Raw genomic sequence first — 54,199 nt, 5'->3', positions numbered from 1 at the left:
CGCCAGCGTCACGCCCTTCATGGTGGCGCCACCCGGATCGGCCGGATTATCCGACCAGCCACCTTCGGATTTCAAGACGAGCGCAAGCGCCCGCGCGAAGTTGCGGTCCATGGGGGTTCCTTCTATTTTCGGGAAATGGGGAATTTCATAGTTGAGCAGGTGCGCGACGGCGTGCCCGTGAAGCGCGCCGAGGTTCAGGCAGGCAGCGATGTTGAGGCGGCGAAGACGTGGGGACCGGTTGAGATGCCACTAGGCCTTGAGCCGACCGCCGGGCAATGGATCCGCGTCGCGGCAGGGTGATCATGCTCACAGCAATACCCAAGGTCTTCCTTCACGGCCGCGATGGGATGTTCCTTGAGTTGTGGGAATGGTGTAGTAGCGGGGCTATGAGCGAACGGGTTCAGGCGATTCAAGCGATGCGGGGCATTGCTGCGACCATGGTTGTGGCGGGCCACCTGTCCATCATGGCCAATGATGTGTCCGGGCATGCACCGTTTTTCGGCACGATCATGAGCGTCACCAAGACATTCGGCCACGCCGGCGTTGATGTGTTCTTTGTGATCTCCGGGGCGATCATGTTCATGATCACGCAGAGCCCGAGACATTCTGCGGCCACTGCTGAGACAGTGGACTTTCTCCTGCGGAGGCTTCTGCGCATCTATCCTCTTTTTTGGGTGACGCTCGCCGTCATGGTTCTAGGTGTCGGCAATGCTTTCCCGGACACCGCTTTGGCAGCATTCCGGTCGCTGGCCCTTGTCGATATGCCACCGGCGCATCCGGTGGCGTGGACGATGGTATTCGAGGTGCGCTTTTACGTGGAGGTTGCGGCCGTGATCCTGTTTTTTCATGGGAGGATGGGCCGCGCGTTTCTGCTTTGGGCTGCACTGGAAATTTTGGCCGTCGTTGCTACGAGCTACGGCAAATTGCCGTTGGTATGGATCTCCCATCCGCTCATGCTTGAATTCGTCATGGGCACCGGTGTTGGCTATCTTGTCAGCCGAAAATTTACCGGCGGCGCGCCGGCCGCCTTGGCGCTCGGGCTGGCCGGGTTCGTGTATACAGCGGCTTTTGTGTTCGATGGTCAGAACGTCGAAGCCATCCGCGTGTGGGGATACGGCCTGCCGGCCGCGATTATCCTTTACGCGTTTGTCGCCATGGAGATGCGTCGGACGGTTCGCGTTCCTTTGTGGCTGTCGAACCTCGGCGAGGCGTCCTACAGCCTCTACCTGTGGCACCTGCCAATCTTTCTGCTATGGCTTCCCCACTGGCTCCAGGGAGGCACTAGCGGCGGGTTCGGGTTCGCAATTTCCGCCACCCTCACTTTGGCTGTGGTCGCGGCCCTAAGCTATCGATTTATCGAACGCCCATTCATCGCCTTGGCTGCGATGCGGTTTCGCTCTCATCCCCAGTTCCCGACCGATGGCAAGGTGTTGCCTCCCATCGGCTCCATTTCGAAATAGCTGTCGATCGCCGTCTCGCAGGTGCCGGTCGGGCCAGCAGAGAAGGTGACTTGCGGGATGATCGTGCCGGCGCCATTCACGCGGATGATGCCCTCAATGAGGATGTCGGTGGTGACTGCCGTAGAGGGCGCGGTAAGTACAGTCGCTGCCGCCGTGGCAACCCGAAGCATCTGTGGAGTAGCGAGTGTCGCGGCGGCCGACGATGTCGCGTGAGCCGTATAATTGCACGATGTGAAGGTCGCCGTTCCGCCGAGCCCGAATGCGGTCGTGTGCGAAGTCGCTCCGGTGTTGAATGCCAGACGAGCCCGGAAGCGATAGGTCGTAGTCGCCGGACGGTCAGGGTGTCGTTAGCGGCGGCAAAGATATTCTGCGCCGCAGTGCTGGAATTCGACAGGGCGACCGTCGATCCCTGGACGGTGGCAATTTGCCTGGCGGTGATGACCTGACGCCCTGCAGCCTGCATGTAGAAATACAGCCCGACCCCGTCGTACTCCCACGCTCCATCCGCACCGGCCGAAAGAAACGCGCCGGGGGTGAACTGGTGGGTCGCGACCGTCGTGGTGCCGGCGCCCGTCTTGATGCCGCCGCTGAAGGTGAGTTTGCCGGTCGAGTGGGTAACCGTATAATTGCCGGTTGCCCAATTGATGACGCCGCCGCCCGCCAAGAACAGATCTGACCATTGAAGGGCCGTTGAGCCCAGCGCAGCGCCGTCGCTGGTCGTTGGCTTCAAGGCGGAGGCAAAGGTATCGAATTCTACCCATGCCTTCGTGCCGAAATTAAAGGCTTTGCCGCGCGTTCTGATCCCGGCTTCCGAGAGCGAGCCGCCGCCGAGTCGGTTGAAAACGGGGTTTTCAAGTATCGTGTCATTGCAGGGCGTGTCGATCACGATGCCCTTATGCGACCCGCCACGAATGCGATTGCCGTCCCCGGACGCGACGAATATCTGAAGGAGAGTGTCGCAGTCCTCTATGATGTTCTCGGTGCCGTTGAGCAGGATGTCGCGGGTGGTGTTAACCTCGAAATCGACATCCTTGATCTTGTTCCATTTTGCGTTGGCGCTGAAGATCAGACCCGTGCCGCTATTGGCTTCAGACGTGCCGCCGACGAACTGGTTGCCTTGGGCGCAATTGATGCTGATGCCGTCAGTGACGCCCTCAATGACCGGCTTGGTGAACAGATTGTAGGACGCATAGTCAGTGCCCGTCGTGCCATCCCGACTGGTGACGCTGATGCCGACCGCCGGCTTTGCCCCGACAAATGGGCCGTCGTTTACAGAGCAACGGAACTTGAAGGTGTTGCAGACGCCAAAGTTGATTTTGAAAGCGGTCGCTCCGGTGCCGGCGCCCCGGACATTGATCTCGAATTCGCTGATGTGGACACCACGTATCCTGAAGCCGTCTGTTGCCCCGGTGTTGCTCTCCATGATCAGGCCGGTGACCCGCATATTGCGTACCGATCCAGCGGCCGCCCCGGCGTCCAAGAACATGCTTTCGGCAGTGCCGTTGTTCTTCAGGCGGCATTCGCCAAGTCCGAAGATCTGGCGATCATTGGCCGCGAAGTTGGGCATGACGCTGTAATCGAGCTTGCCCGGAGGGATGACCAGTCCCCAATGCCTGCCGGCGGTGTCTTCTACGTCGAGGAGCGCCTTGGCCGCCGCCAGTGCGGCATCGTTGGCGGCGTTGTTTCCGCTGCCGGCGCCATCATGGATGGAGCCGAACCAGTCGAGTTGCAATAGGCCTACAGGGGCTGCACGCCGCCACGCCCCGACAGTCGCCGCTACAGCATTGGCCTTCACATAAAGGCCGCCGACCGTGTCCGCGGCGATCTGCGCGGAGAAGTCGCCAAGCGTCCAGTCCCAGTTCGAGCCGTCGAAATAAGCCGTAACGTGAGCGGTGGTGTCGACGGCCTTGAATGCTGAGAACGTAGCCGGATATGTGCTTGGAACGGTCGCTGCTGCTGCTATGGCGGCGTCTCGCGCTGCTTCTGCGGCAGCGACTATTGGCGCGCCCGCGGCCTGGACCTCGGCAACGCCGGAGTCGGCTGCGGCTCCAATGCTCGATACGCCAGCGGCAACAGCGTCGTTGACGTCGCTAATCATATCGTCCGACTGATAGAAGCCGATGGAAATGGCCGTGTCGCCGATCACCGGGTCGAGCATGTTGAAAACGAACGTCTTCCCGCCGTTGGCCGTGCCTTCGGCGACGTGCACCGTCGTGCCCTTCTGCATCGTCCGCGCGGTGCGCGCGTCGGCGGCGCGGAACCACTGGCCTTCGCTCGCCGTATAAATGCCGTTCTGGCTTGCATCGGCCTGGTTCTTCACCAGCACCCGGTCGCCCACTTCGGCGGCCACGCCATCGATGGCTTGCAGCCCATAGAGGGCAATGTTGGTCGTGGTCGCCAGGCGCACGGGTTCGCGTTCGCCGGTCAACAGGCGAACGGCGGCAGTTGCAGGTCGGGCCATAAGGCAATCTCCATGAAAGAAGCCTCGCGAAAGCGAGGTTTGGAAAGTTGTGGATAAGGTGGCGCGCGCCGGCTATTTGTTAAAATCGAACGAGCGCGTTCATGGCCGAATTGTTGGATTTTCGGTTGGACGCTTGGATGGCATCGTTGAGGTCGCTCATCCTCGCCGTGATGACGGTGTTCACGTTGCCATTCGGTCCGGCCCGGTCGGACGGCCTGGATCAGGCGAGATCTGCCCCAAAGGTGTGCTCTTCAAATCACTTGAGTCCGGGGCAATCGCAACCGTTACCCGACATGGCTTCGGCTACGCCTACTTCACGATGGAACGCGATCACTTGCAGCCAGCCGTGGCGGCGGAGATCCTGACGAAGGAAGGCGAGCATGGATTCATCTATGGGCCGATGCGCTCTTATATGTTTGTGGTGGACCTGGAAACCCTCAAAGACTTCACCTGAGATCTGAAGACGGAGGCGATCCCAATGCTTTCTACACAATCAGGGCCGATGACGGCGAGGAAACGCTATTCACTCTCAGCTATAACGGCTGCGCCCCTTAGTTCAGAGGTGATGAATGGTTCATCACCTCGACGCAAGCCAAAGATGGGCTCGAGGGCAGCGCTCGGCAGCGCCCGCATTAAATTGCGGATCCTGACCCAACGTCTTCCAGCGCCCCGCTAGGAGAGAAACTCGCCACATGTTCGAGTTAGCCCTTAAGGAACCCTATCAGCCACCCCTGAGGTTTACCGAAGCCCCGGGCGGAAGTCCCTTTACCTTGGCTATGACCTGCCCCATTATGTGCCAATAAACTTCCAAATCCGACAGTTCCTGGTTTGAGATGTCGTCTTCTCCACCGAGGAAAAGTGGCCTCTTATAGCCAATGCACTGGTCATAGCCAGGTTGCGTACCGCCGGCCGCCAGCCAATCCTCCAAATATATGTTGGCGGACAGCGCCGCGTCAGGATTTTCCACGACCAACACGTCATGGAAAGTCACGATATTGTTGGGAATTTCAAGCGCTTCGGCTGTACCTGGCTCAAACAGAACCACTCCAGGCTGTCCTTCCTCGAGTCTCTGAGAGTCGAGTGCAAACGCAGAGCCCTGCCAATCGTAGCCAAAGCAGGTGACGCGTCCATTGGTTTCTGGGAAGGCGAGATTGATCCTCGCATTCCACACTGGCACGTCCTGTGGGCGGATGATCCGGTACAAACCTTGCTGGAAAGATGCGCCTCCAAAACTATCTAGCAGTTCGTTCAGGCCAGGGATCCCAGTATCCACAACAGGCGTACCCGGGTCCGTTGCAACCCTGCCTTCGATGGGAAAATTCTGCCGGAATGTCTCGAACACTATCGCTCTCCAATCGTGACTTTATTGATGGCCGTTCCAATGGGTAGATGCTTAATCTGATTCCATATCTGCGCGCCCACACTTCGATTTACGCTCGAATCCAATATGGCAAAGTTGGACAGCTGATGAAGCCCTCCCAATTGCAGGTCGATGACGTGATCAATATCGTGGCCGAATGGAATTAGAAATCCGGCAGCTTTGAAAATTTTCCGCGCGGATCTCCCTTTGCGAACAGCTTGGCTAACCACGGTTACGGCTTCCGTTAACATCTTCACCTTGAGGTCCGCGGCCGCCCGCTGCGCGGCGTTCCAATGAGGCATGTAGGTTACATGTAGGTCTTGGCCAACCGAGGCCGGGCCGATTGGGACCGCATGTTGGGCAGGCGGAGGGGCCTCCGCGATCGCTGTATCTGAAGCAACTTCTACCGCTGCGGGCTCGACAATATGTTCGGAAGAGGATGCTCGCCGCCTGAACCACTGTGCCGTCTGGCGCTGGACCGCGCCAAGGCCTTCGCCAGCGATGGTGCTTCCAGCGCCCCCAAAGAAGCCGGCAGTTGCCCCGCTGCCAACGGGCTGGTCGCGACCGCTGGCCTCCACCGCACCGTACCCAGCACCTTCAACGCCCATAAGGCCGGCGCGAGCGAGAAGGCCGGACAAGCCCTCCATCGAGTTTGTGCCAAACCTGCCAGTGAGCGTAATGCCCGCTTTTCCAAGGCCGCTGCCACTCAGATACGCGCCAAGCATTCCCGCAGCGGTTCCTGCGGAGCCAGCCCGATCTCTCGCATCCTGTGTCCCGGCACGTTCAGCGGCGAGTTCGTCCTCGTAGCTGCTGCCCGAGATCAGCGAATTCATGGTGGCCGCGAATTTGTCCGCGTACCCAGATGTCGCACCATCGGCCATCAGACGGACGGTGTCATTGAGCGCCACGAGCGGCTTAAGATAAATCGGCAGAGCGTCGAAGGCCGCCAGATTCCGGTTCACGCGTTCCTCTGCGGATACAGGAACTGCGTTGTTCGCAATGCTTCGCGCAATCCGAGACTGGTTCTCGTCGCTCAGCTGCAGCGCCATGGCTGCCAAAACACCCGTATCAGACGTACCCGCGAACAGATCGCGCAGCACTGCGTCCCGGTCGCGTTGCGGCACGCTCTCATCGTTCAAGACGTCGACGAGGTCTTTAACGACAGACGGCGGAAGCGGCTGGACTTGCTTGATTCCAAGCTGCAGCTGCACCGCGACAGAGCGGGCGATCGCCTTCTGATAGGCAGCCGGATCGTAGCTGTCCTGGCTCGATACCGCGTTCCAGTATGTGTCCGCTGTCGAGTCGATTTTGCGGACAAAGTCGGCGGGACCGGCTGCTCGAGCCTGCAAAACCTGACTGGCCGCAGCCGCCGTTATGTCAAATTTCGCTTGATCCTGTTCCGGAGTGGGGCTGCCCGGCTTGGGCTTGGCAGCGAGCACTTTTGCGTCGATGGCATCTTTCGGCATTCTGACCATGCCGAATGCCTGATGACCGACCTGGAACGTCCGTTCGAGATCCAGAGATTGGTTGCCGCCCTCCTCGGCGCCATAGACTGCGGCGAAGTCTGCATCTGCCGGTCTCTTTCCGGAATAAGAGCCGGTGTACATGAGGGCGTCTGGCGCATTCTGGTGGGCGAGTTGGACATTGGTGCGCGCATCGAAGAGCTGCGTAGTCATGGCGACTTGCGCCTTCTGACCAAGATCCTGCAGATCGTTCTGCGGCAGGTCAGCAATCCATGGAACTGCCGCCAAGGCGGCGGTGCTGTCGGCCTCAGCTGCCGGTGCTGTGGAGCCGGCATTCAAAGCAGTGGTCGCCGTGCTGTCTACAGCGCTGGTGTTCTCGCGACTCGCAGCGATTTGTTGCGAACCACCGACCGCCCCCACGGCATCGTCCTTCGTCCGGCTTCCAGCCTGTGCCGCGCCCAGCATCTCGGCGGCCTGCTTCGGATCCTGGGCGATGATCGCCTGGATCAGCGCCTTGGCCGTGTTGGTGCGCCAGGCGGCTTCCGCCGCTTGCCGGGCAAGCGGGTTGCCGATCTTGGCGATCAGGTCGGACCCGCTCTGCCGGATCGCCTCGAAGTTCGCGGTGTCGTTCGGGTCGCTTTTTGCAATGGCGCTGGTGGACATGGCGTCGACCTTGGCCCACTCGGCCAACTCATAATCGTCGCGCCGCTGAAGCTGCCGCTGCGCCATGCGGCCAGAGCCGGCCTCGCGCAGCGCTTCCTTCTGGTTGGCAAAGTTGGCTCGCTGGCTCTTGGGTATATTGGGCAAGACGGCATCGAACAGCGTGTCGAACAGGCCTGTCTTCACCACCCGGCCATTGCGCGGATCGACCTGGCCATACATGGCGTCGTGCAGGCCGGCGCCGTCGGCCGGCGCGTTGGCCGTCACCTCGTCTTCCGCCTGCGCGATCTGGCCATTGAAGCGGCGGCGCGCCAGCTCGGCGTCGAACGCCTCCTGCCGCTCCGTCATCTGCCGGTGGTGCTCGGCGAGAGCGGAAAGGCCGTCGCCAAAACCTTGCATGGCGGCGCCGAGAGGCGATTCCTGGGGGTATTGCGGCGCGTTGCCGGTATCGAGCCGGCGCTGGCCAACGGAGAGCGGAATGATGTGCACCATTTCAGTAGAGTCCCGAATAGCCGCCGGCGATGGCCGCGCTCGCCCGGGGCGAAAGTGCCGAACCTCCGAGGGTCACTGCCTTGGTCGGGTCGTAGATTTTGGAGAGGCCACCAACGAGCGCACTGCCGGCGTCGACGATCGAACCCGTCATCGCCTGCTTGCCTTGAAAGCGGGAGATGGCGGCCTGACTGTTGAGGTTGTTCTGGCGCAGCTGCGAGCTGTATTGGAGCGCCTTGAGGTCCATCTGGCCTTGCCTGGCATTCGCCGCCAGCACCTCGGTCGGCGAGCCCGCGATGCCGACGCCGGAGGCGCCGGCCTGGGCGCGCGCCTGCGCCTGTAAGAGGTCCTGCTTGTGGCGCTCCTGGCTCTGCTCGAAGGCAGCGCTTTGCGCCTCGGCCTGCGCCTGTTGCTCGTAGGCCTTGGCCTGGTAATCGGCCAATTGCTGCTGCTGGACGCCTTGCATTAGGGCGCCGCCGACCGAAATGGCCGTACCGAGAAGAGCTAATGTGCACATGGTCAGCCTCGTGTGGATGCGGGAACGGGTTTTTTCTTCGCGCCCGCCAGCGGCGCGCGAAGCGACGGGCGCGGGTCGAGCGCGCCGCCGGGGCGGATCAGCGAAAGCAGGATCCGGTCGGCCTGCAGGCCGGCACGGCTGAGCCGCGCCGGGGCCGCGGCGCGCGGGCCGGCCATGGCGGCGCGGCGCGTGGCCGCCAGATTGGCCTTGAGGTCGCAAAGCCCGGCGGCATCGAACAGGCCGTTGGCGGTGGCAATGGTGCGGATCAGCGCATCGGCCTCGAACAGCTCCTGGCGCAGCTCCTCGACCAGCCGGCGGACGGCGGACCAACGCTTGCCGAGCAATGCGGCCCTGGCGCCGGTCTCCCCACCCAGCGCCTCGATGTCGGCGCGCGCCTCGGCGGCGGCGGCGGCACCGCGGCGCTCGTCCGCCGCGGCAATGGTTTTTTCCAGCACCGCGATCGCGTCATTGTTGTCGTCCACGGCCGCGCGTGCCGCGGCAAGGTCGCCGTCGCCAAAGACGGCGCGGTCTTCCGCCTGCCGCAGGCCAGGCCGGTTGGCGATCGCAGCGCTGAGGTCGGTGTCGAGCAGAGCGATGACGGCCGCGAAATCGGCAGCCGTCCGCGCCCTGCCGAGCTGTTCGGCATGGGGAGATGTGGTCACAGGTGGGTTCCTTCGTGAAGTGGGATAGGCGAGGCGGCGGAGAGCTAATCTCCCCCCAAGTGGGGGAGATGTCCGGCAGGACAGAGGGGGGCGCGAAGGATCGCGGCGGCGGCCGGGGAGCCAATCTCGAGACTCTGAATGGCTATCGAAGCGGCTGGTAGAGCAGCTGTCAGGTTTCGGTCCAGCAAGGTGTAGGCATCAACTGGGTAGGCCGGCGGGACAGCGCCCCCCTCTTCCCTGCCGGGCATCTCCCCACTAGGGGGGAGATTGGCCGTCATCAACGGCTTCGCCAATTCTCCAGCGCCGGCCGTTAGGGCTCCGCGTCAAACACCGGGGTGAAGGCACGGATCGTGCAGGGTGTCGGGTTGACGTGGCGGATCCGCACCTTGCCCTGCCCTTCCCAGCTGTCATCGATCGGCACCTCGACATTGCCGGTGAACAGCGTCGCCCTGCCATCTGGTGCGACAATCGAGGGCAGGCGCACCGGCTCCCAGCGGCCGCGCATGAAGGACTGCACCTGAAGCCCCGTGGTATCGGTTTCGAGCAACGACAGGATTGCCTTGGCCACCTTCTTGCGGCGGCCGATGATCGAACCGTCGCGACCGCCGACATCGAGTTCCAGCGTGTCGGCGCCCGCCGCATAGGGCAGGCCGAGCTGCCATTTGGCGGCGGTCGAGCCGCCCGGCAGCGTCACGGTGCCGCCGCCGCTAACGGTGAGGCCACGGTAGACCTTGCCATCGGCCAGCACATCGACGGACTGGCCGGCGAGATGCGCCGCACCACCCACCATGGCCACCGCGGCGCCCGTATAGGTGAGGCCGCAGTCGACCTCGAAGGCATCGCCGATGGCGCCGTATTCGAACGGCGTGGTCTTGATCTCGATATAGCGTTTCGTCACACCGCCTATGGTGCGCTTGACGACCAGCCAGAGATCGTCATTTCCATCCTGGCCGGGCGTCACGGCGGCGCTTTCGACAACCGCCCATCCCGCGCCACTGAAGGCACCGCCGAGCCGATGCCGGTGCATCCCCCTCACCTCCTGGCTGGGCTGGTGGGTGTAGCCGCCAAGCTCGCCATTATCGAGCGGGAACCACAGCAGCGGGTCGGGATCGGTCTGGAAGGCCAGTTCGACCACGCCTTGCTTTGGTATATGCTCGGAAATCTGCCCGACATCGTCCGAAGTGAAACGGCTCTGCGCGGTCTGCGTCAGTTCGGCGATCGATTTGCGCGAGCGCGTGACATAGAGGAACGACTGGCCGGCATCGACCGGGCGGATGCGGGCGCAGCCGAACGTGCGCGAGCGCCGGTTCTTGAATGAGGACGGCGTCAGCGCCTCGTCTATGCCCGAGCCCGACAGAGCGCGCACGCCGCCCGACGTGCCGATCAGCAGCGCGCCGTCGGAATCGGCGATCCAGACAATGTCGTTGGCCTGGCCGCCGCCGGCCTGGATGAACTCCAGCGCATCGTCATCCTTCTCGCCAAGCGCGAAATTGTCGAAGTCGCCGGTGGCCGAGGCATAGACCGAGAATTTGCGACTGAAGGCCAGGCGTTCTTCATAGAGCGAACCGCTCTCGACATATTTGCCGGGCACGAATGTGCCGAGCCGCCAGCGGGTTATCGGCGAGAGATCCGGAAGCGCGTGGCCATAGAGCCTGATCTTGACCACCGTGGTGCTGGTGCGGCCGGTGATCTTGGCCCAGCGCCACACATTGTCGCCGCCGAGCAGCCGGATGGCGCGGCCGACGTCGGTCGATTGGAACCCTGCGTCGTCATTGATGCCGACGATCGATGACGCGGTCAGCTCGAAAGGTGTCATCGTATCGCCGTTTTCAGCCATGGCCAGTTCGGCCATGCTGGTGACGGTCGCGTCACCGCCCCCGCCACCCGAAAACTTGAACCGATAATACTGGTAGGTGGTCGCGTTCTGGAAATCGAAGAACCGCACTTCCGACCCCGACCAACCGATCTCGCCGGCGCGACTATCGAGAGTTGTGTAGTTTATCCCGTCATTCGAGCCTGAGAGCACCCACGCAGTTGCCATGTCGCCATTGCTGGTGACATTGTCGGTGCACGCGATCCAATAGGCGTTGACCGCCTTCCCCTGGCCGGACGGGAATTGGTATTGGACAAAGCCGCTGCTTCCGTCCCCCACCTTCACATATTGGTTGAAGTCGCGATCGAAAATCTTCCAACTGCTCGAGCCGGTTCCATCGTCCGTCACCGTCCCGCTCGGCGCGGTCGAGGCTGTCATCTTCGGGGTCGCGTGACCGGTGTTGGCCGGGGTCAGCGTGGTAGCCGTTGCGTTGATGTCGTCGTAGGGACCATCGAGGAACTCGAAATCCGTCAGCGCCCAACTCGTGTGCGCGCTGCGCGTCAGCACCTTGAGCGGATAGTCGCGATGGCTGATCCACATCTGGTCTGCCGACTGGACATAGGCGAGTTCGAACAGGTCCGCCTCCAGGTAGGGCGAGGCCACTTCCACCGAGCCGACGCGCGCCCCATAGGCGTAGACGCGAATATACTGGTCGCCAAATTCGAGCGCGTAGGCCTGGTCGGCAGAGAAGATGAACGGGATCAGCCGCGTCTTCTTTGCCGATGTCTTGACCTCGCCGGCGAAATAGGTGCCGCCGCGCTTGCGGATGCCGCCATGCGGCAGGGTGACGAAGTTCTCGCATCTGGCGAGTGCAGCACGATAGAAATCGAGCGACGCGCGCGCATGCAGGCGCGGCGAGATCTCGCCACGGGTGAAGACGTCCTGGACCGGATAGAGCGCCGTCATCAGCGTGCAACCCTGGTGTCGCCGCGCTGGATCGACCAGGAGGCGGTGTAGAATCGGCCGCCGCGCTGGATCGCGTTGGCGTTGAGGGCGGCATCCAGCGCCCGGTCATAGGCCGAGCGCGCAGTGTCGATCATGCCCGACTTGTGGGTCAGCGGATGCGCCACCTTGATGGCGAGGGCCGCCACCAGCACCTCGGTGAACAGCGCATCCCAATCGTTGGGGTCGGTGAGGTTGGCGATGTAGCGGACCGTCAGCGGATCCGGCTGGTCGCAATAGATAAGCCCCGCCTCCTGCCGCCACGAGATCGGCACGCCGTCCGGTTCGCCATTGTGGGTCAACGGCAGCGGCCGCAAGCAGTCGGCCGGAAGTTCGTAGGCCACGTTCAGGCCGCAATCATTGCCGCCGGTGTCGGAGCCTATCACCGTGGCGCGCAGGATCGCGAACACCCAGGCATATCTGGTCAGTTCGGCCTCGCGCGTCAGGTCGAAATGCAGGTTGAGCAGCCGCGCCGCCTTGACGTCCTGGTCAAGACTGTCGATCGGCGCTTCGTCGAGGACGGCCAGCGCCATATTGGCGATATCGAGCGGGGTAATGGCCATGGGTCAGCGCCTCGTGGTTGGGGCATGAAAAAAGCCGCTCTAAGGCGGCTGACTTGTCTGAAAGAGATAGTGCTGAGGTCAGCGCTCCACGACGCGCGCGCGTGCTGGCAGCGGCACCGAGGGCGGGAGCGCCAGCGCCCCCGCCCCTTCGCGTCAGCCCGATCAGGCCTCGGTCGTCTTCAGCGCGATAAACGTCATGTTCTTCACGCTCGACGCGGTGCGGTCCCAGTTCGCCGCCAGCGCCAGTTCGGCGTCGGTGGCGAATTCGCCGGCCGAGGAGGCATCGAGGAAGCGGGTGCCGGGAACATGCGGCACGAAGTGCCGGCGGCCGACCATTTCGGTGACACCGCCGCCATGGCCCTGGCGCGGCTTGCGGTCGAATTCAAGCGGCCCGCCCTCGGTATTGACCGGAAGCTCGTTCCACAGGATCGCCTTGTCCTTGAACATGAAGGCGGTGTAGACGCCCGCCGCCACCGGGATGTCGTCGTCGACCACGCAGCGCAGCCCCATGTAATAAGGGATGAGCGGCCCGCCCTGCTCGGAGGACGGCACATAGTCGATGAGGTCGGCGAGCTTCAGCGCCTTCATCTGCTTGGAGTGCATCCAGATCGTCTTGAACTTGTCCGCGCGGTCGCCCATCAGATAGGCCGCCTCGATGATGTCGGTGTCGACGATGGAGGCGCCGGTGGTGCGCACCAGGTCGCCGCCGTCATTGGCGATGTTGTCGGCGACGACGCCCTTGAGGATGCCGAGCAGGGTCAGCTTGTTGGCGCGCTGCCAGTATTCGGTCTGCCGCTTGACGATCAGCTTCTGCGGATCGTCGCCCGCCAGGATCGAGGTCAGGTCCGGAACGCCCCACGCTTGCGCCCGGATGTTTCGGGCGGCGACCTCGCGGCGCGAGCCGATCTTCTTCATCTCGATGGAATCGGCCGGATCGTCATTGACCGGCTCGGAGGGGTCGTTGCCGAGGTCCTTCCAGCCGGGCATGTCGACGGAGCGGCCGCCCATCGACAGTTTCGAGGAGATGGCCGGGTCGGAAAACAGGATTCCGGCCTGGTAGATTTCGAGCGACTGGACGTGTTCCTCGAAAGCGTATTGCGCATAGACGGACGGAACGATCGCGTCCGCGATACGGGTGTAGGCATCTGCCATTTTTCTCTTCCTTCAGGTTTGGTTTGGCGGTGAAGGTGTGTTGAGATTCAGGTCAGGCCGAGCCGAAAATGATGGCTTTCGAGAACCGGAGGGAGCGGACATTTGGGTCCGTGAGCACCGGAAGCGCGGAAAGCCATCGTTTGCAGGCCGGGATCACCTGAATATCGACACAGCTTAGAGGGGGTTGTTCGGCATCCAGCGGTCCGGGTTCTCGCCGGCCTCGCGAGCCAGCCGCCGGGCGCGGGCGGGGTCGCTTTTCACGAGGGCTGAAATCGCCGTCAGGTTGCGTTCGCCGGAGGCGTTGCGCTTGAACGGATTGCCTCCGCCCGAGCGCGCGCCGGCGTCGATCGTGTCTTCGCGGAACATGGCGTCGCCGATGGCGTGGAACGCCCTGGCGATCTGCGGATCGGTCAGCGCCCCGTCAGGCAGAAGAATGCCCTTCGCCTTGTAGGCGTCGACCAGGCCGAGCTTCTTCATCGCCCGGTTGGCGACCTCCAGCTTCTGGCGGAAGCCGTCGCTGTTGGTCGGCCCCCACTCCCGGACAAGGTCGTCATGGGTGGCTTCCACCGAGCGGGCGAGCGCGATCTCCTGAGCTTTCGCCTGCTCGGCCATGTAGCCGACGAACTTGTCGTGGTAGGCCTGCGCGGTTCTTGGCGAAGCACCCGCTTCGACCGCCCAGGCCTTGGACGCCTGAGCAAGCTCGTCCGAATAGGCAAAATTTTCCGGCAGGCCTTCCGGCCGGCGGTATTCGACCTTTTCGGACGAGGTGAGCGGACGCATGGTCTCGGGCAGCCGGGCATGAAAACGCTCCCAGTCCTCCCGAGACGCATCCGGGCCGGGAACGCGCAGGCTCTCGCCCTGCTGCCGTTCCAGTTCCGCATAGGATGTGAAAACCCGATCGAGGCTTTCAGGCTTGGTCCAGCCCTTGGTTTCAGCGAGCTTGCGGTTGCCTTCGGAAAGACCGTCAAACCAACTTTTGGCGTCAGGCGCGGCGGACCCGTTTTCCGCACCTGCCGTTGGCCGTACTGGGTTGCCCGCCGGCTGCGCGCGCGCCGCCACGGACCCGGCGTCTGCCAGATCTGTCATGAGTGAGATTCCTTTGTTGGGATTTCGAAGATGTGATGGCGCCGGGCGGCGAAGCTGCCGATCTCCCCCCAAGTGGGGGAGATGGCCGGCAGGCCAGAGGGGGGCGCGAAGGAACGCGGCGTTCGCGTTAGGCCGTAAGGTGCTACCTTCATTGGTGAGCTGAAGTTGACCGGATAGGCTGGCGGGACAGCGCCCCCCTCTGCCCTGCCGGGCATCTCCCCCACTTGGGGGGAGATCAGCAGTTCCAGCGCCTAATTATTATCGCCCCAATTTTCCCACAGCAGCGTTGCCGTACCCGTCACGGCCAGCGTCCCATCCGCATCGATGTCGGTGCCGGTGGCGAACGCCAGGTTGAGATAGAGATCGACCGGCGTCGCCGTGCCATCCAGCGTCACGGCGGCGGCGACATCGGCGATCGAGGCGGTCGACAGGGCCGCGCCGGCGCCATCCAGCGTGCGCCCTGTCGAGGCCAGCACATTGACCATGGTGCCGGCCAGCGTCGCGCTCGACGCGACCGCCGAACCCAGCGACCAGGTCAGTGCCGCACTGTCGTTGATGGTCGAGGCGCGGGCGGTCAGCACGGCGAACTGCAGCCTGGCCGTACCGCCCTTGATGCGCACCTTGCCGTCGGAAAAGTCGAAGATCTTTTGGCCGGCATAGCCAGCGCGTCCGTGACCGGCACCTGCATGCCGGCGAAGGTGAACACGGTGCGGTAAGAGCCGCCCTGCCCGGTGGTCACGGCCTTCAAGCCGAGCTTGGGCGGGGCAATGCCGGCCTCGCGGGCGGCACGGGCAAGGGTGCGGGGAAGACCACGCGTCATTCTAAGTCTCCATTCTTGGTGGGAATTCGAGGGGATGCCGTCGGTCATGGCAGCTTCAGCCGACAGGTAGGCACGGCGCGAACCGCCTGACTCACTTTGCCAGCCGGCGCCGCTATCGCCTTGTTCGAAAGGCCTGTTTTCGGGATCGCGGTCCATCAACGCCTAAGAAACCATGACTCACTTCGTGACGAAGCACGCCGCCGTTCCGCCGCAATGCGACCGCACTTGGCTGGACGTCGGCCCGCGTGGCCTCAAAAGGAGGTTCTTCAGATGATCATCAAGAAAGCGATTTTGGCCGTCCTCATGACCGCCGCCCTTGCCGGCTGCGAAACGCAGACCGAAGGCCAGCAGCGGGCCACGACGGGCGCCCTGCTCGGTGGCGCCGGCGGCGCGCTGGTCGGCCAGGCCATCGGCGGCAACACCAAGAGCACGGTCATCGGCGCGGCCGGCGGCGCTCTGCTCGGCGCCGTCGTCGGCTCGGCCACCACTCCGCAGCCCCGCGGCCAACAGCTCTGCCGCTACCAGGACCGCTACGGCCGCATCTACACCGCGCCCTGCGACGACCGGTACTACAACGGCAATTATTGATTTTTAGCCGCCTTCTCCCCGTTCAACGGGGAGAAGGTCCCGGCAGGGGGCAGCGCCAGGTTTCGGGATACTGGAGCCTGCCCTTAACTCAGAGCCATTCGACGTTATCGTCTACCCTCGCGAGGGGACGACGATGCGACTTCTGATGACCTCACTTCTGGTTGTGTGTTCGGTTTCCGCAGGCCCATGAAGCTGTCGACATCGACCAGATCGGCGGCTGCCTGGTCTTGCCCGTTGCCGCCGTCGACAATCGCATCAAAGCCGTTTTCGAAGTGACCTTGAACAAGGCGGGCAAGGTCAAGTCGGTCGCCGTCATATCCTATGAACCACATTCCTAAGCGGCGGCGGAAGCGGCCCGGCAACTTTCGAGATCTGTCCAGTGTTGTTGGCCGAAGGGCATCAAATTTTCGGAAGTTAAGTAATTTATTTATGAGTAATTTTCGTTTTCGGCCTTCACCGCCTGAGCAATCGTCGAAAATCGATCGAACTGTTTCGGCCGAAGGACTATAGATGTTGCGCTTCTGCTCGCAAGCTCTTCCGCATTTGACCATAAATACGCTCCGACATTCAATTCGCATCGAATAGGCGAATCCCCGCCGACTCATTGCCCAGGCGCTCAAACACGTCTAGGGCGGATTCCGAAACGACAAGCTCATGATTTGGAGCCATACCGAAGTCGTCGTGGCCTGGCCGCCCATGGATTTTCATCCAGACGAAAGGTGGAAGTTCGGTCTCTGGCTGCAGCCTACGAAACAGCTCCGAGCCAGTGACCTCGACTTCGGCAAAGGTCGCTCCTGTGACACGCATCTTCAGTAGCTCTTGCTCGGCCTCCTTGGTGACCAGATAACAGGGAAAGCGTCTTATCAGGACGTCACCTATCCAAACGTCGACCATGTAGTGAAGCTTATGCACAATCGGAGGGTGAACTCGATTGTCGATAACGGTATTTTTACCAAAATCACCGGCAACAAATGGCTGGACATAATAATAATCCATCGCTTACTTCTCCTTTCCGACGGGTGGTACAAAATTATGTCCATACTTCTTGTCCATCATTGTCGAATGATCTAGAATCTGCTGCTCTGTCGGATACGGGTATTTTGCGTGAAATTCATCATTTTCACTCCTGATGACAATAAGGTGCAGAATATCATTGAGATACTCAGGAATACCGCGGAGATTTTCTACCGAATTGATCTTCTTCTTCGACAAAAAATTTAGAGCCCTCTTAAGCAATTGCTGCTCAGCTGGATGATGAATTACTAGCTCGCCGATGTCCACGTCGGGGTTCGCCTGAGCATACGCTTTCCGGTAATTATTTGTAGTCGCCTCGCCAAACTTTGCACCGGGATGCTCCACGCGGCTGGGATCTCTCGCAAACAGTTCCCTCGCCACCGCAGCAATCATCTGGCGGTCGAGTTTTGACTTCCGAGGCGAGACGATCGTCTTGCCCCCATCTTGCGCAGGGTTAGGCGTTATAGCGTCTGGGGTAGCGTCAAGCGACGTCGTAAGCTGCTTGGCGAAATCATCTAGCTGTGGCTTTGCCGGTATGTTTGCCGCTGTGTCTTGCCGGGCGCTTATCTTCTCAAACTGACCGGGAGCGGTCTCTGGGATTGAGGTACTCGCGGCCTCGGAACTTGCGAAGAATTTGGTGGTGATGGATCGTTCTGCTCCCCCTGCCGCCCCGGAACCAATCGATTCGATTGCGCGCGGTATTGCGCTCTCGATGGCTCGGCCAAGCCCTGGCACCGGTATCGCCCAGCCCAATGCGTCATTTCCCTGACGCATCATCACCTTCTCGGTGCTGTTCGCCGGCTCGTAGTAGGCATCCCTATAATCTGGAGGGCTGATCGTTCCTCCGGACATGCCGTAGGCAATCCAGTCATTTGCGTTGGCTAGGCCGATCCCGGCATTGGCTATCGTCTTGCCTAGGGCTTTGGCATCCGCTTGAAACACCTCGCCCATCGAAAGGCGCGGCTTGCCGCCGGGGAGAATCCCGCCCAGACCAGCATCGTCCAGTTCTCGGACCAGAGCTGCTCGTGCAACAGGATCTTTCGTGCGCTCAAACAGCGCGCTTGCCTTCGCGTAATTGTCCATGAAGTACATGCTTCCGCTGTCGCGATCTTCGGCAAACTCGAGGAGCATGGAGAACGGCACGGGCTGAAGATTTTCATCATCGATGCCCAATGCCTTTTGCTTGGCGACCGACAAGGCTAGCGTCTTGTCGTAAGTATCCTGGTCATAGGCCTCTGGATCGGAAGGCCCAGTGCCAAATACAGCTTTCCAGCCCGCAGCGATGTTTGGAGACGTTTCGCTGACATAGCCGCCGGAATTGACCCGTCTCCTCTCCAGCACCAGTTTTGCCGCGACTGCAGTTACCTCATGGCGTGCTTGGTCCGCTGGCGAAGCATTCGGCCCCGGCTGGGCATTGACAACGGCCGTATTGATCGCCTGGTTCGACATGGTGCCCATATCGAAAATCCGCTTCCCGACATCGGCCTGCCATTTCAAACCCTGCCAGCGTGTGCCGCCCTCGTCGCGTCCATAGATGATCTTGTAGGCATCCTCGCCGGGCATCTTGCCGGAATAGGCGCCTGTGCGTGCGATCTCATCTGGCGCCTCTGCTTCGGCGCGGCCAATGGCAGCGCGGATTTCGACCTCTTGAGCGAGCTTGGCCGCCTTTGCCTTTTGAACCAGCGCTTCCTGTTGCTCCTGCGGAAGGTCGTCCCTGAACGCCTGCGTTATACGTTCATCCGGGGTCTGTGTGCCGACGCGGTCACCTTTTCCGGCAGCCCTCTCTAAGCTGCCCGAGATCGAGCTACCTGCGGCTTGCATGGTGTCGCTGGTAGCCTCGCTGCCCGCGACCGCGGTGCCGACACCGAAGATTTCCAGCGCGCACTTCGGATCTTTGGCGATCAGCGCCTCGAACCGTGTCTTAGCCGCTGTGCTGAACCAGTCCTTTCGCCTTCTGCTGTCGGATCGCCGGATCGACCCCCATCTTGTCGATTAGGTCGAGGCCTTGCTGCCGGGCTGCCTCGAAGGTGACGAGGTCGTCGGGATCGGCGTTGCCTATAACAATGGCACTGGTCTTGAGCGCTGTGTCGACCTCGGCCTGCTCGTAGTCCTTGCGACGCTGCAGCTGCTGCATTGCCATGCGCGTGGAGCCCGCGTCGCGCAGCGCTTCCTTGCGGCTGGCAAGGCCAGCGCCCACGTCAGGCGGCGCCTGCTTCACGAAGGTGTCGAACAGCGTGTCGAACTGCCCGGTCTTCACCACCTGGCCGGTGTGCGGATTGACCTGGCCGTAGACGGCGTCGTGCAGGCCGGCGCCATCGGCCGGTGCGTTGGCCACGGCATCGGCCTCGGTCTTGGCGATCTCGCCGTCCAGCCTGCGGGCCGCGATCTCGGTGTCGAAGGCCTGCTGCTGCGCCTGGCGCCGTTCATAGTGCTCGGCAACAGCCTGCCAATAGCCGTCGAGCGGAGGCGGCGTCCCGCCCGCCGGCGCAGCGTCGGCATACGCCGTCGCATCGCCTGTATCGCGCCGGCGCTGGCCAACGGAGAGAGGAATGATGTGTACCATTGGCGTTGCCTGCCCAAACTAGTTTTGAAAAAAGGACGCGCGGCGCCGGCCATCGCGGCACGGCCGGATCGCGCACACGCCGACGCTGCGTTCTTGGGGGTTGTCGGATTGGCGTTTCTGGAAGGGCTGGGCCGGTGCTGACCACGGGCGCGACCGGACGTTCGTCATCCCTGAGCGGAGCAAGGAGCGAAGCGATGCGCGCAGACCCGAGGATGACGAAGTGGGAGGCGCTCGCGCCTACCGACAAGGCGCTAGCGGGTGGCACTGCCTCCGACTAAGCAAGGTCAATTGGTTTCAAAGAAGACGGTTTTATTGGGGTAGGCTGCATGGCTTACTGCGGCACGCCGAACCATCGCATCAGCGCTGGCATCACCGCATGCTTGGCGAGATGGCCCTCACCTATCCCTCCGCCCGCGCCGCCTTCTCCAGCGCCACGAGCTGCGCCTCGTCCAGGGTCAGGAACCCCATGATGTGCTGTACCACCTCGGCGCGGGCATTGCTGAGCGCGCTGTGCAGTTCGAAGCCTTCGGGCGTTCTGGTGCGTGTCATCCACTCGCCATAGGAAGGCCGCCTGTAGTAGCCGACCGTCGCCGCGAGGTCGGCCAGCACCATCTCGCCATCCTCGCCTGAGAAGACCCGCAGATAGGCCTTGGTCAGCGCGTCCCGCGCTTTGGCCGGGCCGCCGGCATGACCGGCGCGGGCGAAGCGTTTGCCGCTCATGCGCCGCGCGCCACGCTGGCGCCGCCAACTTCGCCCGGAGCGCCTTGCGGCGGCGGTCCGCCCGCCTGGCCGCCCTGCAGCAGGCCCTGCAGGCTGTCGAGCAAGCCGCTGTCGCGCGCCTGCACGGCCGCCGGTACGGCATCCCTGGCCACCTTGCCGGCGCTGGCGATCGCGGCCATGCCGGCCTGCGCCTGCTGGGCCTGCGCCCTGGCACTGCGCATGCCGTCCACCTCTTCCTTGCGGCGGAAGATGCGCTGCGGGCTGCGGCCGGCGCTCTGCACGATCTTGATTGCCTCGTCGCTGTCGATATTGTCCATGACGCCGGGATCGAACTGGGCCATCTGCATGGCCGTGGTCACCACCTGGATGGTGTCGCGCGCCTCGGCCGAACGCCTGAGCACGTCAAGCGGGCCGGTGAAGGTCGGCCGCACCGCCTTGCCGGCAAGGCTTTCGGGCGGCGCGAAGCGGCTGTCCTCGTCATACAGCCCCTTGTCCTCGAGGATACTGAGCTCGCGGTCGAGATTGCTGGCGAAGCCCGCCTGGATGATCGAGCCGGAAGGCCCGAGCAGCGCGCCCTTCTCTTCCTGACGGATCAGCGCTTCGGTCGCCGTCATCTGCGGGTTCTGCACCAGCGTCTGGAACAGATTGACGAACATCATGTCGCGGATCTCGTCGGCGCGGCTCTGCGCGTAGTTGAAGGCATAGGTCGGGTTCTGCCCGGTGCTGATGGGCGCGATCAGCGGCCGGCCATTGTCGTCGATCAAGCCCGGATAATTCTCGCCCGGATTGAGCACCGGCACATAGTCGAGCCTGGCCTTGGAGGCGGTGGCCGGGTCGGTGATCTGCTGCAGCGCCCGCAAGCCGGAACGGCGCACCGCGTTCTCCTCGCGCACGGTCGTCAGCGCCTCGATGGCGGGCGAGATGCCATAGGGATCGCCCTCGTAGCGGCGCCAGTTGAAGGTCGACACCGGGAAGGTGCCGAAACCGCTTTCCCGGACGATATCCTCCTCATCCTCGATGACGTGGTAGGAGGCGAAGGCCGTGTCGAGATATTGGTACTGGCCGCCAAGCCGGTACATCCGGCGCTCGTCGCGCGGCTGGATGCACTGGATCAGCGAGATCTTTTCCTCGCACTTGGCCGGATCGTCGACCAGAACCTTGATGCGCGCCGGCAGCTTTTCGTAGCCGAGCAGCTGCGCCGCCTGCCGCGCCGTGCGCTCGTAGCGGCGGTGGAAAATGTCGACCTGGCCCCAGCGGTTGCGCGACAGATAGCCCTCGACCACCGGGATCGAGGCATAGCGGATCAGCGTGCCGCCGAACCCTTCCTCGGCATAGAGATAGGCCGGGCCGTAGCGCACGACATTGCGCAGGCAGGCTTGCGTGGCCGGCACGAAGTTCGAATTGGCGGAGTAGCGCAGCGAGAACAGGAAATCGCGCAGCGCCTCCGCCCACTTCTTTTCCTCGTCGGTCTCCTCGTCGTTCATCTCGGCCGTCGACAGACCATGCCATTTTTCCGACTGCGGGATGATCAGGCTTTCGAGCCCGGCGGCGAGCCGGTTGGCGGCTGAATTGATGGTGTTGGCATAGACGCGGCTGCCGCGCCGCTCCTGCCGCTCGGCCTGCGAATCCGGGCCGCCGGCCCGCCGGCCGCTCCAGACATCGGGCGCATCGGGATCGCAGAACTCCGCCACCTGTTCCCACACCGCCTCATATTGGCTGCGTTCGGTCTCGAGTTCGGACTGGCGCGAAAGAATATCGCGGGCGCGGGAATCGGTCATGGGTGCCTCGTTGAAGCTGGGGAATCTCCCCCTCGAGGGGGAGATGTCGCCAAAGGCGACAGACGGTTCGACTGGATGCAGCTCCCGCGGCTGACGGAGGTTGGCGCTCCACAAGAGCCCACCCCCTCTGGCCTGCCGGCCATCTCCCCCTCCAGCGAGGAAGAACGGCTCGCTGTCATTTTTTGCCCATTTGCCTGGGCTAGGCTGTTTGTCGCGGCGGGTTTTGGAGGAGGTCGAAGTGACGACGACGAGCCTTGCCGGCACCCTGAAAAACCGCGGCAAGCAGGTGGCCAAACGCCTGCTTGGCTATGATTCCCGCAATTGGCTGCGCATCCGCCAGATCGAGGCGTTCACGCTTTTCCTGGAAGCCGGAAACCGCAAGGCCTCCGACGTCATCGAGATCTCGCCCGGCTGGAACCGTTATTGGCGGGCGATGTGTCCGAACTACCGGTCGGTCGATTTCCCTGATTTCGATATCTGCAAGGACCGTACAGAGGAACAATATTCCATCGTCATCGCCGACCAGGTGCTGGAACATGTGCGGCGGCCGCTGGCGGCAGCCCAAAACATCCACGCCATGACCAGGCCCGGCGGCTGGGCGATGGTGGCGACACCGTTCCTGTTCCGGGTGCACGCCAGGCCCCACGACTACAACAGATGGACCCCCGCCGGCCTGAAGCAGCTGATGGTCGAAGGTGGCTTCCCTGAAGCCAACGTCAAGGTCGATGGCTGGGGCAACAAGGCCTGCGCCAGGGCCCATATAGGCGGCCCCGTGCGCGCCTACGGCCTGTGGCGCGATCTCAGCAACGACGAGGAATACCCGCTGATGGTCTGGGCCTTCGCCAAGAAGGCCACCGATCTCCCCCCTTGAGGGGGAGATGGCCGGCAGGCCAGAGGGGGGCGGTCCGACTGGGCGCGGCCTCTTGCGGCAGACGAAGGTTAGCGCTCCACGCGAGACGCCCCCCTCTGTCGCCGTTGGCGACATCTCCCCCTCGAGGGGGGAGATTACCCCCGTCTTTTGACCGCCCTGGCATGCCGGCGCCAGAACCACCAGTCCAGCACGCGCCGGCGAAAGCTTCGCTTCATCGCGGTCATGGTCAAAGCCCCAGCAGCACGCGGCGCTGGCCGGTGAGGCTGCTTGGCGCGAGGTCGGTCTTGATGGTGCTCAGCGTTCCCTGGCGCTGTTCGAGCTCAGCCCGCAGTGCGGCTTCGCGCGCCTGCACATCCTTGTCCTGCGCGGTCGGCGCCGGGGGCAGCGGCTTCAGTTCCGGTGGTTTTTGAAACAGACACATGGTTCCAGCCTTCTCTTGTCCAGTCGTAAAGGAAAAAATCTTCGCCGTTGCGCCCATAGCCCGGCAGCAGGCAGCGTTGCGTGGCGCCGAGCCGCCCAAGCCAGCGCAGCGCCAGGTCATTGGCCGCCAGCGCCCGCGCCTCGACCCGCCAGGCGCCGCGCGCCGCGACCTGCGGCCCGAGCACCGAGTGGAAGAACGCCGTGATCCCGGGCACGCAGCGCTTCATGCGGCGCGTCCCCCAGCTCCAGGCGATCCATAGGCCGTCGCGCTGCTCGGCGGCGCCAAAGCCGGCTTCCGGGTTGCCGTCGAGCTCGGCGACATAGGCAAAGCCCTGCAGCGCCGTCAGCGCCAAGAGCGCCGGCGACCAATGGTCGAGCTGGCAATCGATCTCGGCGCGGTCTTCGGGACGCAGATTGGCGGCGATGTAGGAAAGATCGCGCAGCGTGGCGGGAATGATGCGCAGCGTCATGGAAACGACTTTCGTCGATCAGAATCGAAACGCCGACTGCGGACGTCGGGGCGGTGCCAACGTCTGGCGCGCCCCAAACAGGCACTGTTGCCGTAATTGCCCGGCCGGTCTTCGGGCGAAGGTTGGCGGAGAAGAACTACAGTGACACGTGTGTCAGTGTACTATTCCAGATTTGCTTCACCTCGGTCACACAGATGGAGGGGCCAAAAATACACTGCCCCGCAACTCAGCAACCCTCGCTCCAAAAACAAAACCCGCCTCGCGGGCGGGTCGTTGGCGCAAATCAGCGCCATGGATAATTATGTACCATTGCTGCCCTCACATGGTCAACAGCTTACGGGAAAAAATTCCTATTTAATATGTTTCGTTTCTCCGGTTAGCGTGAAAGCGACCCTCTATCCTCCACCCTCTTACAGGGGCCAGACGTTCTGCTGCCGCGTGTTCGCGAGATCCAGTGGCGGGTCGAGGTTACCTACTCATTCCCGAATTGGTCTCGCCATTCCTGTTCATCAAGCACGTCTGCGATATTGCCGGCGACGGCGGAATTCACCCGGACCCGGATAGAACGCGGTTTAAGCATTGCATATGCGCAATTCAGGCCTCAACGTCGCGCATTGCAATGGTTGGTCTTCAGCGTTTGTGAGCCATCAGCTCGCAGGCTGGCTTTGCCGACGGCGGTCGCGAACAAAATCCACCACCAGCCAGATCAACTGCGCAACGATGTAAACTGGGCCGCGAGACCAGTCCGGCGCCCCGGTGTTCGAGTAGCCGTAAGCCGCGGCGATAATGGCGAGCGAACCGCAAATGACATGCACGAGCAACAGGCGCGCCACGCCGCCGTTCCAACGCTTTGTAATCCAAAGCAACAAGCGGCTCAGCAAAAATGTCGGAACCAGCGCCCCGAGCAGCACCGCAGCAGAACCTGCACCCATGTAATCCCCCTACCCGTGTCTATCGGCGAATAACTTTTAAATTTCCGAAAAGTCGGCTTTTCGACGCCACCCCGGCGCATTGGTCACAGGTTGGTCCCGCACCGCCATTTCCACGCCACGTCTTGCGGAAGTTTGAGGCGGCTTAACTAGCGAAGTTGTTATCCACGAACATCTCGGCAAATTGCTGAGGCGTGAGCGTTACATTGTTGTCGCGGGCGATTTTGAGATTCCTTGCCCACATATCGCGGATTGCCTCCGGCATCGTGTCGGGCATGTGCAGAGCCTTCGCGACTGCATCGTCCCATCCTCCGTCACCGCCATAAATAGCCTGCAGGCTGGGGCCCATGGCTTTCAGGGAATCTTCCGACTCCTGAGAGAGTTCTCCAATCGCTTTGAGCACATAAAGCTCCAGAAGCCGAAGCAGCGGCTTTCCTTCATAACGTCGATCGGTCGCCATTTTCCCCTCACGCATCATAGGTGGCATATTCGATGAGCCGTTGACAGATGGCAGACAGGCTGGGCGTTTCTTTCTGCGACGCAACCCAGGCCTCGGTAAATTCGATCGCGATGAATATCTCGATGAAGTATGTCAGCCCCGCCTTGGCCGCCTTCGCTGGCACCAATCCCTCTTCCGGCTCGGTCGCAACCTTTGCATCGGAATCTACCGTCCAAGGCTTCCACACGTAAATCGTGTCGTCTTCGTCAAAATCCGACAACCGTCCAACAATATCCAATAACTTCATTATTCTCCCAAAAAATCCTCCTCGGCGATTCGGACGCAGTGCCTTCTGGAAGATAGTCCCAGGACCATGTTGTGATCTAGCTATCCTCCTGTCCGCCGTGTTCCACAGGAGGTTCAGCCCCGGAGTTCGGGTAAAATCTTCTCGTCGAGAAATTTGAGACGCCCAGCCAGTATTTCAGCGTTGACGGGATTGGCATCGACATTGACCGGTATCAAATTCGCCACCGACTTCCCCTTGCGCGCTGCCTCGACCCATTTCTCAAGGGCGCCAATGTACCCGTCAAGAGCCTCGAAGGGTGTCCTGGCGTCGTCAGCAGGGATATATGTCGGCGGCACGTCGCCAACGATGACCCAGATCCATTGATTCACATCCGGTCGACCAGGCTCTATCTGGAAAAGGAATATGTAGATTATTCCTTCGGCACCATATCCCAGATACTCGCCTTTTATGGACAAAACCCAGTTGTAGAATTTCAGATATTGACGCGCCTCGACCCGGGCACGATCGAGATCGTGTTCTCCGGTACCTATATTCGGTGGCGGTAGACGCGTAACGCTTTCTAGGTCAGGTTCAGCATTGCTATCCATGACTAACTCCCTTGGTATCTTCGATTGGACCAGCGCACATAGTCGCCGGCATCCTGGTGCCGTTTTATGTGGTCTGCCCTAGTACGGGGTCGAATGTTTGATATGTGATCTGGCCCGCCGTCGGACAGCGGAATTTCGTGCGACACATCCATGTTCCGGCCGGTATCTGGGTCTTTGGGCCAAGGCTGTCCGTGCTTCTGCTCCCATTCCTTTCGCAACGCCTTATTGGATTTGTAACGTCCCGGGTGGACCAGGCTAAATGCACCCGTCCCAATATCTCCTGCCGCCGGACTATTTTCGGTATCACCGATTGAATCCACAGTTTGTCGCGTAGAAGCGCGAGCATCTTCGGCTACTGCTAGCGAGGGTTGCGGCGCGACGACACCTTCTGCGTCGAAGACAGCGGGACGCGACTCCCTCGCGATTCTCGTCGCTATCTGCCGACCAATCGCGCCAAGCCCCTCGGCGAGGACATTGCCGCCAGCCCCCAAAAGCGCTCCGGTAGCCATCTCGCGCACGATGTCGCGACCGTTCAGCGCCGCATCGACACCTCCAAACATCGCGCCGTCGGCAGCGGCGGTAGCGCTTCTTGCGAAAAGGCCCGGCAGGCCCTTGAGGCCTTCGGCCCCAAGTCTTCCCGTGAAGGTCAGGCCCGCGCTTTGAAGGCCATGACCGGTGGCGAAAGCGCCAAGTAGATTTGCGGCTACGCCAGCCGACCCGGCACGATCCTCTGCGTCTTCGGTTTCGGCTTGTTCGGCTGCCAGCAGCTCGTCATAGCTCTTGTCGGAGACGAGCGAGTGCATTCCGGCGGTGAACTTGTCAGACTGACCGAATGTTGCGCCGTTGGCCATGAGCCTGACGACGTCGTTCGTGGCCGCAAGCGGCTTTTGCCACCATGAGCCGGCGTCGAACCGCACCCGGGCGGGATGCGCGGCCATCTTGATCAGATCGGCCTCAAGGGCTTTTCCCCTGGCTGCGAGCTCGGATGGCGCAAAGCTCGGATTGCCTGCCGCGTTCTGACGCAGGCGGGCCAAGGCGGACCGGAAAACCTGTCCGGCGAAGGCGAAGCGAGCCTCCGGGTCGCGCACTGCCTTGAGTTTATCGCTCAACTCGATGATGCGCTGCTGCAGCGGCACGCTCTCATCGACATATCTTGCCCCAACGCTGTCCGCGAGTTCCTGCGGAACGGCCAACACCTTGCTGAAGCCCAACTGCTGCTGGGCAGCCCTGGCCCACGCGATGGCTGCCTGGAAATCCTGAGGCGTCGAGACCCTGCCTCAATCCGGAGCGTTGCCGTGAAACAATTGGCTGATGTAGGCGACGGGATCGGCGTCGCGGGCCGCCATGATCAGCTGGGCAGCGCCGGCCTTTACCTCGTACCGTTCACGCTCCTCCGGTGATCCCTCCGGTCCAGGTTCGAGATCCCGAAGCTCGGCATGTATCGCCTGGTTCGACACCGGGTACATGTCGGAGTACGTCTTGGCGACGTCGGTCGTTATCCGGAATTTTTCGAAACGGTTCGGGCCCTCGTCGGCACCGTAGACATTGACGAAATCCTGCGCGGTCGGCTGCTCCTCGGGGTATTTTCCGGTGGCGGCCATGACAGCCGGCGCGTTCTGCTCGGCAAGCATGACCCGCGCTTTGGCACCGATCAGTTGGGCCGCGGTGGCGTTGTTGGCCTGGTCCTTCAGCGCCGCAATATCACCTGGCTTTAGGTAGGTGAGCGCGTCGAGAGGCATGGCTGTCTCGCCATCTGGCGAAGTTGCTTCGCCGAATGCCTGGGCTACCTCCCCTTGCCGTGCGGTCCCCAGCTGCATCCGCACCGTCTCGCCCATGCCGTCGCTCGCCACCGGTCCGGCGCTCAGCATCTCGGCGGCGCGGCGCGGGTCTTGCGCGATCAGCGCTTGCATGCGCGCCTTCGCGGTGCTGGCGCGCCAGGCGGCTTCCGCCTGCAGCCTGATCTGCGGATCGAGGTTCATCTTGGCGAGAAGATCGAGACCGGTCTGGCGGGTGGCGTCGAAGGCGACGGTGTCGTTCGGATCGCTTTGCGCGATGGTGTTGAGCTCGGCGGTTTCGACCTTAAACCACTGGTCCTGTTCATATTGCTTGCGGCGCTGGAGTTGCTGCATTGCCATGCGCGTGGAGCCCGCGTCGCGCAGCGCTTCCTTGCGGCCGGCAAGGCCAGCGCCGACTTCAGGCGGCGCCTGCTTCACGGAGGTGTCGAACAGCGTGTCGAACTGGCCGGTCTTCACCACCTGGCCGGTGTGCGGATTGACCTGGCCGTAGACGGCGTCGTGCAGCCCGGCGCCGTCGGCCGGTGCGTTGGCCACGGCCTCGGCCTCGATCCTGGCGATCTCGCCGTCCAGCCTGCGGGCCGCGATCTCGGTGTCGAAGGCCTGCTGCTGCGCCTGGCGCCGTTCATAGTGCTCGGCAACAGCCTGCCAATAGCCGTCGAGCGGAGGCGGCGTCCCGCCCGCCGGCGCAGCGTCGGCATACGCCGTCGCATCGCCTGTATCGCGCCGGCGCTGGCCAACGGAGAGAGGAATGATGTGTACCATTGGCGTTGCCTGCCCAAACTAGTTTTGAAAAAAGGACGCGCGGCGCCGGCCATCGCGGCACGGCCGGATCGCGCACACGCCGACGCTGCGTTCTTGGGGGTTGTCGGATTGAGGATTTTGGAGAGAGCGGCGAAGTGCGTCCCGGGATGACAGATATCAGCGGCGCATTGCCTTGGTCAGCCCTGAGCAGAGCAAGGAGCAAAGCGGCGCGCGCGGACAGTAGGATTCATGGCGCGACCTGAGGGGACGCCACCACGCTGCGGAATCTGATAGGGGTGATTGAGGTGCTGGAGATCCCAGCATGGATTCTCGGGTCAAGCCCGAATGACGAAATGAAGTAGTTCCCTACCGAGACGCGCCCGGCGGGTCGCTCTGCCCGACAGCCCGTTTGCGTCCTGCCTTGGATTCCCCCGGATCGACCACCGCTTCGCGCAGCATCATCCCACCGTAGGGGGTCGCGGGCATCAAATCGACGCGCGGCTGCCTAACCATCCTTGCGATGGAAAAGCTGAACTCCTCGAACCACGGCAACTGGTCCAATTGCTACTTAGCCATCGTAGGGCTCAACCACCGCAAACGGAATGCCCAACGATTCAAACAGGTCAAGAATGCGTTCCGAAATGACCAGGCGAAAGGGTACCGCGATCCCGAAGTCGTCGCGCCCGGCCTTGCCGTTTACTTTCAGCCAGACAAAGGGTGGCAGCTCCAACCCAGGTTGATCCTCTTGACACTCTTCCGAGATAGTCACCTCAGCGTCGGCGAACGTTGCACCTGAAAAGCCCATCTTCTGCAGTGCGCGCTGGGTGTCCTGAGTGACGAGAAAACAGGGGAATGTCGCAACGATCACATCGCCGAACCAGCCCTCTACCACATAGTGAAGCCTGGTCACGACTGGCGGGTGGACGCTCCGGTCGAGAACGGTGTTTTTGCCAATCCCGCCAGCGACGTTCGGCCGTATTCTAAAGTATTGCATCACTCACCTATCGGGGGATTGAACAGATGTCCATATTTCTGATCGATATAAGTCACGTAGTCCAGCACTTGCCGACGGGTTGCCTCGGGGTGCGCCTCGTAAAATTGATCCCACTCGAATCGAAAAACGATCTTGTGCAAAAGGCTATCTAGTCCTTTTGGGATACCTCTAAGATTTTGAAGAGAGTGCATTTCATCTGCAGCAAAAAGGTCTGGATATCTTTCCCACACCTGCCGCTCCGCAGCATGGTGTACGACAACTTCTCCTTCCAGGGTTTGGCGCCCATGCTCACACGGTAGGCGGCATCTTCTGCTGCTTTGATCAGAGACTTCGTCTCGGCGGCTTGGCGAGCAATCGTCCCCTCGGCGGCAAGCTCTGATGTGGCGCGCGAACCGCTTGTTGCAAACTCCTCCAGGGGCTTGCCAAACCTGCCGGTCCTGCTGCGGACGATGGCCAAGCCTTTTGCAACGGCTTCGCCGACCACCTCCGATGCCAGGCGCCCTTCGGCGACCGCCCCTGAGCCAGGGGTGGCGGGCAGCTGCTCAAGGAAATCCAAAGGGGAATCGCGCAGGTCCCGGAGAGCCAGCCCAATGTCGTGCGGCGCTCGGCCCAGGGATTCGAAACCCTCGCTGAGATAGTTGCCGAAGTCCTCCGCGGCCTGTCGAAATGCGGACTTGGGCTCGTCGGCGCTCGCCGAAGTAGGCGATTGCTGCCCTGTCGCGGCAGTGGTGATCGGATCGATCTCGGCTGGTTGGTAAAGGCCAGCTCGGTCTAATTGCAGAGATAAGGCTTTCCGGGTCCCTGGGTCGGGCGCTGCCGCCAGAAGGTCACTTAGGACGGCGGCCCTATCAGCCTGCGGTCTATCGTTCCTGCTGAAGTCGTCGGCGATGCTTTGGACAACAGCCGCTGGTAGAGGTTGAGGATCCTCGATACCCAGTTGCAGTTGCGCAGCAACAGAGAGGGCGATCGCCCGATTGTATGCCTCCCGATTGTTAATCTCTGACTTGCCGGCTTGGCCAGTGACGTCGCTCCACGCGGCGTCGATATTGGGAAAGACTTCGCGAACATAGCCCGCAGGATCTGCCCGCCTCTCGCGCAGAGTCTTGAGGGTAGCAGCAGCCGTAACCTGATATCGGAGGTGGTCTTCGTCGGAACTTCCAGGGCCAGGCTCGGCATCGCGCAACGCCGCGTGGATCGCCTGGTTCGGCATGGTGCGCATGGCGAAGGCTTGGCGACCAGCGTCAATCTTTCGACTGAACTCCTGGTAGCGCTTGCCACCCTCCTCCTCGCCGTAAACGTCCACGAAATTCGTGGAGCTTGGCATTGCGCCGGAATAGTTGCCCGCATTGGCGATCGCATCCGGGGCATTCTGCGATGCGAGGTCGATATTGGCGCGCGTTTCGACCAGTCGGCTCACTGTCGCGGTGTGCGCCTGGCCGACCAACCGCCGAATGTCATCAGACGACAAACCGCCGCGAGTGTCACCGGCCTGCGGGTCGCTCGCCACCGGTATCGCGCTCAGCATCTCGGCGGCGCGGCGCGGGTCCTGCGCGATCAGCGCTTGCATGCGCGCCTTCGCGGTGCTGGCGCGCCATGCGGCTTCCGCCTGCAGCCTGATCTGCGGATCGAGGTTCATCTTGGCGAGAAGATCGAGACCGGTCTGGCGGGTGGCGTCGAAAGCGGCGGTGTCGTTGGGATCGCTTTGCGCGATGGTGTTGAGCTCGGCGGCTTCGACCTTAAACCACTGGGTCTGTTCATATTGCTTGCGGCGCTGGAGTTGCTGCATCGCCATGCGCGTGGAGCCCGCGTCACGCAGCGCTTCCTTGCGGCTGGCAAGGCCAGCGCCCACTTCAGGCGGTGCCTGCTTCACGAAAGTGTCGAACAGCGTGTCGAACTGCCCGGTCTTCACCACCTGGCCGGTGTGCGGATTGACCTGGCCGTAGACGGTGTCGTGCAGGCCGGCGCCGTCGGCCGGGGCGTTGGCCACGGCATCGGCTTCGGTCTTGGCGATCTCGCCGTTCAGCCTGCGGGCCGCGATCTCGGTGTCGAAGGCCTGCTGCTGCGCCTGGCGCCGCTCATAGTGCTCGGCAACAGCCTGCCAATAGCCGTCGAGCGGAGCCGTGGCCCCGCCCGCCGGCGAAGCGTCGGCATTTGCCGACGCGTTGCCCTTATCGCGCCGGCGCTGACCAACGGAGAGAGGAATGATGTGTACCATTGGCGTTGCCTGCCCAAACTGGTTTTGAAAAAAGGGCGCGCGGCGCCGGCGATCGCGGCACGGCCGGATCGCGCACGCCGTGTCGCGTTCTGGGGGTTTGTCGGATTGAGGATTTCGGAGAGAGCGGCGAATTGTGTGCCGGGATGACAGATGTCAGCGGCGCATTGCCTTGGTCATCCCTGAGCAGAGCAAGGAGCGAAGCGACGCGCGCGGACCATAGGATTCATGGCGCGACCTGAGGGGACGCCACGCTGGGTCGAGCCCGAGGATGACCATGTGTGTGGAGAGCCCGCCCTTATCTGAACGCGCTCAGCGGATCGCTCTGCCCCGCCTTCCGCCGCGCCGCCTTGAATTCCGAGGGATCGACCACCGCTTCGCGCAGCATCATCACGCCGTAGCGTGTCGCGGCCATCAAATCGTCTCGCAGTTTTACAACCTGACCGTCCTTGCGATGGAAAAGCCTGAACTCCTCGAACCAGTCCATCAACGTGGAAAACACCTTGAAGCGCCCGGATTGCATGCGGTCGAGCATCTCCATCAGACCGGCCTCGACCGACACCGAGCCGTCGGCAAAGCGGGCGTGGCCGGGCAGCATGTTGAGCCCATGCGCGGTATATTGCTTGGCCAGCGCGGTGCCCGCGCCCTCCAGCGTTTCGCGGCGGCCGTCGCGCGGCCATGCCCATGGCAGCCATTCGCCCCAGGGCTTCAGCGTCAGCGTCTGCATGGCCGGTGTTTGCCGCGAGGCTCTGGCGGCCTTGGTGACATAGACGACATCGGCCTCCGTGTCCCAGGCGAGTTCGACCGCGGCCGAGGGATGGTCCCAGCCGAAATCAAGCGCCCCGATGCGCGGCCAGTAGCGCGGCAGCCGAAACGGCTCGCAGGCGATCAGCGCCTCGGCCACCGGGAAGATGCGCCCCGAACCCAGCACCGGAATGCCACGCGCCCGCGCCTCGCGCTCATGCACGGGGTAGGCGGCGACGATCGCTGCGCGCTCGTCTGGCGAATAATGCTCGGCATCGTCGATGGTCATGAAGGTGACGTGACGGGACATCGAGGCCTCCGCAGGCTTGGGTTCCTCGCCCCACGCATGTGGGGGAGAGGTGGCTCGACGAAGCCGAGATCGGCGCCGACCTTGCGGGCGAAAGTGAATGCCGCCCGGCTAAGCGTCATCAGGTCTTACAATGCCGCAGCCACGGTCAAACTCAGGATTTGTAGCCCTCGTTGAGGCAGTCATTCTGCCAGGCCCAATCGAAATCGGGCCTCGACATCGACTGGCGGCCAAGTCCTGCCTCCACATAAGGGCCCGCCGTGTTGTCGATATAGACAATGAAGCGGACGTTTTTCCAACCACTGCCGGCCTTGGCGCGCACGACGCCGCAGGTTTGGCCGCTCGAACTGTCACCAGTGAGCTGGATATGGGAGAAGGTGGCCGAGCTGTCGTTCACCTCAACGCGCATCTTGTCCTCGGCTGCCGAGATCGCATTGGCGCGCCAGTCGCCGCCGTTGCAGGCTGCGAGCAATCCGCACAGAAGCAGCAAGGCCTGCCTGTCGAACCTAACCGCCGCTACTCGCTCGCTGTTCATCCTTCGCAGGGCTAGGCACCACTGGTTTAGAAACGGTTCTGCTTGACGGATGGATTTGAGGGGCTTGCGTGAATGATCGAACCGCTCACCCCATCTTCTCCACCTCACCCGCCGACAAAAACAACAGCACCACGTCGCTCATGCCGAGCAGCGGCGTGAAGGTGACGATGGTGATGCCGCCGGTCGCATTGGTGCGGGTCAGCCCTTCGGAATAGATGTCGAGCGGCGGTTCCTCGTCGAACCAGACGCCGTGCAGCGTTTCGCCCTGCCATTTCTCGCGGCCTTTTTCGAAGCTCTTGAATGACAGCACGCTCTCGCCCGCCTGCAAATCGCCGCCGCCGCCATGGCGCACCACGACGCTGTCGAGCGCGCCAGGGGCGCCGCGGCCCATGATGGTGTCGACGATGGCATCGGCCGGGATCATGCCGGTGCCCCAGGCCGCCTGCTGCTGCGGCGGGCCGACCAGCACGCGCTGCGGGTTGTCGCGCGTGCCTTCGCCGGTCACGCCCGCGGCCCACAGGCGGACCGGCGTATCGAAGACCTTGCCTTGCCACCAGCCGGGGTAGCGGCCGGTCAGATGCATGGCCCATTCCGCGCCGCCGGCCCGGGTCTTGCCGAGCTGGTTGCCGGCCATGAACAGTCTTTCGCGGTTTTGCGCGCCTGCCGCGTGAAACTCCGCCTGCCGCCGATACGGCTCATAAGAGGCCAGTTGGTTGGAGCGACGCCGGCGGTCAAGCTCCGCCAACAGCGCCAGATATTCCATCCGCGCCGAGCTCAGCGGTTTCGTCGAGGAACGGCCTGACGACGGCCTCGAGGGCGCGGATGCGGTTGCGGATCTCCTCATCGCTCAGGGCATCCAGTTGGTTGACGGCAACATCGAAATCCTTGGGCAGCACCGAAAGCACGATCTTCAGATACTGGTCCGGCTTGTCGGCCCGCACCTCGGCGATGACGCCGGCACCGTGCGCGCGGAAATCGGTGCGCACCGCGGCGAGAAAGTCGTCGCCAAGCGTTTTCTTCGACCGTTTCGGGCGGGGTTTGGGGGCAGAGGCCGGGGGGGCTACGGGTTTTCGCCTTGCCCTGCCGCGCGCCGGCCTGGCGGCGACTTCATCAGCCATTGGCCTCGCCCATCGCGTTTACGGCGATATCGCTGGCGGAGACCGCCCTGCCCGCCTTCGGCACCCGCCTTGCCGGTTTCCTCGAGCGGGCAGCCTTCTTCCTGGGCTTCCTCGGCTTTGCCGTCCCGGCAGGCTTCGTCGCCTTGGTTCGGGCCCTGAGCCCCGCCAGGGTAAGGCCAACAAGGCGCGCGCCGCTGCCCGGTCGCGGAAAGCAAAAGCCACCGGCCGCGTCCCGCATCATGCCGATCAGCACGCCGGATGCGACTTGTTCGATACGGCCCAGGCGCGCTTGCGGCGCCGCGTCCTCGAACTCGCCAATGGCGCTGACGACCTCGCGGCCGTCATCGTCGGTGATGATGGTGGCGTAACGTGGCATGAGGGTTCTCACATCTCGCAGAAGTTCTGTCGCGCCCCCCTCTGTCCTGCCTCCCCTTCTGGGGGGAATTGCAGTTCGGGCGCCTCGCCCGATCTGGCGGCCTGGGCGATTGGCGAAAGCCGGGATGACGGCCAATCTCCCCACCTGTGGGGGAGATGTCCGGCAGGACAGAGGGGGGCGCGGTAGAGCGCTGGCGCGCAAATTGCAGCCGAGGCCGCAAAGCCAGAAACACAAAACCCGCCTCGGCGGCGGGTCATTGGCGCAAATCAGCACCATGGCCAAATATGTAGCATGGCTGCCCTCAGCCGGTCAACGATTTCCTAGGAAAAAATTCCAATACGATTGAGAACGTGTTCTCAGTCTTCAAGCGCGGCATGATCGGCGTCTATCAGCATTGCGGCGAGGCTCATCTTCACCGCTACTTGGCCGAGTTCGATTTCCGCTATAATCGCCGCACGGCGCTTAAGGTCACCGACACCGAGCGCCACGACCAGTTGCTTGCAATGATCGAAGGCAAGCGCCTTACCTATCGGCGGATTGGTGAAGCCGGTCTCGCCTAAGCAGAAGGCGAGATGCTTAATTGCCCTTCGAAAGAAATCGAAATGCGACTCCTAGACGCCCGTGATCTTTTCCACAGAATTTGCCAAGGCATTGAAAGTAAATCGGGGACAAATGTTCTTTATCCGCAGTTAAGAGCGAGAAGCTTTTTTTGCGGGAGCCGACTTTGGCTTTGTGCTTTTCACCGTAGGCTTCGGCGGCGTTTTCAGCATTCGCTTAAGCGTGTCGTTGAACCGTTCAGTGTCAGTGGACGCTTGCCGCTTCGTTGCCGACGACGACGCGGGCGATTCGTTGGATCGTGTCATGAGGACCACTTTTGTATCTGGGCAGCGCATCAAGTCGGTTGTCTGCCTGAAGGCGCACTTTCTGGCTGATTGAGTTCTCTGTCTCCAGCACGGCCACCACCGATAGAGGTTGGTGCACTACGCTTTCTGCCATGACGCGCAATAGCATTGCCTGCCAAAGCTTGGATTCGTTGGTGGCGATAAAGAGCGCGACGGGGTCTCGGTTGTCCGGATAGAAAACCATATCTGGCGTCACGTCCGCCAAATCGGGAGAAACCGGTTGGCCCTCGACATAGCGGACATGGCGTTTGTCCATCTCTTCCCTGATTGCGGCCCTCACATCGTCCTCGAACGCATTCTTTACGCGCTCTACTGTCAAAAGAACCAGATCGTTCAAGCGAAGCAGCAGGGCCGAAAATTCGAGGATGGCCTTTGGCAGATCAGCTTCTGCTATGCCTTCTCTAAAAATTTCCCCCATTTCCTCGTCATAGGCGGCCCCATGCTGCTCAAGTATCTGGGACAATGCCTCCCGGCGGCTGGCAGCGTCCATCGTGGCGCCTTCAGCTTCGAGGAAGGCTAGCGTGAGGGCGTTATCGACAATGCGGTAAACCCCGGCCTTGGGACCAAGCGCGTATATGCCGATTAGGTCTCCCGAAACGAAGTTTTGATAGGGCGTGCAAATAGCCACACCGCCGTCAAAGGCAGTCACTTGGACGTTCTCGCAGAACGCCCTGCATATTTGCTCCTTCAGGCCCATGGCATCGCGTCTATCACGAATATATCGGGTTGCTGATCTATACCGACAAGGCTGCACGCAATCGCCGTAGCGACCGTATCACCCATAGCATGACCATCGTTAAGCATTTTCATGTGGCGATGATAGGACTTCGGTTCAGGAATGCGCTTGGTTCCTGACGGCTTTACGATCCCTACTGACAAGTTGTCAGTGTCGCCGCAAACGGTATGCACATGCCAACCGCCATGAGTTGCGTGAAACTCCCACCTCGCCAACACTCGGAAATCCCCACCGACTTCCTCGCCGAGTGTGGCGATAAACTCTGGAACAAGGGTGTGATACGCGACTAGCACCCTATAGCCACGCCCCTTGGTAGTAAAGCTTATGGTCTGCCATCGGTATCGACGGGTAAGAGGATAGGCTTTCCCTCTCTTCTTACTGAGAGGGAAGTCCTTGGCTTTCAGCTTCTCGTCGCTCCACAGAGAGAACGCGACGCTTGCTTTTCTCGGTCTGATTACGTCAGTCACCCGCATGATTGATCTATGCGGATTCCCGGCCTGTCACGCAACGGCTACCCCTATGGAATCGCCCATACTTTGTCACGTATACAATTAGGAAAAAATTCACATCGCCTCAAAACGGCGTGATCCGAGTCTGACATGCATGCCGGTTTTTCAGCAGCCCGGGAAAAGTGCGCGGCCGGTTTCCGCCCGGATTGCGTCAAACCGGCGAGATGGCTCACGATCCCGACCCGGCCCCCACCCACGCGTTAAACTTCAGTGTCACGGAAAACGCTTTCGCGCCTTCGCCGTGGCGAGGATCTTACCTGTGCCATCGAGCGCCCTCGCCGAGATCTCGTAGGTATGCGGTTTGGGCGGGCATGGCCCGCGATAGCTGAAGGTTCCGTAGGGCAAGGTTTTCTGGCCAGCGAAGGCCACCTGCCCACCGCCATGCTTGAAGTCGGGCGCGTCCAGGTCGGTCATCCTGAACGCCAGGGTCTTCGTCCCGGCGGGAACGCCCGAGAGTGTTATCGGCGGCGATTTCGGATCAAAACACTTGGCTGTCGGCCCCCATTCGAACGTCATCGTCATGCCGGCGGACGCGGCCGTCGTCATCGCCATGATAAAACCAAAGGCTAGAGCAAGTCGCATACACACCTCCTGCTTCCTACCCGGCCCGCGCCAGTATAGTCTCTTTTCCCGCACAAGGCATCGCGGACACGCGGCTCCATCGCGGCGCGCCCGATGGAACGTCAGCCGCCCGATCAAGGGACCATCGCACCGTCATCCGGATCGGAATAGGCCTTCATGCGTTTGGAATCCATCGAATGAGAGCAAAACCATGAACGTCGCCAATCTGCAAATCGAAGGTCTGCTGATGGCCATCGCCGCCATCAACCACGCCCTTGTCCGAAAGGGGGTGCTGTCGGCCGAGGAAATCGACATCGCCTTGCGCAAAGCCGAAGCCAGCGAGACCAGCGAGGAACGATCCGAAGGCATGTCGTCGTCGAGCAGGGACGCCGTCAATTTTCCCATCAGGCTGCTGGAACTGGCCAACCAGTGTCAGCCGGAAGCGGACATACCCTCCTTTTCGAAACTGGCCCGCATGGTGGGCCAGATGAAAGAGGCCTATAACGACCAGATGTGAACCCAGACCGGCCTGGGCCGCATCGGCCGAGACTGGCGGTCTCGGCCTCACGCCCTGCCCGGCCATCCCAGGTTCAGCGCCAGCATCCTTCCCGGTCCGTGCACCGCCGCGAACAGCAGCCCGGCCAGGAAGGAAAAATGGTCGACGAAAAAGCCGAACTCGGCCTGGTTGCCGGCCCAGTGGCTGGGGCCGTGGAAGGCAAAGCCCAGGAACAGCACATAGGCCGCGGCGATAAGGGCCGCCTGCGAGAAGAAGGCTCCGCTGAGGAAACACAGCACCAGCGCAACCTCCAGGATCGCCGCGCACCAGGCAAGCAAGAGCGGAAACGGAAAACCGGCGGCGGCGATGTAGCCCGCGGTGGCACCCATGCCCATGAACTTGAAGGTCGCCGCTATGAGGAAGACGGCGGCGAAGATCAGGCGAGCAATGAGAAGGGCCGCGGTCTGCCACGGCGATTGAGCGATTTGCGAGGGCATGGTCGTTCTCCAGTTTGGTTCGCCCACAGGACGCGCCGCCGGGCACCGATCCGACAGGCCTCGGCAAATTTTTCCCCGCCTGTCCCCTGGCCAATCCGACACAACCGATTCCGGCTTGCCAGCTGATGTACCCAGCGTTCGAGGGAGAATCCGGCCAAGGCCTTGGCCATCGGCGCGCCGCGTCATGCGGCGCTGACGAAATCACGAACTTGTCCGTAACCATGATCGTGCTATGGTCAAGGTGGGGCTAATGCACTGGTATAACCGGTGCAGTGTTGGGTGGATAAAAAAAATTGGGCGCGAGCGTCAGATTGGGGACGGAGTCCCCTCTGGTCCGGTCACCGGTTATGGAATGCAGTGGCTGCGGTGGCACCGGGCAGGTTTTCCAATGCCCGCGCTGGACGAGTTCCAATGGCCTTTGCTGCCCGGCCGGCACGCACCAGCGCGGCTGCCCTGGCGTAAGCGCGCCTTGCGCCGAATGCGGCGACGCCAGCCGGCACGACGCCGACCCCGTCTGCCCCTCGGCCTGAACCGGACGTTTGCGACCGGCGCCAGGCAGGCCTTATCCGGTCCGTCCGCCGCCTTCCATGGAACCAGCGGCGTCGATCGCTGTTATGTCTGACCGCGGCATCGCGTGCCGAACCAGGGTTCGACGCCTTCGCGACCGGCCGCGGACGGAAAGCGAGGCCCGGCATGCCCGACGACAAATCGAAGATCAAACAGGACCGCAAGCAGGTTTCGAGCGAGGAGACCTACGAGGTCGCCGCCTTCGCCCGCAAATACGGCATCCCGCAGAGCGAAGCCCAGACCATCATCAAGCGCTACGGCCCTTCGAGGAAGAAGCTTGACAACCACATGGCCGCGCGCGGATAGCCGGCGGCATGCCAGACTGATGAAGCCAGAGTGACGGGGCCAGCCTGACGGAGGCCAGACTGACGGAGGAGCCGCTATCATGTCCGACACGACACGCAGGACCGGCAGTTGCCTGTGCGGCGGCGTGCAGTTCGTTGTCACCGGCCGGCCGTCGCGGGTCGGTCTTTGCCACTGCAAGGACTGCCGCAAGGCGGGCGGCTCGGTCTATTCGGCCTTTGCCATCTGGCCGCGCGACGCTTTCGAGACATCGGGCGAAGTTGCCTCCTATGGCACGCGCAGCTTTTGCCCGACCTGCGGCGGCCGCCTTGCCTGGGTTAGCGACAAGGAGGCCGAGGTGATGCTTGGCAGCCTCGACGTCGCGCCGACCGACCTTACTCCCGAGTACGAATTGTGGATCGGCCGGCGCGAGGCCTGGCTGCATGCCTTGCCCGGCACCGAACAGTTCGAGCATGACCGGCCGGAGGCGCCAGACGCCGATTTGCCGGCGGCCAGACCTCTGTCGGACGCCGTCGCGCACGACTGAAAATTGATTTTTCGGGATTGGAACCCTCCGTTGTCGGCGGCGTTATCCGCCGCCCTTCCTGCATGGCGTTCTCCAGAAAACGCAGCTCGGCTGGGCGACATTACCAGTCACGGAGACCACCGTTGAACGACAAGATGTTTCCCCGACCAATCCGCCTGAAATTCGCCCCCGAGCGGGAGCGCGTGGTGCGCAGCGCCTGGGAGGGTCTGGAATGCCTCGGCGACTGGCCGGCCGGCCGGGGCCGGCGATACCGGGCGGCGTGGCGCAGCTGCCGCGATGCATTGGACGGCTGGACGGCGCCGGAAAAGGCGATGGAGGCAATGATCGACGCCGCGCGCGAAGCGCGGATCCTGCAATAGCGGGCAAAACCAATGGCCGATTTGATGCTGCCGACCCCGATGCGGATCAAGCCCCACGGCTCGGACACGATCCGTGAGGTGACCACGCTTCAGGACGCCAGTGAAATCCTGATCGACTGGCCGCATGCCAAGCGCGGTCCCTTCTATCAGGCCGCGCGCGAAAAGATCGAGGCGGCGCTCGAAAGCAATGCCGGCGCGGCTCAGGCACAGGAGGCCTTCACGGCGCTGTGCGATCACGCCGGCCTCCTCGTTCGCTAGAGCAGTTCCGGTAAGATCGCGTAGCGGTTTTCCGTCCGCAATCGCGCCAGGACAAAGAAACAGTCCGGTTTCAAGAACAGAAAGGCAGGCGAATTCCCGCCTGCCTTTCTGTTGCCGAACCGCTCCTGATTATGGGGTAGGCAGATCGCCGCTCACGATCGGATGGGAAGTCTCGAACCCGAAACTCTTCGGCGCCATCAGCATCAAGGCGATCACGATGGCGATGGAAGCAAGAAACGTGGCGGTGATGACAATATCTCTCACGATCCGTTCCTTTCAAATCCAATTGTCAAAAAGAAACGTTTGGCATTGTACGAGGTTCCTCCGCCCAGCAATGCAGACGAATTGGCTTTTACTTCTGGGGCGGCTGCGCCGGCACTTCGCCCGGCTTGATGATCGGTGTATTGCCTTCGTCAGGCGCCGGCGCGGCCATGCCCTGGTCGCCGGTGGGCGGCGGCTTCAGCACGCCGCCGCAATCATTGAGCTTTTCGGTCAAATTGCCGCCGCCAAGCGGCTGTTTGCCGCCTTGATCCGTCTGTGCACGGCACTTGTCGGTCTGTTTCGCCTGGCTGTCGGTATTCGGCTGCGTCTGTGCCGCCGCCGGCACTGCCAGCGCCAATATCAGGGACGCGATGGCGAGAGGTTTCATCCCGGCCTCCTTTTCTTGCGCGGCCGCCCACGGCGGCCTTCCCTTCGCAGGAACAACGTCCGTCGGCCGAAAAGGTTGGCCACTTCCCTCCCGCCAGCTGGAAGCGTCGCTGGCGCCGGCAAGGCCGTCAGCCGATCCGGACAACGCGGCCGTCACGTTGACTGAAGGCATGCTTGGCCCTACTCGCCGACCGCGTCCGCAACAGCGTGCCGGGAACCCGAGGCCAAGGCATCATGCCCATGCGGCCCAGTCTGACCTGATATGATAGTCTGACCTGATATGGTGCAAGTTTTCGCAACGGGCCAATGGCCGGGTCAGCAAGATCTTACCGCGTCATCCTCGGACGTCGCGGCAGGCGGATCGGCCCTTTGCGGGCATTCCTCGTAGCGGTGGTCGCGACCGCCGCAGAAGGAACAGCACATAGCTTCGCGGCCTTCATTTCCGGGCCGCCATTGGGGTGTTTCGTAAGGCTTCCTGTCATCCATGCCCAGCAATGCGCGAGGCATGATTTGGTTGCGCGGGAGCCCCGCCATGCGCAACGCACAGCCTGTCGCGGAACTGGCGGACAGATAATGGGTTTTATGCGACAATGCATGTCCGCTCGGGCAACTCCCGGAAGGTGTGAAGCGGTCTTGCGCCCGCAGTTGCCTCGAGAGCCCGACACCGCGTCAAGAACCAAGAGAAACCGCCATGTCCGCTCGCGTTCGAATCCTGTTGATGACCCTGGTCCCCATGCTCGCGGCGACCAATCTGGCCGAGTCCCGGCCCGACAGCCGCGGCATGAGCTGCACCGAGATCCGCGCCATGATCCAGAGCCATCGCGCCGTGGTGCTGACCACTGGTCCGAACACCTATGACCGCTATGTCAGGCAGTTCGGCAATGAATGCGACTGGCCGGAAGTGCCGATGTCGGCCTATATCCCGTCCCGCGACGGGCATTGCCCGGTCTATCACTGCGAAGAGCCGGTCAACAACTTCCCGAATTGACGCTCCGCCGCGCCGGCGTCATAACCGTTCTCGCTTCTCCCGCTTCGTCTAATGGTAGGACAGCGCCCTTTGAAGGCGTGAATCGTGGTTCGAGCCCATGAGCGGGAACCAGCCCTTCATCAGGGCAGCACCGGTTTTGCGCCGCCCCTCCTGAAACCATTTTGATGGACCAGGCGTTGACGAAGAGGGGCATGGCTAGACAGGAGACATTCCATGACCGTCAACTGCCGTATATCCATCGACAACCGGCCGGACGCCACCAACGCCATTTTCCAGGCGGTGCCGCGGATTGGAGAAAGCGTTTCCTTGTCGGTCGACGGAAGTCCCCAGGACCTGCGGGTCTCGCGCGTCGTGCACGTCCCCGACGGCAAACTGGAAGCTGCCGCGATCATCGTCGAGGTGACGACCAACATCCTTTGAAGCATTCCAGGAAAAGCGTGAAACGGTTTTGCGACCGCAATTGCGTCAAACAGGCCTTGAGCCATGGGCGGATGCTCCCTGGCCTCACGCTAGAGTGATGGCAGGCATGAAACCACCTGCCGCGGTATGCGTTCTAGGCCCGCAACCTTGTCGAGGTTCCAATGCAAACCGCGTGGTTTTCCAAGCCCGTGGTGGTTTCGGTCGGCGTCACCGGGGCCACCCGCAACCTGTCCAATACACAGCAGGCCATCGAATTGCTGACGACACATTGGCGCGACGCCGGTAGCCCGAAGCATCAGTCGGCACTGCGCGCCTGCCGCCGTGCGACAAGTGGCGACGTCTCTCCCGATACCGCCAGGGAGGCTTTCGTCGAGGCCGCGCGCGAGGCGCATATCCTGGTTGAGTGAGTTGCCTCGCCACTCGTCCTGGCGCCGAGGCGGGCTGTTGGAACGCCTTTCGAATGGCCCGTCCCACCCCGCCGGCCTGGTTTCGCGAGGCGCTCACGGATCGTCGCCATCGTTCACAATGTCGTGACCAATGGAACCGCCTGAAACCACAGGCGTTTTTTTCGCAGACGTTTGTCAGGCAACATCAGGAGGCGTCTATGCGTATCATGAACCTCGTCACTCTCGCCCTCATCATCCTTGGCGGTCTCAACTGGCTGGTCATGGGTTTGACGGGCCATGACGTGATCGGCATGGTTTTCGGGGGAGCTACCCTGGCTCGCCTGGCCTATGTAATCATCGGCCTTGCCGCCATATGGCAGTTGATGCCGGGATTCCAGAGCTTCACGGTTGGAGAAGTCGATGCCGAAAGGCATCTCCATCATCCGTGACCGGTAAGGTGGGGCGGTGGGAAGCCCGCCGCCCCACCCGTATGAGGCCGCTCAAGCGGCACTGAACAAAACCGTGATTGCCCCGTCGCGACCGACACGGCTCCCGACGGCCAGACCCGCGTCAACCGGGACGCTCTTCAGGGGCCGAAGCCCGCCGCGGCGTCGTTGTCGGCCTCGGAGCCGACTTGCGGCACGATGATCGAGGTCAGCGGCGCGTTGAGACGCCAACTGAGATGACCGGGCAACCGCTCCAGGACGGCGGAGCCGCCGAGTGACTGCGGCGCCACCCGCTGCAGCACGACCGTGCCGAAACCCTTGCGCGCGGTCTCGTCGCGCCTGGTTCCTGGGCGGGGCTTGGATGTCTCCTCCCACAACAGCTGGAATTCCCGTTCGCCCGAAGCACGCGAACCCTGCCCCCCCGAGCCGATCGTCCAGGTGATCTCGACCCGGCCGTCTTCGGTGCCAAGCGCGCCGTATTTGGACGAATTCGTGCCAAGCTCATGGAAAGCCATGCCGAGATTCTGCACCGCGTTCGACTGCAGCGTCAGAACCGGGCCGGAGAGCGTTATCTGTTCCTCGCGGCCGAAAGGCTTCAAATGTTCCTGGATCAAGTCGAAGAGGCTGGCGCCCGCCCATTCCGAGGTCACAAGCAGGTCATGTGAGCGCGACAGCGCCATGATGCGGGCACGGATCAGTTCCTCGAACTCACGCGGATCGCTCGAACGCTTGCTCGTCTCCCTCACCATCGACAGGATGACGGCGAACTGGTTCTTGACGCGATGGTTGACCTCGCGCATCAGCAGCCTGATCCGGCGCTCGCTCTCCTTGGCGGCGGAAATGTCGCGCGCGATCTTCGAGGCGCCGACGATCTCGCCATGCGCGTTCTTGATCGGCGACACGGTCAGCGAGACGGCGATGAGCACGCCATCCTTGCGCCGTCGCATCGTCTCATAGCTTGCCACCTGTCCGCCACCGCGAACCCGGCTGATGATCTCGGTTTCCTCGCCCTTGAGGTGATCGGGGATGAGCATGAGGATCGATTGGCCGACCGCTTCCTGGGCGCTGTAGCCGAACATGCGCTCGGCCGCCGAGTTCCAGCTGGTGATGATGCTGTTGAGATCCTTGCTGATGATGGCGTCGAACGAGGAATCGACAATGGCCGCGAGACGCGCATCGGCGGTCGCGTCCTGCCTCTCATCGTCCACAATGCCGGTTACCGCCGCCACGATTTCGCTCATTGCCATGAGGTAGCGCGCAAACGGATCAAGGCAATCGCTCCCCGTGCAGTTGGCGCATGTCAGCCGAAGCGCCCCTCACTCCGACGACCGATCGGCCGCTTTACCGGGCTGATCGGTTACCTTGCCGTTCCCGCTGTCGGGCATGAGAACGCCGAATTCCTGTGACTTGACGCCATGCTCCGCCGTCAGGAAGCCTTCGGAGGCAAGACCGCGCCGCAGCAACTCCCTGACCGCCGCCGAACGGCTCGGCATGCGCTTTTCGAAGCGCCAGTTTTCCAGGGCCGCCAGCTCGTCCGCGGTGAGCATGATCTGCAATCGTTCCGGGCGTTCCAGTTCAGCCATTGCGCGTTTCCTCGCTCAGGACTAAAAATACGCTTAGTTAGTATTTATCTCATTTGGCTCATAGTTAGGATTGCTCCCATCATGCGTCAAGTCCTGCCAATGGGTGAACAGCGCAACCCGCGCATGATGGGGATCAGACGTTGGTTGCACGTTTGCATGAATGTGCTAACTGGCTGATTTATTTGCACATTTTCAAATTTCCACTTGTCAGGGGTCGGCCATGGATGCATGCTCCCACCAAAATAGAAACCGATCGCCTGTGGGAGGCTTCGATGCGGTACAACTTCTCCATGCGCCTGCGCGATGACGTCAATTCGGCCGTCCGGACGGCATTCCACAGGGGCATCGTCAACATCACCGCGGTGGCCGAGCAGGTCAGGGTCAGGAACCTTGTGGAAAACGTCGCCCTTGAGGATATCGAATATCTGGTCCTGCAGGCCGCCCAACTGTTTGGCGCGCCGATAGAATTCGACGCTCAAAGCAGTGGATTGGCTTTGCCTGGAAATGGTTTCGCCGAGGATGGTGGCGAGGGCGCGATAGTCCCGCCCGATCTTCATCAACATGTCTCGATGCAATAGTCCGGCGAATGCCAAACCGGGCGGCGGGTCAAGGCGCTGGGCAAATGGACACCGCCACTGCCGGCCTGCCACTTCTATTGCCCAGCCGGCGGCACGCCTCCCTGGCCTTCAAACTGCTGGTCGATGCCTTGCGCTAGCCATGACCGGGAGGACATGCTCCCGAACGGGATCGACCGTCAGCGCGTCGCATACCTGGCCAGCGCGTGCTCGATCAGCACGTCGATAATCTGGCTGTAGCCGATGCCCGTCGCCGCCAGCGCCTTGGCGTACATCGAAATGTCGGTGAAGCCGGGAAGCGTGTTGACCTCGTTGACCAGCAGCGAACCGTCGGCGCGCAGGAAGAAGTCGACGCGCGCCATGGCCTCGCAGCCGAGCGCCCGGAAAGCCCGCGCGGCCATCTCCTTGGCCCTGTCGGCAATCGCGGCTGGCACATCGGCGGGCACCTTGACCACGGCGCCGTCGGCGTCGAGATATTTCGCCTCATAGGTGTAGAAGCCATGCTTGCCGGCCGGGATGATCTCGCCGGGCAGCGACACGGTGAGCGAGCCGTCGGCCCGCTCCAGCACCGAACACTCGATCTCGCGCCCTTCGACGAACTCCTCGACCAGCACCTTGCCGTCGTAGCGGAAAGCCGTTTCGACGGCCTCGTCGAAACCGTCCCTGTCATTCACCTTGCTCACCCCGAAGGAGGAGCCCTGGCGCGCCGGCTTGGCGAAGAACGGCAGTCCAAGCATCCCGGCGATCTCCTGGAACGAACCGACATCGTTACGATGCACGGTGACGGAGCGGGCAACGGCAAGCCCGGCCTCGCGCATCAGCCGCTTGGCGACATCCTTGTCCATGGCGGCGGCCGAGGCGAGGATGCCGCAGCCGACATAGGCGACATCGGCAATTTCGGCGTAGCCCTGCACCGAGCCATCCTCGCCGAACGGACCGTGCAGCACAGGAAAGACAACGTCGACCGGCGGCAGTTCAGGCTGGGCGCCGCCTTTCGACACCACCACCAGCCGGCCCTTGCCGCCGGGCAGCAGCGCGACCTCGGCGCCATCCTCCGACAGCGGAGCCTCTGCCCCGTCGCCGATGGCATCGGACGACGGTTGCAGCAGCCATTTGCCCTCCCTGGAAATGGCGATCGGCACCACCTGATAGCGCGTCCGGTCGATCGCCTTCAGCACATTGGCCGCCGACAGCCGCGAGACGTCATGCTCGGCCGAACGCCCGCCATAAAGGATGGCAACCCTGATCTTGTCCTTCATGGAAATCCCTCGAAATCAAATGGCGACGGCAATGCCGCGATTGGCAAAGAAGCGGTCGAAATCGGATTGCGCCAACACTGCGTTTGACTGTGTGGCGCTGGTATGGCCGGACGGGTTGTGGAAGCGAAAACCGTCATCCGACGCCTCGGTCACCAGCACCAGATGGCCCCCCTTCGACGGCGGCTCGCGCTCCGGCCAGCGGATCGAACTGCTGACCGAAGCGATGAAGAAGCGCGACCGGGTGAGGATCGCCGGAATGTCGGTTGCCGCGACACCGGTCATCACCTCGGCGTCCAGGCCGAACTCCGCCTTCACGAAAGTGACGAAGGGCGCATAGATCAGCCCCTTGATCGAGCCTTCATTGACGACATAGCCGCCATATCCAGTGCATCGTCTCGCCAGCTCGATCGTCGGGACGATCTCGCCGCGCGTCGCCAGGATCATCTTGAGACACGCCATGCCGCAGATATTGGCGGCCCAGAGAGCGTATTCGTCGAGCGTCTCGGCGCCCGAACCCTGCCACAGCGGATCCCGCCGCAACGCAGCCCCCGCGCCGTCGGCGAGCACGGCCAGCGTCATGTCGGGCGTTTCCCATTGGCTGAAAAACGGCACCGTTTCAGTCAGGGGCTTCATGCGACTCCTCAGGGCTCAGTTCAATTTCGCATACGAGAATACGAGATTGATGAAAACCGATCTGCGGACATTTGGCGCGCGAGCATCCGGCCATGCTTGGGGAAGGCTCTTCGCGAACGACGATCGGATACATTCAGATACATAAGACTGGCGCGCCGTCGCATGTCGGAAAGCCATTTCCATGCGTTCGCGCCGAGAACGCGGCAAGTCTGGTCTACGTCACTCGGGAGTGCCGGCATCGTAGTACACGATAGCGGTTGTTCAGTAGAGCTGTCCAGAGAAAAAGTAGTGCCCTGTCCACCTATCGCGACAAGTAGTGCTATTAGACTTTTCTAATTAGCTAATTTTGCAAATATAAAGGTTTGCCAAATTCAATTAATAAAGCCGTAACGCGGTGCCTATACTGATTGCGCGTCCGGGTGGGTATAGGGGATGGGTCATGGTCGAAGGCAATATCTGGGCGGCTTCACTCGAAGTTTATATCCGCAACGGTAAATGGGTTCTTGGATACATCGTTTTGGCTGGCGCGCTGGCGGCGCTTGAAAGCTTCGTGAAAGTCAATTCGGGAGCTTCAATCTTCGTCGGCGTAATGACGTCGACCTTCTTGGCTATTCCTGCTCACATCGCCGTTTTGACGCAGCTAGATACCGACCAGGTATCCAATTGGCTGAAGGAAAGGCCTAAGGCTTTTTTCAGTTTCGTAAGACGTTGCCTCTTGCTCGGCTTTCTCGGCGCGATAGCTCCCTTTGTGGTCGGGATTGCCATGGTCGTCGGCGGCGTTCATGCGTCAGTCGCCCTGTTGGCGGCAATTCTTGTCTGGGTTTTTTCTGGCATCGCTGCGTTCGCAAAATGGGGTACGATGTTGCCTGCGGTCATTGCCGACGATGATCAAACACTTGCGGCTGCCGGCAAGCGCGGTTCCAAGGTGTTCGGCTATGCGTTTCCGCGTCTGCTCATTTCGTTCGGCCTGATCACTCTTCTATTCATAGTGGCGTTGATGCTGCTGTTCTCTCTGCTGGGCATCGACCCCAAAAATCCAGGGTTCCTGTCTCTGGCTCTGCCTGTCATCGGCGCCATCATTACCGCCTATCAAATCGTCATGACGTCCGTCGTGTTGTCGCGCTCCTACCTTAGGGCGCAACCACCTGCGCCATCTGCACGCCGGATGGCATTTGTGGTTGGCAGATAAAACCTCTCCATACACGCGCGCACCGGCTCATCGACCACCTCCAACTCGTGGTCAGCGATCTCCCTGTCAGCCGGCGGTTCTACGAGGGCCGCGCTGCAGTTCCTGGGTGTCCATGAAAGCTTCGTCCTCGCAAGGCTTCGAATTTAGGCCCGGCCTGGAAGGCGTCGACGCGGGGTGCGTGCACAAGCTGATAACCAGCGACAATTTTCGAAACCCGACGGAACTTTCCGGCCGACGGCAAGTTTCGTGGCGCGGCGGAGGAATTTCGATTGGATTGTTTTCAGAAGCTTGAAGCACTGGTCGATGGGGCCGATGCCGGCGGCATCGAGGAAGCGGACGCATTGCTGCACCGGTTCAAGGGCAGGTCCGAAAAGACGACGCGGGCCATCGACGAGTTCAGCTGGATCTCAAGACGTTGGTCTTCGTCGTCGAAGCCGGCGAAGAAGGTTTCCAAAAGCCGGTCCGCAAACTCGCCCGCGCCAAGCTTGCGAAGCTCAAGCAGCTGGTCAACGTGCCGGCCTAGAGCCGGATGATTTCGGGTCGAGTCGACCTAAATCTGAATTCGTCTCTAATCAAAAAGATAGAGCATGATGTCGCCGCTTCACACTTTTCGGCATCATGCTCCAGGCAGTGCGCCTAGCCTTTGAGCAGCGCCGCCAACCTTGGAATGCCCTCGGTCACCGCGCGGCGGTCGGCGAGCGTGAACGACAGCCGCAGCGTGTTGCGGCCGCTGCCGTCGGCATAAAAGGCGTTGCCGGGCACGAAGGCGACGCGTGCCTCCTTCACCGACCGCGCCAGCAACTCGGTGGCGTCGGACCCTTCCGGCAGCGTCACCCAGACGAACATGCCGCCTTCCGGGCGGCTCCAGGTCACGCCGTCGGGCATGTTGGCCTCGAGCGCGGCAAGCAGGCCGTCGCGGCGCTCGCGATAGGCGCCGATCAGCTTTTCCACCTGACCGTCGAACACGGATTCGGCAACGCGGTGCATGACAAGCTGGTTGATCGACGGGCTGTGCAGGTCCGACGCCTGCTTCATCAGCACCAGCTTCTCCACCACATGGCGCGGCGCGCACACCCAGCCGACGCGCATGCCCGGCGACAGGATCTTCGAGAACGAGCCGCAATAGAGCGTGCGCGCCTTGTCGATGCCGCCGGACCTGATGCAGTCGAGCGCCAGGATCGGCGGCACGCCCTCCCCGTCATAGCGCAACGCGCGATAGGCGGCGTCCTCGATCACCGCGATGTCGAGTTCGCCTGCGAGGTCGAGCACTGCCTCGCGCTGCTTCCGGTCCAGCGTGTTGCCGGTCGGGTTGGCGAAGTCGGGCACCAGATAGGCGAACTTGACCTTGCCGCCATTCGCAGCCGCCGCCGCGCGGTAGGCATCGGGCGTCATGTTGCCGCCTTCCGGCCGCAACCGGTCATAACGCGGCTCGTAGGCGTTGAAGGCCTGCAGCGCACCGAGATAGGTCGGCCATGTCACCAGCGCGGTGTCGCCCGGCGACAGGAACAGCTTGCCGAGATAATCCAGCGCCTGCTGCGAGCCGGAGGTGATGAAGATGTTGGCTTCGTCGCAGGCGACGCCGAGCTTGCCCATCTGCCCTGCGAGCCAGCGCCGCAGCGGCAGATAGCCTTCCGAGACCTGGTACTGCAGCGCCGCCCCCGCTTCCGCGCCGCCGAGCACTTCGGCATAGGCGTCGCGGATGGCATTGGCCGGAAACAGCGACGGATCGGGAATGCCGCCGGCGAAGGAGATGATATCAGGCTGGTCGAGCAGCTTCAGCAGCTCGCGGATTTCGGAAGCCTTCATGCGCGAGGAGCGCGAAGCCAACAGGTTCAAAAGGGTCAAGACACGCCTCCCCGGACGCTTCGGATATAGGTCAACTTAGCTGACCTATATCCCTTCTTGCCGGCAAATTGAATAGAGCCTGAAAGAATTCCCGCATACGCCAGCCGCTGACGCAGGTCGGAGGCTTGCGCCTTGCGGAACTGGATGTCGGTCATGGTGGATGAGATACGGCCAGGGGGCGGCAACGGCAAGCGGAGAGGTTGGAGATCAAGGGTAAAGGCTTGCGCCGCCCCTCATCTGCCTGCCGGCATCTTCTCCCCGTATAGTGACGGGGAGAAGGACGCTCTCGCCGCTGATTTCGCCAATTATCAACGCTGCGGAAAGGACGCCGGCGTCGCGGCCGGCGCCTTTCTCCCCGTCACTATACAGGGAGAAATGTCCGGCAGGACAATGAGGGGCGGCGCAACCCTTCAGCCTCAATCCACATCATTCGCCGGCCTGGCCTTGCCGCACTGCGCCAGCACCTTGCCGATGGCCCCGCTCGAACCCTTCAGCGGAAAGCTGTTGGCGCCATATTTGGCTGAACTGACCGAGACGTCCCCCTTCGACTGCAAAAGGTCGAGCAGCGGATCGGTCTTGGCCAGGTCCGCCACGAAATAATTGTACATCGCTTCGAGCTGCAGCGTCTTCGTCACCGTCTTGCCGTCGGCCTTGAAATCGAAGGCACCGCTGATGCCGGGCTCCAGTTGCTGGCCGCTGGCGCCCAGGTCGTAGCTCAGCACAGGATTGTCGAAGCAGGTCAGCATCAGGCGCGCATCGCCTTTCGGCCCGCCGCACGCCGAGGCGGTCAGCACGCTGCCGCCCTCGTCTTCCTCCATCTTCGCGCTCCAGCCGCTGCACGGCGCGGCAAGAACCGGCTGCGCGGCCTGCAATATGGTCATGGCACAAACGAAGAAGAGATATCCCGCTTTCATGACTTCCCCCTTACACATTTGCAGCACCCGCCGGCAGCATATAGGAAAAGCGGTCCGGCGACATTGCCCTGTTCGGCAAGCCGTCCGGGCCGATTTGGAGAGAGTGGTGCCGAGAAACCGTGTTCGTCTGCGTCTTGGGCCGGTCGCGCTTATGGCTTGGCCCCTGGCAGCCGCAGCCGCCGCGGCCGGCTGGAAGCCGGTCGAGACGGTGGAGACCTATGCCATATCGGGCCAGTCGGGGCTGGAGCTCTACCGGTCGATCGGCGAGAACGGGCCGAATGTCGGCATTGCCCACGCCATCGCCCACACCAATTTCAAGCTGACCTGGACCAGGGACTATCAGGCGCGTGGCGGGGCCTGCGTGCTGGTGTCGGCCAAGCCGAAGCTGATCATCACCTACACCTTGCCCAGTCCCACCGCGCCGCTGCCATCAGCCGTCCAGAAGAACTGGGAGGTTTTCCTCGCCGGCGTCAGTGCCCATGAGAAAGTGCATGGCGCCAGCATTGTCGACATGGTGCGCAAGATCGAGGCGGCGACCGTCGGCCTCACGGTCCCGGATGATCCCCAATGCAGCAAGATCCGCACGGAGATGACCAAGCGCCTGTCCGAACTCTCGCAGGCGCAGCGGCAGTCCAGCCGCGATTTCGACCGCGTCGAACTCGGTCAGGGCGGCAACCTGCAGAAGCTCATTCTGGCCTTGGTCAATGGCGGCTGAGAGGGGCCTTCGCGACGCAATGGCCCCTTTTGCCTCGGCCGCCTTTACCGGTTCAGGTCAAGTGCCGCGCTCAGATCACCCATCGGCGGCTCGCCATTCACGGCAAGCGCCTTGTCGCGAGCGACGATGCCGGAGAGCACCGGCAAGTCGTAACGCGCCGTGATGAAGCGCAGGATCGATGTCGTGTCGTACTGCGTGTGGTCGACCGTGCCCATTTTCGCATAGGGCGAGATGATGAAGGCCGGGACGCGGTTGCCTGGGCCCCAGCGATCGGCCTTGGGCGGCGCGACGTGATCCCAGAAGCCGCCATTCTCGTCATAGGTGATGACCACCAGCATGTGGCTCCATTGCGGGCTCTTCTCCAGATGCGAAACGAGATCGGCAAGGTGCTGGTCGCCGCTCGCCACATCGGTGTACCCGCCATGCTCGTTGAGGTTGCCCTGCGGCTTGTAGAAGGCGACGGCCGGCAGCTTGCCCTCGTCGATCGCCTTGATGAACTCGGCGCCCCCCATGCCGCCGTCCTTGAGGTGCTCGGTCCGCGCTGCGGTGCCGGGCGCGTAGGCGGCGAAATAGTTGAACGGCTGATGGTGGAACTGGAAATTCGGCACCGGCGTCGCGTTCTTGCCGTCGAGCGCTACCTGCCAGGCACCGGCATACCAGGCCCAGTCGACGCCCTTAAGCGACAGGAGGTCGCCGATGGTGATGTCGTGCTGCGGCGGCAGCGTGGTCGGCTGCGCCGGGTCGGCAAGCGCCTTGTCGCCGCCTTCGACCGGCTTGTTGGCGCTCGGCTGATAGGGCGGCTGCATGGTGTTGACGGCGTAGAAATCCGGCGTGATGGCGCCGTCATTGACGAATTTAGGCGCCCCGCCAAGCGCCGAGGCCGGTGAGTTGTCGGCGACCTTCAGCGTCTTGCCATCGGCCTCGACGACGGCGATCTGCCCCTTTACCGGGCTGGTATCGGCATGCGGATAGACCGGCGCACAGGCGCAGGCGAGTTGGAAGTGGTTTAGGAAGGAGCCGCCGAACGCGCCCTGGAAGAAATTGTCGGCCAGCACATATTTTTTCGCCACCGACCACATCGGCAGGCCGGAGCCGTCATAATGGCCCATCACCAGGCCGCCGGAATCGGCCCAGGCGGCGAACTTGTCGTTCTTGCCGCCATCGATCTGCATCTGCTCCTGGTAGAAGCGGTGCCAGAGGTCGCGGGTGATGACCGCCATATTCTCGTTGAAGCCCTTGGGGTCGTCGATCGAGAAGACTGCATTCGCGAGATGCGCGGTCTGGGCCTCGGTCATCGCCGGCGTCACGCCCTTGCCGGTCAGCCCGCCCCAGGCCGGCGGCAGTTCGGCAAGCGGCTTGCCGTCGCGATCGAGCTGGCGCGCCTGGTCGGCCGAGACGTTGGCGAGCCCATCGGCGCCGGGAAAGCCACCATAAAGATTATCGAAGCTGCGGTTCTCGGCATAGATGACGACAACGGTGTCGATCTTGTCGTAGCCGGGAGGGGCGGCGTGGGCGGCGCCGGCGAACGATGCCAGCGCCGTGGAGGCGAGGCAGAGAGAAAGGAAGGATCGGGTCATGGGGAAGATGCCTCGTGGCTGGGGAATGGCTGGAGGAACTTTTCGACGCTAGGACCGGCGCTTGTCAGCTTTGTGACAGGGCAAGGATGATGCAAGGAGCCACGAAGAAAGCTGGCGGGTCAGCGCCCCCTCTATTCTGCCGGACATTTTCCCGCAGGGGCGCGGCAATCGCATGGAAAGCCGAGGCTTTCGCCCTACGAATACCCCCACCCCTAACCCGTCCCCACAAGGGCAGGGCTATCGCATATGGGGCCAAGGCTTTCGCCCTACGAGTACCCGCACCCCTACCC

At 62.3% G+C, this 54,199-nt stretch carries 61 protein-coding genes, 1 tRNA gene and 2 pseudogenes (1 of these 64 cut by a window edge); 18 read left to right on the top strand and 46 right to left on the bottom strand.

What is annotated here, in order from left to right; genetic code table 11:
- Positions 1–111: the 5' portion of a glycosyl hydrolase 108 family protein gene (locus FJ938_RS15340; RefSeq protein ID WP_246673343.1), read on the bottom strand. 642 nt of this gene lie to the left of the window's left edge; 111 of the gene's 753 nt are visible here — the first part of the coding sequence; its start codon is at positions 109–111; the stop codon falls past the left edge of the window.
- A 191-nt stretch (positions 112–302) separates the two neighbouring features.
- On the opposite strand from FJ938_RS15340, the gene FJ938_RS15335 reads away from it, so the two are divergent.
- On the top strand, positions 303–1,460 hold the full coding sequence (locus FJ938_RS15335; protein ID WP_181169109.1) for an acyltransferase: 1,158 nt from the start codon (positions 303–305) through the stop codon (positions 1,458–1,460).
- 76 nt (positions 1,461–1,536) lie between these two features.
- Here the strand turns inward: FJ938_RS15335 and FJ938_RS15330 are convergent, their stop codons facing one another.
- Entirely contained in the window at positions 1,537–3,921 is a 2,385-nt protein-coding gene (locus FJ938_RS15330; RefSeq protein ID WP_140695062.1) for a hypothetical protein, read from the bottom strand.
- Positions 3,922–3,970: 49 nt separating this feature from the next.
- Here FJ938_RS15330 and FJ938_RS15325 point away from each other — a divergent pair, with 49 nt between their 5' ends.
- On the top strand, positions 3,971–4,375 hold the full coding sequence (locus FJ938_RS15325) for a hypothetical protein (protein ID WP_140695059.1): 405 nt from the start codon (positions 3,971–3,973) through the stop codon (positions 4,373–4,375).
- Positions 4,376–4,642: 267 nt separating this feature from the next.
- Here FJ938_RS15325 and FJ938_RS15320 read toward each other — a convergent pair whose 3' ends face one another.
- The 10 genes from FJ938_RS15320 to FJ938_RS29950 all read right to left on the bottom strand — a co-directional run bounded on the left by FJ938_RS15320 (position 4,643) and on the right by FJ938_RS29950 (position 15,508).
- The gene (locus FJ938_RS15320; RefSeq protein WP_140695057.1) at positions 4,643–5,263 is read right to left on the bottom strand and encodes a T6SS immunity protein Tdi1 domain-containing protein; all 621 of its coding nucleotides are present in this window, start codon (positions 5,261–5,263) and stop codon (positions 4,643–4,645) included.
- Positions 5,263–7,896 carry a hypothetical protein gene (locus FJ938_RS29515; protein ID WP_181169108.1) on the bottom strand — a complete coding sequence of 878 codons (2,634 nt, stop codon included), beginning with the start codon at positions 7,894–7,896 and terminating at the stop codon, positions 5,263–5,265. Before FJ938_RS29515 ends, FJ938_RS15320 begins: the two co-directional genes overlap by 1 nt.
- A 1-nt stretch (position 7,897) precedes the next feature.
- Complete coding sequence (locus tag FJ938_RS15310; protein WP_246673342.1) at positions 7,898–8,410, bottom strand: hypothetical protein; 513 nt, start codon at positions 8,408–8,410, stop codon at positions 7,898–7,900.
- A 2-nt stretch (positions 8,411–8,412) separates the two neighbouring features.
- A complete protein-coding gene (locus FJ938_RS15305; RefSeq protein WP_140695055.1) occupies positions 8,413–9,072 on the bottom strand; it encodes a hypothetical protein in 660 nt (219 codons plus the stop codon).
- A 310-nt stretch (positions 9,073–9,382) separates the two neighbouring features.
- Positions 9,383–11,851: a hypothetical protein gene (locus FJ938_RS15300; RefSeq protein ID WP_140695052.1), complete on the bottom strand. Its 2,469-nt coding sequence runs from the start codon at positions 11,849–11,851 to the stop codon at positions 9,383–9,385.
- Positions 11,851–12,450, bottom strand: a complete 600-nt coding sequence (locus FJ938_RS15295) for a hypothetical protein (RefSeq protein ID WP_140695049.1) — start codon at positions 12,448–12,450, stop codon at positions 11,851–11,853. Before FJ938_RS15295 ends, FJ938_RS15300 begins: the two co-directional genes overlap by 1 nt.
- A 162-nt stretch (positions 12,451–12,612) precedes the next feature.
- Positions 12,613–13,602, bottom strand: coding sequence for a Coat protein (locus FJ938_RS15290; protein WP_140695046.1), 990 nt, complete (start codon positions 13,600–13,602; stop codon positions 12,613–12,615).
- Between the two features lie 174 nt (positions 13,603–13,776).
- Positions 13,777–14,688: a hypothetical protein gene (locus FJ938_RS15285; RefSeq protein WP_140695043.1), complete on the bottom strand. Its 912-nt coding sequence runs from the start codon at positions 14,686–14,688 to the stop codon at positions 13,777–13,779.
- Positions 14,689–14,939: 251 nt separating this feature from the next.
- Complete coding sequence (locus tag FJ938_RS29955) at positions 14,940–15,308, bottom strand: hypothetical protein (RefSeq protein ID WP_246673340.1); 369 nt, start codon at positions 15,306–15,308, stop codon at positions 14,940–14,942.
- Positions 15,263–15,508, bottom strand: a complete 246-nt coding sequence (locus FJ938_RS29950) for a hypothetical protein (protein WP_246673338.1) — start codon at positions 15,506–15,508, stop codon at positions 15,263–15,265. The genes FJ938_RS29955 and FJ938_RS29950 overlap by 46 nt, the downstream gene beginning before the upstream one ends.
- Positions 15,509–15,778: 270 nt before the next feature.
- Between FJ938_RS29950 and FJ938_RS15275 the strand changes: the two genes are divergently transcribed.
- Positions 15,779–16,096, top strand: a complete 318-nt coding sequence (locus FJ938_RS15275) for a YMGG-like glycine zipper-containing protein (protein ID WP_140609100.1) — start codon at positions 15,779–15,781, stop codon at positions 16,094–16,096.
- A 104-nt stretch (positions 16,097–16,200) separates the two neighbouring features.
- On the opposite strand, the gene FJ938_RS15270 is transcribed toward FJ938_RS15275, so the two are convergent.
- The 6 genes from FJ938_RS15270 to FJ938_RS15245 form a co-directional block, all read right to left on the bottom strand.
- Complete coding sequence (locus FJ938_RS15270; protein WP_140609102.1) at positions 16,201–16,647, bottom strand: hypothetical protein; 447 nt, start codon at positions 16,645–16,647, stop codon at positions 16,201–16,203.
- 16 nt (positions 16,648–16,663) lie between these two features.
- The gene (locus FJ938_RS15265) at positions 16,664–17,092 is read right to left on the bottom strand and encodes a hypothetical protein (protein ID WP_140609104.1); all 429 of its coding nucleotides are present in this window, start codon (positions 17,090–17,092) and stop codon (positions 16,664–16,666) included.
- 3 nt (positions 17,093–17,095) lie between these two features.
- Positions 17,096–18,931: a hypothetical protein gene (locus tag FJ938_RS15260; RefSeq protein ID WP_140695040.1), complete on the bottom strand. Its 1,836-nt coding sequence runs from the start codon at positions 18,929–18,931 to the stop codon at positions 17,096–17,098.
- Positions 18,932–19,031: 100 nt separating this feature from the next.
- Positions 19,032–19,673 carry a hypothetical protein gene (locus FJ938_RS15255; protein WP_140609108.1) on the bottom strand — a complete coding sequence of 214 codons (642 nt, stop codon included), beginning with the start codon at positions 19,671–19,673 and terminating at the stop codon, positions 19,032–19,034.
- A gap of 399 nt (positions 19,674–20,072) precedes the next feature.
- Positions 20,073–20,393: a hypothetical protein gene (locus FJ938_RS15250; protein WP_140609112.1), complete on the bottom strand. Its 321-nt coding sequence runs from the start codon at positions 20,391–20,393 to the stop codon at positions 20,073–20,075.
- Entirely contained in the window at positions 20,390–22,171 is a 1,782-nt protein-coding gene (locus tag FJ938_RS15245) for a portal protein (RefSeq protein ID WP_140609114.1), read from the bottom strand. The genes FJ938_RS15250 and FJ938_RS15245 overlap by 4 nt, the downstream gene beginning before the upstream one ends.
- A gap of 238 nt (positions 22,172–22,409) precedes the next feature.
- On the opposite strand from FJ938_RS15245, the gene FJ938_RS15240 reads away from it, so the two are divergent.
- Entirely contained in the window at positions 22,410–23,042 is a 633-nt protein-coding gene (locus tag FJ938_RS15240) for a methyltransferase domain-containing protein (protein ID WP_246671477.1), read from the top strand.
- A 226-nt stretch (positions 23,043–23,268) separates the two neighbouring features.
- Here FJ938_RS15240 and FJ938_RS30285 read toward each other — a convergent pair whose 3' ends face one another.
- The 15 genes and pseudogenes from FJ938_RS30285 to FJ938_RS15170 all read right to left on the bottom strand — a co-directional run bounded on the left by FJ938_RS30285 (position 23,269) and on the right by FJ938_RS15170 (position 35,017).
- Positions 23,269–23,394, bottom strand: a complete 126-nt coding sequence (locus FJ938_RS30285) for a hypothetical protein (RefSeq protein WP_281407084.1) — start codon at positions 23,392–23,394, stop codon at positions 23,269–23,271.
- Positions 23,363–23,932 carry a hypothetical protein gene (locus FJ938_RS15235; RefSeq protein ID WP_140609118.1) on the bottom strand — a complete coding sequence of 190 codons (570 nt, stop codon included), beginning with the start codon at positions 23,930–23,932 and terminating at the stop codon, positions 23,363–23,365. Before FJ938_RS15235 ends, FJ938_RS30285 begins: the two co-directional genes overlap by 32 nt.
- Before the next feature lie 647 nt (positions 23,933–24,579).
- Positions 24,580–24,864 (bottom strand): hypothetical protein, encoded by a 285-nt coding sequence (locus FJ938_RS15230; RefSeq protein ID WP_140695037.1) that lies wholly within the window; start codon positions 24,862–24,864, stop codon positions 24,580–24,582.
- A 142-nt stretch (positions 24,865–25,006) separates the two neighbouring features.
- On the bottom strand, positions 25,007–25,321 hold the full coding sequence (locus tag FJ938_RS15225; protein WP_140609122.1) for a hypothetical protein: 315 nt from the start codon (positions 25,319–25,321) through the stop codon (positions 25,007–25,009).
- Positions 25,322–25,328: 7 nt separating this feature from the next.
- Positions 25,329–25,607 carry a hypothetical protein gene (locus tag FJ938_RS15220; protein ID WP_140695034.1) on the bottom strand — a complete coding sequence of 93 codons (279 nt, stop codon included), beginning with the start codon at positions 25,605–25,607 and terminating at the stop codon, positions 25,329–25,331.
- Positions 25,608–25,720: 113 nt separating this feature from the next.
- Positions 25,721–26,194 (bottom strand): hypothetical protein, encoded by a 474-nt coding sequence (locus FJ938_RS15215; protein WP_140695031.1) that lies wholly within the window; start codon positions 26,192–26,194, stop codon positions 25,721–25,723.
- A 2-nt stretch (positions 26,195–26,196) separates the two neighbouring features.
- Complete coding sequence (locus FJ938_RS15210) at positions 26,197–27,405, bottom strand: HNH endonuclease signature motif containing protein (RefSeq protein WP_140695028.1); 1,209 nt, start codon at positions 27,403–27,405, stop codon at positions 26,197–26,199.
- A gap of 66 nt (positions 27,406–27,471) precedes the next feature.
- The gene (locus FJ938_RS29510) at positions 27,472–28,752 is read right to left on the bottom strand and encodes a hypothetical protein (protein WP_181169107.1); all 1,281 of its coding nucleotides are present in this window, start codon (positions 28,750–28,752) and stop codon (positions 27,472–27,474) included.
- A gap of 547 nt (positions 28,753–29,299) precedes the next feature.
- Positions 29,300–29,725 (bottom strand): hypothetical protein, encoded by a 426-nt coding sequence (locus tag FJ938_RS15200; RefSeq protein ID WP_140613205.1) that lies wholly within the window; start codon positions 29,723–29,725, stop codon positions 29,300–29,302.
- Positions 29,726–29,873: 148 nt separating this feature from the next.
- Entirely contained in the window at positions 29,874–31,940 is a 2,067-nt protein-coding gene (locus tag FJ938_RS29505; RefSeq protein WP_181169106.1) for a hypothetical protein, read from the bottom strand.
- Positions 31,941–32,235: 295 nt separating this feature from the next.
- Positions 32,236–33,090 (bottom strand): terminase family protein, encoded by an 855-nt coding sequence (locus FJ938_RS15190; RefSeq protein ID WP_281407085.1) that lies wholly within the window; start codon positions 33,088–33,090, stop codon positions 32,236–32,238.
- A gap of 52 nt (positions 33,091–33,142) precedes the next feature.
- Complete coding sequence (locus FJ938_RS15185) at positions 33,143–33,523, bottom strand: hypothetical protein (protein ID WP_140695022.1); 381 nt, start codon at positions 33,521–33,523, stop codon at positions 33,143–33,145.
- Between the two features lie 115 nt (positions 33,524–33,638).
- A pseudogene (locus FJ938_RS15180) lies at positions 33,639–34,286 on the bottom strand (terminase family protein); the annotation flags it as partial.
- On the bottom strand, positions 34,255–34,641 hold the full coding sequence (locus FJ938_RS15175) for a hypothetical protein (protein ID WP_140695017.1): 387 nt from the start codon (positions 34,639–34,641) through the stop codon (positions 34,255–34,257). The pseudogene FJ938_RS15180 and the gene FJ938_RS15175, both read right to left, overlap by 32 nt.
- Complete coding sequence (locus tag FJ938_RS15170) at positions 34,634–35,017, bottom strand: hypothetical protein (protein WP_140695014.1); 384 nt, start codon at positions 35,015–35,017, stop codon at positions 34,634–34,636. Before FJ938_RS15170 ends, FJ938_RS15175 begins: the two co-directional genes overlap by 8 nt.
- 332 nt (positions 35,018–35,349) lie before the next feature.
- Here FJ938_RS15170 and FJ938_RS15165 point away from each other — a divergent pair.
- Positions 35,350–35,577 (top strand): annotated as a pseudogene (locus tag FJ938_RS15165) (transposase); the annotation flags it as partial.
- A gap of 241 nt (positions 35,578–35,818) precedes the next feature.
- Here FJ938_RS15165 and FJ938_RS15160 read toward each other — a convergent pair.
- Both FJ938_RS15160 and FJ938_RS15155 read right to left on the bottom strand, forming a co-directional pair.
- The gene (locus tag FJ938_RS15160; protein ID WP_140695011.1) at positions 35,819–36,616 is read right to left on the bottom strand and encodes a DUF1828 domain-containing protein; all 798 of its coding nucleotides are present in this window, start codon (positions 36,614–36,616) and stop codon (positions 35,819–35,821) included.
- Between the two features lie 761 nt (positions 36,617–37,377).
- Positions 37,378–37,746, bottom strand: coding sequence for a YbhB/YbcL family Raf kinase inhibitor-like protein (locus FJ938_RS15155; protein ID WP_140613186.1), 369 nt, complete (start codon positions 37,744–37,746; stop codon positions 37,378–37,380).
- Positions 37,747–37,936: 190 nt separating this feature from the next.
- On the opposite strand from FJ938_RS15155, the gene FJ938_RS15150 reads away from it, so the two are divergent.
- The gene (locus tag FJ938_RS15150) at positions 37,937–38,242 is read left to right on the top strand and encodes a hypothetical protein (RefSeq protein WP_140613187.1); all 306 of its coding nucleotides are present in this window, start codon (positions 37,937–37,939) and stop codon (positions 38,240–38,242) included.
- A 47-nt stretch (positions 38,243–38,289) separates the two neighbouring features.
- On the opposite strand, the gene FJ938_RS15145 is transcribed toward FJ938_RS15150, so the two are convergent.
- Positions 38,290–38,718: a DoxX family protein gene (locus FJ938_RS15145; protein WP_140613188.1), complete on the bottom strand. Its 429-nt coding sequence runs from the start codon at positions 38,716–38,718 to the stop codon at positions 38,290–38,292.
- Between the two features lie 693 nt (positions 38,719–39,411).
- Between FJ938_RS15145 and FJ938_RS15140 the strand changes: the two genes are divergently transcribed.
- From FJ938_RS15140 to FJ938_RS15125, 4 genes are all read left to right on the top strand, one after another.
- Positions 39,412–39,591, top strand: a complete 180-nt coding sequence (locus FJ938_RS15140) for a DUF3606 domain-containing protein (protein ID WP_140613189.1) — start codon at positions 39,412–39,414, stop codon at positions 39,589–39,591.
- Positions 39,592–39,670: 79 nt separating this feature from the next.
- Complete coding sequence (locus FJ938_RS15135) at positions 39,671–40,114, top strand: GFA family protein (RefSeq protein ID WP_140695008.1); 444 nt, start codon at positions 39,671–39,673, stop codon at positions 40,112–40,114.
- A gap of 122 nt (positions 40,115–40,236) precedes the next feature.
- The gene (locus FJ938_RS15130; protein ID WP_140613191.1) at positions 40,237–40,473 is read left to right on the top strand and encodes a DUF982 domain-containing protein; all 237 of its coding nucleotides are present in this window, start codon (positions 40,237–40,239) and stop codon (positions 40,471–40,473) included.
- A gap of 12 nt (positions 40,474–40,485) precedes the next feature.
- On the top strand, positions 40,486–40,731 hold the full coding sequence (locus FJ938_RS15125) for a DUF982 domain-containing protein (protein WP_140613192.1): 246 nt from the start codon (positions 40,486–40,488) through the stop codon (positions 40,729–40,731).
- A 129-nt stretch (positions 40,732–40,860) separates the two neighbouring features.
- On the opposite strand, the gene FJ938_RS30280 is transcribed toward FJ938_RS15125, so the two are convergent.
- A complete protein-coding gene (locus FJ938_RS30280) occupies positions 40,861–40,995 on the bottom strand; it encodes a hypothetical protein (protein ID WP_281407119.1) in 135 nt (44 codons plus the stop codon).
- 88 nt (positions 40,996–41,083) lie between these two features.
- Complete coding sequence (locus FJ938_RS15120) at positions 41,084–41,380, bottom strand: hypothetical protein (protein ID WP_140613193.1); 297 nt, start codon at positions 41,378–41,380, stop codon at positions 41,084–41,086.
- A gap of 690 nt (positions 41,381–42,070) precedes the next feature.
- Here FJ938_RS15120 and FJ938_RS15115 point away from each other — a divergent pair.
- The 5 genes from FJ938_RS15115 (at position 42,071) to FJ938_RS29945 (ending at position 43,622) form a co-directional block, all read left to right on the top strand.
- Complete coding sequence (locus FJ938_RS15115; RefSeq protein WP_181165772.1) at positions 42,071–42,367, top strand: hypothetical protein; 297 nt, start codon at positions 42,071–42,073, stop codon at positions 42,365–42,367.
- A gap of 37 nt (positions 42,368–42,404) precedes the next feature.
- A tRNA-Gln gene (locus tag FJ938_RS15110) sits at positions 42,405–42,478 on the top strand.
- A 102-nt stretch (positions 42,479–42,580) separates the two neighbouring features.
- Positions 42,581–42,787, top strand: a complete 207-nt coding sequence (locus tag FJ938_RS15105; RefSeq protein WP_140613194.1) for a hypothetical protein — start codon at positions 42,581–42,583, stop codon at positions 42,785–42,787.
- Positions 42,788–42,948: 161 nt separating this feature from the next.
- Complete coding sequence (locus tag FJ938_RS15100; RefSeq protein WP_140613195.1) at positions 42,949–43,194, top strand: DUF982 domain-containing protein; 246 nt, start codon at positions 42,949–42,951, stop codon at positions 43,192–43,194.
- Between the two features lie 53 nt (positions 43,195–43,247).
- A complete protein-coding gene (locus FJ938_RS29945; protein WP_246671636.1) occupies positions 43,248–43,622 on the top strand; it encodes a DUF378 domain-containing protein in 375 nt (124 codons plus the stop codon).
- A 137-nt stretch (positions 43,623–43,759) separates the two neighbouring features.
- On the opposite strand, the gene FJ938_RS15090 is transcribed toward FJ938_RS29945, so the two are convergent.
- Positions 43,760–44,866 (bottom strand): PAS domain S-box protein, encoded by a 1,107-nt coding sequence (locus FJ938_RS15090; RefSeq protein ID WP_140613196.1) that lies wholly within the window; start codon positions 44,864–44,866, stop codon positions 43,760–43,762.
- A gap of 69 nt (positions 44,867–44,935) precedes the next feature.
- Positions 44,936–45,202: a hypothetical protein gene (locus FJ938_RS15085; protein ID WP_140613197.1), complete on the bottom strand. Its 267-nt coding sequence runs from the start codon at positions 45,200–45,202 to the stop codon at positions 44,936–44,938.
- A 140-nt stretch (positions 45,203–45,342) separates the two neighbouring features.
- Here FJ938_RS15085 and FJ938_RS15080 point away from each other — a divergent pair, with 140 nt between their 5' ends.
- Entirely contained in the window at positions 45,343–45,780 is a 438-nt protein-coding gene (locus tag FJ938_RS15080; protein WP_246673337.1) for a hypothetical protein, read from the top strand.
- Positions 45,781–45,956: 176 nt separating this feature from the next.
- Here the strand turns inward: FJ938_RS15080 and FJ938_RS15075 are convergent, their stop codons facing one another.
- Both FJ938_RS15075 and FJ938_RS15070 read right to left on the bottom strand, forming a co-directional pair.
- Positions 45,957–47,036, bottom strand: a complete 1,080-nt coding sequence (locus FJ938_RS15075) for a D-alanine--D-alanine ligase family protein (RefSeq protein WP_140695005.1) — start codon at positions 47,034–47,036, stop codon at positions 45,957–45,959.
- 15 nt (positions 47,037–47,051) lie between these two features.
- The gene (locus FJ938_RS15070) at positions 47,052–47,669 is read right to left on the bottom strand and encodes a C39 family peptidase (RefSeq protein ID WP_140695003.1); all 618 of its coding nucleotides are present in this window, start codon (positions 47,667–47,669) and stop codon (positions 47,052–47,054) included.
- A gap of 439 nt (positions 47,670–48,108) precedes the next feature.
- On the opposite strand from FJ938_RS15070, the gene FJ938_RS15065 reads away from it, so the two are divergent.
- Positions 48,109–48,858 (top strand): hypothetical protein, encoded by a 750-nt coding sequence (locus FJ938_RS15065; protein ID WP_140613200.1) that lies wholly within the window; start codon positions 48,109–48,111, stop codon positions 48,856–48,858.
- Between the two features lie 280 nt (positions 48,859–49,138).
- Here the strand turns inward: FJ938_RS15065 and FJ938_RS29500 are convergent, their stop codons facing one another.
- From FJ938_RS29500 to FJ938_RS15045, 3 genes are all read right to left on the bottom strand, one after another.
- The gene (locus FJ938_RS29500; RefSeq protein ID WP_181169105.1) at positions 49,139–49,312 is read right to left on the bottom strand and encodes a hypothetical protein; all 174 of its coding nucleotides are present in this window, start codon (positions 49,310–49,312) and stop codon (positions 49,139–49,141) included.
- A 182-nt stretch (positions 49,313–49,494) separates the two neighbouring features.
- Entirely contained in the window at positions 49,495–50,664 is a 1,170-nt protein-coding gene (locus FJ938_RS15055; protein ID WP_181168946.1) for a PLP-dependent aminotransferase family protein, read from the bottom strand.
- Between the two features lie 455 nt (positions 50,665–51,119).
- Positions 51,120–51,617, bottom strand: a complete 498-nt coding sequence (locus tag FJ938_RS15045) for a hypothetical protein (protein ID WP_246671638.1) — start codon at positions 51,615–51,617, stop codon at positions 51,120–51,122.
- A 151-nt stretch (positions 51,618–51,768) separates the two neighbouring features.
- Here FJ938_RS15045 and FJ938_RS15040 point away from each other — a divergent pair, with 151 nt between their 5' ends.
- Positions 51,769–52,332: a DUF922 domain-containing Zn-dependent protease gene (locus FJ938_RS15040; RefSeq protein ID WP_140694997.1), complete on the top strand. Its 564-nt coding sequence runs from the start codon at positions 51,769–51,771 to the stop codon at positions 52,330–52,332.
- A gap of 44 nt (positions 52,333–52,376) precedes the next feature.
- On the opposite strand, the gene FJ938_RS15035 is transcribed toward FJ938_RS15040, so the two are convergent.
- Positions 52,377–53,909 (bottom strand): acid phosphatase, encoded by a 1,533-nt coding sequence (locus tag FJ938_RS15035; RefSeq protein WP_140694994.1) that lies wholly within the window; start codon positions 53,907–53,909, stop codon positions 52,377–52,379.
- Positions 53,910–54,199 lie beyond the last annotated feature (290 nt).

This window comes from Mesorhizobium sp. B2-4-14, assembly GCF_006442155.1.
Taxonomy (GTDB): Bacteria; Pseudomonadota; Alphaproteobacteria; order Rhizobiales; family Rhizobiaceae; genus Mesorhizobium.
Note: the sequence above shows the minus strand (reverse complement) of the source record. Positions and strands in the feature narration are given on the sequence as shown.

Excerpts from the sequence above, each read along its gene's own strand:
- FJ938_RS15335 (WP_181169109.1), top strand. The coding sequence starts at position 303 with ATGCTCACAGCAATACCCAAGGTCTTCCTTCACGGCCGCGATGGGATG.
- FJ938_RS15330 (WP_140695062.1), bottom strand. The coding sequence starts at position 3,921 with ATGGCCCGACCTGCAACTGCCGCCGTTCGCCTGTTGACCGGCGAACGC.
- FJ938_RS29515 (WP_181169108.1), bottom strand. The coding sequence starts at position 7,896 with ATGGTGCACATCATTCCGCTCTCCGTTGGCCAGCGCCGGCTCGATACC.
- FJ938_RS15310 (WP_246673342.1), bottom strand. The coding sequence starts at position 8,410 with ATGTGCACATTAGCTCTTCTCGGTACGGCCATTTCGGTCGGCGGCGCC.
- FJ938_RS15300 (WP_140695052.1), bottom strand. The coding sequence starts at position 11,851 with ATGACGGCGCTCTATCCGGTCCAGGACGTCTTCACCCGTGGCGAGATC.
- FJ938_RS15295 (WP_140695049.1), bottom strand. The coding sequence starts at position 12,450 with ATGGCCATTACCCCGCTCGATATCGCCAATATGGCGCTGGCCGTCCTC.
- FJ938_RS15290 (WP_140695046.1), bottom strand. The coding sequence starts at position 13,602 with ATGGCAGATGCCTACACCCGTATCGCGGACGCGATCGTTCCGTCCGTC.
- FJ938_RS15285 (WP_140695043.1), bottom strand. The coding sequence starts at position 14,688 with ATGACAGATCTGGCAGACGCCGGGTCCGTGGCGGCGCGCGCGCAGCCG.
- FJ938_RS29950 (WP_246673338.1), bottom strand. The coding sequence starts at position 15,508 with ATGACGCGTGGTCTTCCCCGCACCCTTGCCCGTGCCGCCCGCGAGGCC.
- FJ938_RS15275 (WP_140609100.1), top strand. The coding sequence starts at position 15,779 with ATGATCATCAAGAAAGCGATTTTGGCCGTCCTCATGACCGCCGCCCTT.
- FJ938_RS15270 (WP_140609102.1), bottom strand. The coding sequence starts at position 16,647 with ATGGTCAAATGCGGAAGAGCTTGCGAGCAGAAGCGCAACATCTATAGT.
- FJ938_RS15265 (WP_140609104.1), bottom strand. The coding sequence starts at position 17,092 with ATGGATTATTATTATGTCCAGCCATTTGTTGCCGGTGATTTTGGTAAA.
- FJ938_RS15260 (WP_140695040.1), bottom strand. The coding sequence starts at position 18,931 with ATGCAAGCCGCAGGTAGCTCGATCTCGGGCAGCTTAGAGAGGGCTGCC.
- FJ938_RS15255 (WP_140609108.1), bottom strand. The coding sequence starts at position 19,673 with ATGGTACACATCATTCCTCTCTCCGTTGGCCAGCGCCGGCGCGATACA.
- FJ938_RS15250 (WP_140609112.1), bottom strand. The coding sequence starts at position 20,393 with ATGAGCGGCAAACGCTTCGCCCGCGCCGGTCATGCCGGCGGCCCGGCC.
- FJ938_RS15245 (WP_140609114.1), bottom strand. The coding sequence starts at position 22,171 with ATGACCGATTCCCGCGCCCGCGATATTCTTTCGCGCCAGTCCGAACTC.
- FJ938_RS15235 (WP_140609118.1), bottom strand. The coding sequence starts at position 23,932 with ATGACGCTGCGCATCATTCCCGCCACGCTGCGCGATCTTTCCTACATC.
- FJ938_RS15230 (WP_140695037.1), bottom strand. The coding sequence starts at position 24,864 with ATGGGTGCAGGTTCTGCTGCGGTGCTGCTCGGGGCGCTGGTTCCGACA.
- FJ938_RS15225 (WP_140609122.1), bottom strand. The coding sequence starts at position 25,321 with ATGGCGACCGATCGACGTTATGAAGGAAAGCCGCTGCTTCGGCTTCTG.
- FJ938_RS15220 (WP_140695034.1), bottom strand. The coding sequence starts at position 25,607 with ATGAAGTTATTGGATATTGTTGGACGGTTGTCGGATTTTGACGAAGAC.
- FJ938_RS15215 (WP_140695031.1), bottom strand. The coding sequence starts at position 26,194 with ATGGATAGCAATGCTGAACCTGACCTAGAAAGCGTTACGCGTCTACCG.
- FJ938_RS29510 (WP_181169107.1), bottom strand. The coding sequence starts at position 28,752 with ATGGTACACATCATTCCTCTCTCCGTTGGCCAGCGCCGGCGCGATACA.
- FJ938_RS15200 (WP_140613205.1), bottom strand. The coding sequence starts at position 29,725 with ATGCAATACTTTAGAATACGGCCGAACGTCGCTGGCGGGATTGGCAAA.
- FJ938_RS29505 (WP_181169106.1), bottom strand. The coding sequence starts at position 31,940 with ATGGTACACATCATTCCTCTCTCCGTTGGTCAGCGCCGGCGCGATAAG.
- FJ938_RS15185 (WP_140695022.1), bottom strand. The coding sequence starts at position 33,523 with ATGAACAGCGAGCGAGTAGCGGCGGTTAGGTTCGACAGGCAGGCCTTG.
- FJ938_RS15175 (WP_140695017.1), bottom strand. The coding sequence starts at position 34,641 with ATGGCTGATGAAGTCGCCGCCAGGCCGGCGCGCGGCAGGGCAAGGCGA.
- FJ938_RS15170 (WP_140695014.1), bottom strand. The coding sequence starts at position 35,017 with ATGCCACGTTACGCCACCATCATCACCGACGATGACGGCCGCGAGGTC.
- FJ938_RS15160 (WP_140695011.1), bottom strand. The coding sequence starts at position 36,616 with ATGGGCCTGAAGGAGCAAATATGCAGGGCGTTCTGCGAGAACGTCCAA.
- FJ938_RS15155 (WP_140613186.1), bottom strand. The coding sequence starts at position 37,746 with ATGCGACTTGCTCTAGCCTTTGGTTTTATCATGGCGATGACGACGGCC.
- FJ938_RS15150 (WP_140613187.1), top strand. The coding sequence starts at position 37,937 with ATGAACGTCGCCAATCTGCAAATCGAAGGTCTGCTGATGGCCATCGCC.
- FJ938_RS15145 (WP_140613188.1), bottom strand. The coding sequence starts at position 38,718 with ATGCCCTCGCAAATCGCTCAATCGCCGTGGCAGACCGCGGCCCTTCTC.
- FJ938_RS15140 (WP_140613189.1), top strand. The coding sequence starts at position 39,412 with ATGCCCGACGACAAATCGAAGATCAAACAGGACCGCAAGCAGGTTTCG.
- FJ938_RS15135 (WP_140695008.1), top strand. The coding sequence starts at position 39,671 with ATGTCCGACACGACACGCAGGACCGGCAGTTGCCTGTGCGGCGGCGTG.
- FJ938_RS15125 (WP_140613192.1), top strand. The coding sequence starts at position 40,486 with ATGGCCGATTTGATGCTGCCGACCCCGATGCGGATCAAGCCCCACGGC.
- FJ938_RS15120 (WP_140613193.1), bottom strand. The coding sequence starts at position 41,380 with ATGAAACCTCTCGCCATCGCGTCCCTGATATTGGCGCTGGCAGTGCCG.
- FJ938_RS15115 (WP_181165772.1), top strand. The coding sequence starts at position 42,071 with ATGTCCGCTCGCGTTCGAATCCTGTTGATGACCCTGGTCCCCATGCTC.
- FJ938_RS15105 (WP_140613194.1), top strand. The coding sequence starts at position 42,581 with ATGACCGTCAACTGCCGTATATCCATCGACAACCGGCCGGACGCCACC.
- FJ938_RS15100 (WP_140613195.1), top strand. The coding sequence starts at position 42,949 with ATGCAAACCGCGTGGTTTTCCAAGCCCGTGGTGGTTTCGGTCGGCGTC.
- FJ938_RS29945 (WP_246671636.1), top strand. The coding sequence starts at position 43,248 with ATGGCCCGTCCCACCCCGCCGGCCTGGTTTCGCGAGGCGCTCACGGAT.
- FJ938_RS15090 (WP_140613196.1), bottom strand. The coding sequence starts at position 44,866 with ATGGCAATGAGCGAAATCGTGGCGGCGGTAACCGGCATTGTGGACGAT.
- FJ938_RS15085 (WP_140613197.1), bottom strand. The coding sequence starts at position 45,202 with ATGGCTGAACTGGAACGCCCGGAACGATTGCAGATCATGCTCACCGCG.
- FJ938_RS15075 (WP_140695005.1), bottom strand. The coding sequence starts at position 47,036 with ATGAAGGACAAGATCAGGGTTGCCATCCTTTATGGCGGGCGTTCGGCC.
- FJ938_RS15070 (WP_140695003.1), bottom strand. The coding sequence starts at position 47,669 with ATGAAGCCCCTGACTGAAACGGTGCCGTTTTTCAGCCAATGGGAAACG.
- FJ938_RS15065 (WP_140613200.1), top strand. The coding sequence starts at position 48,109 with ATGGTCGAAGGCAATATCTGGGCGGCTTCACTCGAAGTTTATATCCGC.
- FJ938_RS15055 (WP_181168946.1), bottom strand. The coding sequence starts at position 50,664 with ATGAAGGCTTCCGAAATCCGCGAGCTGCTGAAGCTGCTCGACCAGCCT.
- FJ938_RS15045 (WP_246671638.1), bottom strand. The coding sequence starts at position 51,617 with ATGAAAGCGGGATATCTCTTCTTCGTTTGTGCCATGACCATATTGCAG.
- FJ938_RS15040 (WP_140694997.1), top strand. The coding sequence starts at position 51,769 with ATGGCTTGGCCCCTGGCAGCCGCAGCCGCCGCGGCCGGCTGGAAGCCG.
- FJ938_RS15035 (WP_140694994.1), bottom strand. The coding sequence starts at position 53,909 with ATGACCCGATCCTTCCTTTCTCTCTGCCTCGCCTCCACGGCGCTGGCA.